This window comes from Halorubrum californiense DSM 19288 (genome assembly GCF_000336875.1).
Taxonomy (GTDB): Archaea; Halobacteriota; Halobacteria; order Halobacteriales; family Haloferacaceae; genus Halorubrum; species Halorubrum californiense.
Genome location: NZ_AOJK01000038.1, coordinates 1 through 51,770, shown reverse-complemented (window position 1 = coordinate 51,770; position 51,770 = coordinate 1). Strand labels below are relative to the sequence as shown.

The 51,770-nt window shown below is 67.3% G+C and carries 41 protein-coding genes, 1 tRNA gene and 4 pseudogenes; 28 read left to right on the top strand and 18 right to left on the bottom strand.

What is annotated here, in order from left to right; translation table 11 throughout:
- Window positions 1-371 (bottom strand): annotated as a pseudogene (locus C463_RS18565) (hypothetical protein); the annotation flags it as partial.
- A gap of 307 nt (window positions 372-678) precedes the next feature.
- Between C463_RS18565 and C463_RS18560 the strand changes: the two are divergent.
- From C463_RS18560 to C463_RS08185, 4 genes are read left to right on the top strand one after another with little or no spacing between them, the layout of a single operon-like run.
- On the top strand, window positions 679-1,056 hold the full coding sequence (locus C463_RS18560) for a hypothetical protein (protein ID WP_049905700.1): 378 nt from the start codon (window positions 679-681) through the stop codon (window positions 1,054-1,056).
- 5 nt (window positions 1,057-1,061) lie between these two features.
- Window positions 1,062-1,931, top strand: a complete 870-nt coding sequence (locus tag C463_RS08195; protein WP_049905703.1) for an FAD:protein FMN transferase — start codon at window positions 1,062-1,064, stop codon at window positions 1,929-1,931.
- On the top strand, window positions 1,915-2,202 hold the full coding sequence (locus C463_RS08190; protein WP_008442674.1) for a hypothetical protein: 288 nt from the start codon (window positions 1,915-1,917) through the stop codon (window positions 2,200-2,202). The genes C463_RS08195 and C463_RS08190 overlap by 17 nt, the downstream gene beginning before the upstream one ends.
- Complete coding sequence (locus tag C463_RS08185) at window positions 2,202-2,744, top strand: hypothetical protein (protein ID WP_008442673.1); 543 nt, start codon at window positions 2,202-2,204, stop codon at window positions 2,742-2,744. Before C463_RS08190 ends, C463_RS08185 begins: the two co-directional genes overlap by 1 nt.
- Here the strand turns inward: C463_RS08185 and C463_RS08180 are convergent.
- Window positions 2,741-3,262 carry a winged helix-turn-helix transcriptional regulator gene (locus C463_RS08180; protein WP_008442672.1) on the bottom strand — a complete coding sequence of 174 codons (522 nt, stop codon included), beginning with the start codon at window positions 3,260-3,262 and terminating at the stop codon, window positions 2,741-2,743. The genes C463_RS08185 and C463_RS08180 overlap by 4 nt on opposite strands.
- Before the next feature lie 66 nt (window positions 3,263-3,328).
- Here C463_RS08180 and C463_RS19380 point away from each other — a divergent pair, with 66 nt between their 5' ends.
- The 3 genes from C463_RS19380 to C463_RS08165 all read left to right on the top strand — a co-directional run bounded on the left by C463_RS19380 (window position 3,329) and on the right by C463_RS08165 (window position 6,306).
- A complete protein-coding gene (locus C463_RS19380) occupies window positions 3,329-3,610 on the top strand; it encodes a hypothetical protein (protein ID WP_158294465.1) in 282 nt (93 codons plus the stop codon).
- A 431-nt stretch (window positions 3,611-4,041) separates the two neighbouring features.
- Window positions 4,042-4,401, top strand: a complete 360-nt coding sequence (locus tag C463_RS18555) for a hypothetical protein (protein ID WP_137695442.1) — start codon at window positions 4,042-4,044, stop codon at window positions 4,399-4,401.
- A gap of 1,167 nt (window positions 4,402-5,568) precedes the next feature.
- Window positions 5,569-6,306: an SDR family oxidoreductase gene (locus C463_RS08165; RefSeq protein WP_008442669.1), complete on the top strand. Its 738-nt coding sequence runs from the start codon at window positions 5,569-5,571 to the stop codon at window positions 6,304-6,306.
- A gap of 41 nt (window positions 6,307-6,347) precedes the next feature.
- Here the strand turns inward: C463_RS08165 and C463_RS19910 are convergent, their stop codons facing one another.
- A complete protein-coding gene (locus C463_RS19910; protein WP_008442668.1) occupies window positions 6,348-6,476 on the bottom strand; it encodes a hypothetical protein in 129 nt (42 codons plus the stop codon).
- A 111-nt stretch (window positions 6,477-6,587) separates the two neighbouring features.
- On the opposite strand from C463_RS19910, the pseudogene C463_RS08160 reads away from it, so the two are divergent.
- Window positions 6,588-7,749, top strand: a pseudogene (locus tag C463_RS08160) (MFS transporter).
- Window positions 7,750-7,794: 45 nt separating this feature from the next.
- Here the strand turns inward: C463_RS08160 and C463_RS08155 are convergent.
- From C463_RS08155 to C463_RS08145, 3 genes are all read right to left on the bottom strand, one after another.
- Complete coding sequence (locus C463_RS08155) at window positions 7,795-8,514, bottom strand: class I SAM-dependent methyltransferase (RefSeq protein WP_008442665.1); 720 nt, start codon at window positions 8,512-8,514, stop codon at window positions 7,795-7,797.
- Window positions 8,515-8,634: 120 nt separating this feature from the next.
- Window positions 8,635-9,744, bottom strand: a complete 1,110-nt coding sequence (locus C463_RS08150) for a guanosine monophosphate reductase (RefSeq protein ID WP_008442664.1) — start codon at window positions 9,742-9,744, stop codon at window positions 8,635-8,637.
- Window positions 9,745-9,823: 79 nt separating this feature from the next.
- Entirely contained in the window at window positions 9,824-10,990 is a 1,167-nt protein-coding gene (locus tag C463_RS08145; protein WP_008442663.1) for a pyridoxal-phosphate-dependent aminotransferase family protein, read from the bottom strand.
- A 279-nt stretch (window positions 10,991-11,269) separates the two neighbouring features.
- On the opposite strand from C463_RS08145, the gene C463_RS08140 reads away from it, so the two are divergent.
- The gene (locus C463_RS08140) at window positions 11,270-12,790 is read left to right on the top strand and encodes a GAF domain-containing sensor histidine kinase (protein ID WP_008442662.1); all 1,521 of its coding nucleotides are present in this window, start codon (window positions 11,270-11,272) and stop codon (window positions 12,788-12,790) included.
- A 39-nt stretch (window positions 12,791-12,829) separates the two neighbouring features.
- Here the strand turns inward: C463_RS08140 and thrS are convergent, their stop codons facing one another.
- A complete protein-coding gene (gene thrS / locus C463_RS08135; protein ID WP_008442661.1) occupies window positions 12,830-14,806 on the bottom strand; it encodes a threonine--tRNA ligase in 1,977 nt (658 codons plus the stop codon).
- 213 nt (window positions 14,807-15,019) lie between these two features.
- Between thrS and C463_RS08130 the strand changes: the two genes are divergently transcribed.
- Entirely contained in the window at window positions 15,020-16,000 is a 981-nt protein-coding gene (locus C463_RS08130) for a PLP-dependent cysteine synthase family protein (protein ID WP_008442660.1), read from the top strand.
- Window positions 16,001-16,027: 27 nt separating this feature from the next.
- Here C463_RS08130 and C463_RS08125 read toward each other — a convergent pair whose 3' ends face one another.
- Together C463_RS08125 and C463_RS08120 are read right to left on the bottom strand one after the other, a co-directional pair.
- Window positions 16,028-16,450, bottom strand: a complete 423-nt coding sequence (locus C463_RS08125; RefSeq protein ID WP_008442658.1) for a CoA-binding protein — start codon at window positions 16,448-16,450, stop codon at window positions 16,028-16,030.
- Window positions 16,451-16,533: 83 nt separating this feature from the next.
- Window positions 16,534-17,133, bottom strand: a complete 600-nt coding sequence (locus C463_RS08120) for an RAD55 family ATPase (protein WP_008442657.1) — start codon at window positions 17,131-17,133, stop codon at window positions 16,534-16,536.
- Between the two features lie 332 nt (window positions 17,134-17,465).
- Between C463_RS08120 and C463_RS08115 the strand changes: the two genes are divergently transcribed.
- The 8 genes and pseudogenes from C463_RS08115 (at window position 17,466) to C463_RS08065 (ending at window position 33,392) form a co-directional block, all read left to right on the top strand.
- Window positions 17,466-17,540, top strand: a tRNA-Arg gene (locus C463_RS08115).
- Window positions 17,541-18,564: 1,024 nt separating this feature from the next.
- Entirely contained in the window at window positions 18,565-18,708 is a 144-nt protein-coding gene (locus C463_RS18985) for a hypothetical protein (protein WP_160163100.1), read from the top strand.
- Between the two features lie 2,909 nt (window positions 18,709-21,617).
- A complete protein-coding gene (locus tag C463_RS18540) occupies window positions 21,618-21,956 on the top strand; it encodes a hypothetical protein (protein WP_049905695.1) in 339 nt (112 codons plus the stop codon).
- Between the two features lie 962 nt (window positions 21,957-22,918).
- Entirely contained in the window at window positions 22,919-24,109 is a 1,191-nt protein-coding gene (locus C463_RS08085) for an amidohydrolase family protein (protein ID WP_008442654.1), read from the top strand.
- A gap of 90 nt (window positions 24,110-24,199) precedes the next feature.
- Window positions 24,200-26,782 carry a PD-(D/E)XK nuclease family protein gene (locus C463_RS08080; RefSeq protein ID WP_008442651.1) on the top strand — a complete coding sequence of 861 codons (2,583 nt, stop codon included), beginning with the start codon at window positions 24,200-24,202 and terminating at the stop codon, window positions 26,780-26,782.
- Window positions 26,779-29,659: pseudogene (locus tag C463_RS08075) on the top strand (UvrD-helicase domain-containing protein). The gene C463_RS08080 and the pseudogene C463_RS08075 overlap by 4 nt, the downstream one beginning before the upstream one ends.
- A 142-nt stretch (window positions 29,660-29,801) precedes the next feature.
- Window positions 29,802-31,187: an MFS transporter gene (locus tag C463_RS08070; protein WP_008442649.1), complete on the top strand. Its 1,386-nt coding sequence runs from the start codon at window positions 29,802-29,804 to the stop codon at window positions 31,185-31,187.
- Between the two features lie 123 nt (window positions 31,188-31,310).
- Window positions 31,311-33,392, top strand: coding sequence for a prolyl oligopeptidase family serine peptidase (locus C463_RS08065; protein WP_008442648.1), 2,082 nt, complete (start codon window positions 31,311-31,313; stop codon window positions 33,390-33,392).
- Between the two features lie 19 nt (window positions 33,393-33,411).
- Here the strand turns inward: C463_RS08065 and C463_RS08060 are convergent.
- Window positions 33,412-33,978 (bottom strand): annotated as a pseudogene (locus tag C463_RS08060) (radical SAM/SPASM domain-containing protein); the annotation flags it as partial.
- A gap of 153 nt (window positions 33,979-34,131) precedes the next feature.
- On the opposite strand from C463_RS08060, the gene C463_RS08055 reads away from it, so the two are divergent.
- Complete coding sequence (locus C463_RS08055; protein WP_008442646.1) at window positions 34,132-34,524, top strand: DUF5830 family protein; 393 nt, start codon at window positions 34,132-34,134, stop codon at window positions 34,522-34,524.
- Window positions 34,525-34,619: 95 nt separating this feature from the next.
- A complete protein-coding gene (gene menD, locus C463_RS08050; RefSeq protein ID WP_008442645.1) occupies window positions 34,620-36,563 on the top strand; it encodes a 2-succinyl-5-enolpyruvyl-6-hydroxy-3-cyclohexene-1-carboxylic-acid synthase in 1,944 nt (647 codons plus the stop codon).
- A gap of 1 nt (window position 36,564) precedes the next feature.
- Here the strand turns inward: menD and C463_RS08045 are convergent, their stop codons facing one another.
- Window positions 36,565-37,014, bottom strand: coding sequence for a hypothetical protein (locus tag C463_RS08045; protein ID WP_008442644.1), 450 nt, complete (start codon window positions 37,012-37,014; stop codon window positions 36,565-36,567).
- Window positions 37,015-37,273: 259 nt separating this feature from the next.
- On the opposite strand from C463_RS08045, the gene C463_RS08040 reads away from it, so the two are divergent.
- Both C463_RS08040 and C463_RS08035 read left to right on the top strand, forming a co-directional pair.
- Window positions 37,274-38,101, top strand: a complete 828-nt coding sequence (locus tag C463_RS08040; RefSeq protein WP_193365862.1) for a DUF2797 domain-containing protein — start codon at window positions 37,274-37,276, stop codon at window positions 38,099-38,101.
- A complete protein-coding gene (locus C463_RS08035) occupies window positions 38,098-38,757 on the top strand; it encodes a trimeric intracellular cation channel family protein (RefSeq protein WP_008442642.1) in 660 nt (219 codons plus the stop codon). The genes C463_RS08040 and C463_RS08035 overlap by 4 nt, the downstream gene beginning before the upstream one ends.
- Before the next feature lie 5 nt (window positions 38,758-38,762).
- On the opposite strand, the gene C463_RS08030 is transcribed toward C463_RS08035, so the two are convergent.
- From C463_RS08030 to C463_RS08015, 4 genes are all read right to left on the bottom strand, one after another.
- A complete protein-coding gene (locus C463_RS08030) occupies window positions 38,763-39,809 on the bottom strand; it encodes an ABC transporter permease (protein WP_008442641.1) in 1,047 nt (348 codons plus the stop codon).
- Window positions 39,802-41,871, bottom strand: coding sequence for an ABC transporter permease (locus C463_RS08025; protein ID WP_008442640.1), 2,070 nt, complete (start codon window positions 41,869-41,871; stop codon window positions 39,802-39,804). The genes C463_RS08030 and C463_RS08025 overlap by 8 nt, the downstream gene beginning before the upstream one ends.
- Entirely contained in the window at window positions 41,868-42,875 is a 1,008-nt protein-coding gene (locus C463_RS08020; protein ID WP_008442639.1) for an ABC transporter ATP-binding protein, read from the bottom strand. The genes C463_RS08025 and C463_RS08020 overlap by 4 nt, the downstream gene beginning before the upstream one ends.
- 255 nt (window positions 42,876-43,130) lie before the next feature.
- The gene (locus C463_RS08015; protein ID WP_008442637.1) at window positions 43,131-43,646 is read right to left on the bottom strand and encodes a CNNM domain-containing protein; all 516 of its coding nucleotides are present in this window, start codon (window positions 43,644-43,646) and stop codon (window positions 43,131-43,133) included.
- A gap of 478 nt (window positions 43,647-44,124) precedes the next feature.
- On the opposite strand from C463_RS08015, the gene C463_RS08010 reads away from it, so the two are divergent.
- The gene (locus C463_RS08010) at window positions 44,125-44,571 is read left to right on the top strand and encodes a polyketide cyclase (protein WP_049905692.1); all 447 of its coding nucleotides are present in this window, start codon (window positions 44,125-44,127) and stop codon (window positions 44,569-44,571) included.
- A 37-nt stretch (window positions 44,572-44,608) separates the two neighbouring features.
- Here the strand turns inward: C463_RS08010 and C463_RS08005 are convergent, their stop codons facing one another.
- Entirely contained in the window at window positions 44,609-45,091 is a 483-nt protein-coding gene (locus tag C463_RS08005) for a VOC family protein (protein WP_008442634.1), read from the bottom strand.
- 181 nt (window positions 45,092-45,272) lie between these two features.
- Window positions 45,273-45,722 (bottom strand): DoxX family protein, encoded by a 450-nt coding sequence (locus C463_RS08000; RefSeq protein ID WP_008442633.1) that lies wholly within the window; start codon window positions 45,720-45,722, stop codon window positions 45,273-45,275.
- Window positions 45,723-45,791: 69 nt separating this feature from the next.
- Here C463_RS08000 and C463_RS07995 point away from each other — a divergent pair, with 69 nt between their 5' ends.
- Window positions 45,792-46,205, top strand: a complete 414-nt coding sequence (locus C463_RS07995; RefSeq protein ID WP_008442632.1) for a winged helix-turn-helix transcriptional regulator — start codon at window positions 45,792-45,794, stop codon at window positions 46,203-46,205.
- 549 nt (window positions 46,206-46,754) lie between these two features.
- A complete protein-coding gene (locus C463_RS07990) occupies window positions 46,755-47,240 on the top strand; it encodes a hypothetical protein (protein ID WP_008442631.1) in 486 nt (161 codons plus the stop codon).
- 10 nt (window positions 47,241-47,250) lie between these two features.
- On the opposite strand, the gene C463_RS07985 is transcribed toward C463_RS07990, so the two are convergent.
- Complete coding sequence (locus C463_RS07985) at window positions 47,251-47,529, bottom strand: acylphosphatase (protein WP_008442630.1); 279 nt, start codon at window positions 47,527-47,529, stop codon at window positions 47,251-47,253.
- Window positions 47,530-47,675: 146 nt separating this feature from the next.
- Here C463_RS07985 and C463_RS07980 point away from each other — a divergent pair, with 146 nt between their 5' ends.
- From C463_RS07980 to C463_RS07970, 3 genes are all read left to right on the top strand, one after another.
- A complete protein-coding gene (locus C463_RS07980; RefSeq protein WP_008442629.1) occupies window positions 47,676-49,241 on the top strand; it encodes a phosphoglucomutase/phosphomannomutase alpha/beta/alpha domain I in 1,566 nt (521 codons plus the stop codon).
- A gap of 207 nt (window positions 49,242-49,448) precedes the next feature.
- Window positions 49,449-50,534, top strand: coding sequence for a BMP family lipoprotein (locus tag C463_RS07975; protein WP_008442628.1), 1,086 nt, complete (start codon window positions 49,449-49,451; stop codon window positions 50,532-50,534).
- Between the two features lie 109 nt (window positions 50,535-50,643).
- Window positions 50,644-51,770, top strand: a 1,127-nt coding sequence (locus C463_RS07970; RefSeq protein WP_008442627.1) for an ABC transporter ATP-binding protein, incomplete at its 3' end; no start/stop codon positions are given.

The window sequence follows — 51,770 nt, the reverse complement described above, 5'->3', positions numbered from 1 at the left end:
TTGAGGTCGTCGGTGTCAGTCTCGTTGAGGTCGTCGGTGTCAGTCTCGTTGAGGTCGTCGGTGTCAGTCTCGTTGAGGTCGTCGGTGTCTACGCTATCACTTGGGGTATCGGCAGTCGAGCTATCTGATGTACTATCATCCGAAAAGAATGCCATGAGCGAGTCAAACAGCGGCAATCCGCTGAGTGACTCTACCCTGCTAGTTCCTGTGTCAGTACTGTTCGTTTCTTCAGCATCTGGACTGTTCGCTTCCTGCGAAACATCCTCTGTTTGGTTCGCGGGCGCGCCAGCGACGGTGCCAGTCGCTGCTATGCCTGCACCACATATGAGCAGAGCAGCAAGCACGATACTTGCTATATTGTTATGCTTCATTGCGCTCCTGACTTTATTATGGTCATAAAAAGGGATTCGCGTCCATCTATCGAATCGTCGTACAACCGTCGAATCGTTTCGTACGCAGGGGCAGACAGAGCACACGATTCGCGCCAGCTACGCGATGACGGAGTCACATACGTCTCAGCACACACTTTTCGCTCTGAATCGATTCGATAACTGTACGAGGATTCGAGGGTTGGACGCGAACGGCTTACTAAGGCTGTCTCAACCCTCTAATTGTAATGGCAGAACGCACCGGCCGACACGTCGAAGATAGCGGTTCTAAAACAAGGGGCAACTAATCATGCGCGTGCCCGTTCCGAACAACAAGCTCGTCGCCTTCACGCTCGTAGGTGCGCTCCTCACAGCTGGGGTCGCCGGGGCTCTAGCGCTGCCCGGTGGCGGCCTCGCGCAGGTTGGCGAGCAACCTAACTCACCTGGTACGACCGCGTCAGACGCCTCACAACAGGCTGCCTCTGGCGTGCCGACGCCAAATGAGGACTTTACCCCAGCAGTCCAGACGCAGTCTGGGTACGAAGATGAGGAATACGAAGAGGACGAGTACGAAGATGAGGAACACGAGGACGACGAAGAGGACGAGTACGAAGATGAGGAACACGAGGACGACGAAGAGGACGAGTACGAAGATGAGGAACACGAGGACGACGAAGAGGACGAGTGACCGAGATGATAGGATCACTCGCATCGCTCACCGAGCGGTTCGGGGACATCAACCGCGAGTTCAATTGTTGTGATACGACGTTTCGGGTCCACGCGACAGGCATCCGGGCCGACACTGCGGTGACTGCGGCACGAGACACGGCCGAGTCACTCGAAGCACAGCTGGACGCCTTCGACGAGGCGAGTGCCGTCAGCCGGCTCAACCGGGAATTTGAGGTCGTGAACGAACACGTCGCCCGTATCGTCCGCCGTGGACTCGAATACAAGGATCAAACCGAGAGCGTGTTCGATATCCATCAGGGTCGTGCCGAGCAGGAACTCAAAACGTTCCTGCGTGGTGACAACGAAACACTACCCACAGAATTCGATACCGGATCTGTCCGTGTCAGCGGGTCTCAGATCAGTACCGATGTCGAACTCGACCTCAACGGTCTCGCAAAAGGATACATCGTTGACCGGGCCAGCGAGGCGCTCGGGGGTCTCGGCCGGCGGGGGTTCGTCAGTGGTGGTGGAGATATGTCCCCGCCGACCGGCCCAGTGGCCATCGAGAGCCCGTACGGCGACGACACGCCGCTGAAGATTCTGGACACGCAGTGGTCCGTCGCGACATCCGGTGGCTACCGACGCTCGCGAAACGGCACGGACCACATCTACGACTCGACCACCGCGTCGCTCGGCTCTCGTCACGAGTCCGTTACCGTCGTCGCGCGTCGCGACTGTATGGAGGCCGATGCCTTGGCGACGACGCTGGCCGCACTCCCCCTCGACGAGGCACGTGAATTAGCAGCCGAGTGGGACGGACTGGAGGCGCTGATCATTCACGACGGCGTCTTCCACACGACAGCGAGGTTCGATACACATGTCTTGGACTCATAAACAGCGAATCACCGTCGTCGCCATCGTCGTTCTGGTCGTGGCCGTTCCGGCCCTCTGGCAGATCGGCGACGTGCGTGCCGCCCAGACGACTGAGAAAGCACAGAGCGACCTCGTGGAGCAGAGCGTTTCGGAGAGACAGGCACCGGCAGATTACGACGGGGATGGCATCAACGACTCCGCCGACAAGTGTCCGACTCGCCCGGAATCAGTGAACGGGTTTCAAGACTCGGACGGCTGCCCGGATGTCATCGAGACGACGGGAGCATCGTAATGTCACAACTCGTCTGGCTCCTAGACCGCGGTGCTGCACTCGTCACATACCCGTTGCTGTACCTGGCCGTACTCACAGGTGTCTTCTACAACACGGAGTCATTCGGCGTACTCCACGAGGCCGCCCAACGCATACACATCGAACTATCCGTGTTCGCGATGATCGTCACGCTGTTACACGCGGGGCTCGGCATCCTCGACGCGTGGTTCGTCGTCACCGGTCAGGTTCCTGCACCAGCATACTCGATGCCGTACTTCCTCGGCGGCGTCGCCGTCGGGGCAGGGGCGCTGCTCATGCTCGTCGTCGCAGTGCTTGGCTTTACTGACGCGAAACGCTTCCAGCGCCCTTGGGGGCCTCGTGTTGTTCACTCGTTCGCGTATGCCGGGTTCGCCTTCGGGACGATTCACGCGGCAGCGATCGGGACTGATCTGACGGGGCTCGTCCGTCCCCTGCTAGCCCCCTCGCTCGCGTTTCTCGTGTACGTGCTCCTGTTGCGCCTGCTGGTGCTTCAAGGGATGCCGTCGAACGCGACGACGAGCTAATAGCCGTCCCACAGGCCCAGAATACGGTCAACCACTTTGTCGGTGAACGAGCGTTGGTGAACCGTGTAGAGGTATTTCACCCGGTCGGGATCGCTAACCTGATACACGACACTCCGGCCGTCGCGCTCTTTGGTGACGAGGTCGGCCTCGGCAAGCTTCGAAAGATGCCACGAGACAGTCGATTGGGCCTTCTCAAGGTGGTCGCTTAATTCGGTTGTCGAGAGCGGGCCATCAGTGAGAAGGTGTGCGAGGATGCGGCGACTGTACTCCCGCCGCAACGCGTTCATCACTACTCGGTCGCCTTCGTCGAACTCGGCAGCCGTATAGTACCGCGTGTACTTGCCGTCATCCGAGACGTCGATCAGGCCCTCGTCAGCGAGCCAGCGGAGCTGGTACTGGAGGGTTCCCTGCGCGTACTCGAGGCCGTCGAGGAGCGCGCGAAAGTGAACACCCGGTGTCTCGGCTATCCGCTGGTAGATCGCCCGCCGAGAGTCCAGTTCGAGGTCCGGGTCCGACATTGCTCAGCCTCGCGTGAGAGCGACGAAGAAGGTCAAGAGACCACCGAGAATCAAGAGTGCACTTGCGTGTTCGAGCAATTCGAGCGGCGCGTACGGGAGATAGGGGAGCAAAAGGTATTTGAGAAACACGATGAGCCCATAGACGGCAAACATCGCGTACCCGAGCGTGACGATTCGCATTTGGATATCACGTTCCCGTCGCCACGCGAGGAAACTGAGGAGGCTGAGCCCCCCAGCGAGGACGAAGATGCCGAGACTGACATACTGTTCAAGGAGTTGAGCGAGTACCATGTGTTACTATCTGTGTACACAGCCGGTGCGACGTCCTCGGCGGTCGATACAACGTAACTTATGATAGGGTCGGGGAAAACGATTGGCGTTCAATCGTCGAATCTAATCGAATGGATGGGCGATCTCCTGTTCGGGTGACTTCACCTCGTCGATCAGCGCGCCGACCTCGTCGTTCTCGGGATTCTGGTTGGGCCAGACTCGTTTTCCGCCTCTTTCGTCGTAGTCGCCGAGTCGTATCGTAGGACTAACTGGTTGCTACGACATAACATCATATAGAACCGCGCTCTCGGAGTTGTCTAAGCGCGTCGATTGGGTCGTACCGGTAGTCGAATACCGGATTCGCGTACAATCACAGAACCAAATCGACGGTTCTGTTAAACCTTGAGGGAATGATATATCCTGACTGACCGGGGTCAGTACAGGGGACTGAAGAATCGTTCAGCGTGGGGTCAAATCTTATTTACTTGTGGTGTACTGGAAAATATCATATGCCCTCCAGAGAGAAACTGAGCACAGTAGATAGCTGGGCGCTATTGTTTGCTGTTTTAGCCATTGCTGTCGGTGTACTTACTATCCGGGCGATTACACGTGGACAGAGTTACAGTCAAATTCTACTTCTTGGAATGTTGACTGTATACGCGCTCAGCAACTCGATAAATAGAATACTCACAAAGATACCACATTTTAAACGACTCACCGCAATCCCACTCGGTGTCGTCGGGGGCATCGCGTATTTGATTGGAACTCCGACAGACCTCCCAATATTTTTTGTTCTCTTAGGTATTGGTAGTCTCGTTGACTTACTCTGGGATCCAACTGGCGACGTTTATGACGACCAATCAGGGTAGCTCACTGCTCAGTGAGCAATCGTCAGAGATCAGCGGTCTCAGACGAGAGTGTGTCTGAAGAAAATTGAACTACGCAGATTCAGGTGGTCGATAGGCGGATCGGGTTAGTGCGTCTACGGCACTACTCCACTGGTCGTGAAGTTCGGAACGGAACACTTGACCACCTTCCACGTGCCACTTAGAACGGAACGAATCCCCTTCAGACCGAAGTTCAAGAAGAATCGTTTCCGAGTCTCTTTCCCACACATACACGATCTCGTTGTCGGTGTACGTCTGTCGTGTGTACTTCGTTACAGTCTGCTCTCCAACTGTGGGGAGTTCCAATTCAGAGAGAACAGCCAATTGAAAGCTCGAATAGATATGTTGAGCGGGAGGCTCCAATTCTTGAAGCACTTGCTTGAGTTCTGCTCTCGTAGTCACGCCATCTTCGACCAACTTGCGAGCCGCAAGCTCGCCCACGCCGTGAATATCTCGCAGATCAGATTTTGTCACGATAGTGACTTTATCTCAGCCATTGTAGTTCTGTGGGTGGTTGGTAGATTATCCTATCAGCGCAACTGCTAACTATTCGATCCCTGTCACAGCGGTGTAGTTGATTAAGGAGTTCGCGTACAGGCACAGAATCAAATTGAGGCCCTGTTGAAATCCTCGGGAAGTGACACACTCTGGCCGGTTGTGGTCAATACTGACTGATCAGCAGCCAGCGCGTTCAGCCCTCGCTCTTGCGGTAGTAGGTCTTCTTTACCTGTAGACATCACAGTCTGTGAACGCCGGCATCGTTGTCGACACCAGCCGCACGCGGCTCTCAGCCGTCACCCGAAACGTCTAAGATCAGCTTTGAACGCGATACTGGGGGATGGGGCCCAGATCGCGTCGATCTGCCCGTTTGACCGCCGGGCAGGCAGATCGGCGGGGAGGGCAGATCGCATGAGAGCGGGGAAGGGTAAGGGGGGAGCAACCTCGCTCTCATCAGGGACCTTGGGTCCCTACCGTCAGGGAGGACATAGAGTGTTGAAAAAATTTTGATTTCAGTATTAACAATAGCCATCGACACAGGTAGCGTTGCGATAAGGAATGAGGCGGTCAAAAGATCGAGTGATTCATGCTCAGCTTCGACCGCCTTCGCGGCGTGGACAATTTATATGCCGCGCCGCCGACGGGTCGCACATGTCGAGTCTCGACGGCGCGGCGGCGGTGATCACCGGAGCGAGTTCTGGCATCGGCGAGGCGACGGCGCACGCGCTCGCCGAGCGCGGCGCGAACGTCGTCCTCGTGGCGCGGCGGCGCGAGGCGCTCGAATCGGTCGCGGACGACGTGCGCTCCGAGTACGGCATCGACGCGGTCGTCGCGGACGGCGACGTGCGCGACTCGGCGACCTCGCAAGCGGCGGTCGAGGCCGCGGTCGACGAGTTCGGCGGCCTCGACGTCGCCGTCGTCAACGCGGGGCTCGGCCGCGGGAGCGACGTGGCGACGATGACCGACGAGGAGTACTTCGCGATGCAGGAGACGAACGTCGACGGCGCCTTCTTCCTCACGCGCGAGGCGCTCCCGCACCTCACGGAGAGCGAGGGGACCCTCGTCGCGGTCGGCAGTTTCGCCGGGGAGTACCCGCGGTCGTTCAACCCCGTGTACGCCGCGACGAAGTGGTGGCTCCGCGGGTTCGCGCACAGCGTCGCGGCGCAGGCCGGCGACGACGGGGTGGCCGTCTCCGTGGTCAACCCCTCGGAGGTCAGGACGGAGTTCGGCAGCGAGGACGGCGAGCCCTTCGAGGAGCGGTTCGAGCCGGGGAGCGCCACCGAACCCGAGGAGGTGGCGGAGGCCATCGCCTTCGCCGCGTCGCGGGCCGACTCGTCGGCGCAGGAGATCGATCTCTTCCGGCGCGACAAGTTCGCCGACACGCTGTGAACCGGCGGCGCCGGGGCTCGGCGGTCGGTCGGGTCGGCCGTTCAGCGGTCGGTCGACGCCGCTGTGCCGCCGTCGACCCGCGCCCCGCACTCCGGGCAGGTCTCGTCCGCACGGGAGAGCGCCAAGTCACACGCCGGACAGAACCGGCGGTCGCAGGCCGTGTCACCCATGCGAGCGCCTCTCTCAGAGACGGGGATAAATTCGACGGCGGAAACCGCTCGCTCGCCGTCCCGAACGTTTCGAATCGTAATTCCTTTTGAATCGGTGGGCACCGATACGGTGTGAGCAACGCGGACGAAGGCAACGGAGCGAACCGCTCGCAGTTCTGGGCGCTCTACCTCACGCGGTTCGCGGAGGGGTTCGGCTTCATCACGCTCATCACGCTGTTGCCGACGTACATCAACACACTCGACCCGCAGGCGACGACGGTGCTGGGCGTCACCATCTCGGCCGGGTTCATCATCAAGATGTACACCACCGGCTTCACGCTCGCGCAGACGGCCGCCGTGGTCTCGCTCGCGTGGGCCGGCGACCGCTTCGACAAGCGGCTCGTGCTGCTCGGCGTCCTCGGCGCCGGCGCGGGCGGACAAGATCGGGAAGGCGAACGCCGCCTCCTTCGCGGCCTCCATCTTCGGGTCGCTCGGCGCGGGCGCCATCTACGACGCCGTCGGGTTCGGCCCGGTGTTCACGCTCATCACGGCGCTGATGGTCGCGGCGTGGCTCGTCACGTGGGGGATGCTCGACGCCGACCCGACGCGGATCGAGGGGTTCCCGTTCTCGGACCTGGCGGTGAACCGCAAGATCCTCACCAACTCGACGTTCCGCGCGCAGTACGCCTTCGCGGTGACGATGGTGCGGACGTGGGTCCCCATCTACGCCGGCACGGAGCTGGCTTCCGGCGGGCTCGCGGTCGGGGCGACCGCGGTCGCGGTGACGGTCACCGCCGAGAAGGCGACCAACGTGGTCGGCCAGCTGTTCACCGGCCGGCTCTCCGACGCGTACGGGCGGTCGCTGTTCGTCTTCGCCGGCGGTGGTGCTTACGGGCTGATCGCGATGACGATCCCGTTTTCGGCGGCGATCGGCGCCGCGCTCGGGGCCGGCCTCACGGTCCCGATACTGGGAGAACTCCCCGCGGCGTACCTCCCGTTGGTGGCGCTGTCCGGGCTGCTCGGCGTAGCGGACTCCTTCCGCGAGCCCGCCAGCATGGCGCTGTTCGCCGACGAGGGGACGGACGACGGGGGCGTCGCCTCCAGCTTCGGGATCCGGGAGCTGGTGTGGCGGCCGGGATCGGTGGCCGGTCCACTCATCGCCGGCTGGCTCATGGTCGAGGTGAGCATGGGGTCCGTCTTCTACGTCGTCGGCGCGTTCGCGGTCACCGGCGTCGTCACGTTCCTCGCGATCCTCGCGCGGGACCACGGTCGCGCTGCGCTGACGGCGTGGTAGGTCCGCGTTCGATCCGTCGCACCGAGCGCCCCCACCCTCGTCGGCCTACCGCTTCCGGAGCGCGGCCCGGTAGTGCGGGCCGTCGCCCGATCCCGCTCGGTCGACCGCCGCGACCGTCCAGCCGGTCCCGACCGCGGCCTCCCGGAGTCGGTCCGGCGAGAACAGCCTGAAGAGGAGCGTCGGGTCCCGCTCGTCGTCGTACTCGAACCACATGACGCGGCTCGCGAGCCCCGGCGTCGGGTCCGAGCGATAGCCGAGCAGGTCCGCCGCCTCGGGACGGTCCGGGTCGTAGCAGTCGACGACCGCCGTCGCGTCGGGCGTCGTCACGAACGCGAGGTCGCCGAGGAACGCCGAGAGCCCCCGCATCGACCCCGCCAGTCCGACCTGCGTCCCGATCGCGAGCGCCGACGCGAACCGGTCACGCCCGAACGCCTCCCGGAGCGCGAACATGTCGCCCTCGCGGGCGTCGTCGACGCCGCGCTCCCGCATCGTCTCGACGAGCGCCGGACTGGATTCGACGGCCACCGTCTCGAACCGCTCCTGAAACCGGAGCGCGTGTCGGCCCGCGCCAGCGCCGAGGTCGACGAGCGGGCCGTCGAGCCGGGACGTCAGCCACGATCCGGCCTCGCTTTCCGGGTCGAACTCGGAGAAGTAGAACTCATCGATCGGGTGCTCGCGCGTCGCCTCGCCGTCTCCCTGGTAGAGCGGCGCCGTTCGCTCGCCGCGGTGGTGGTCTCGGATCGCGCGTCCGAAGGCGTCGGCCATGTGTCGGGCTGTCCGCTCGACGACAAAAGCGGTCCGTGAGAACGGCACCCAGTGACACGTCGGCTCGGACGCCGCGTCGGAGCGCGCGGCTCTGTCGGCTCTACCGCCGAGGCCAGTCGTTCAGTCGTCGCCCTCGGCCGCGGACTCGCCCGCGGAGTCGGCGACTCGCTTCGTCTCGGTGTCCGCGCTGATCCCCTCCCAGTCGTCGTCGGTGTGGAACCCCTCGCGCTCCTTCGCGCCGGGCGCGACGCGGACGAACTCGGCGCGCTCCCGGGCGCGTTCGATCGTGTGCCCGCCGCAGTACGAGAGCCCCGAGCGGATCCCCTGACAGAACTCCTCGGCGACCGTCGCGACGGGGCCTTTGAACGGCGTCAGCGCCTCGACGCCCTCGTCGGCGCCCACGTTCGCACCCTTGTCGTCGCGGTCCTCGGCGGCGGCGGTCGTCGCCATCCCCCGCGACCGCTTGTACCGCGTCCCGTCGACCTCGACGACCGCGCCCGGCGCCTCCGCCGTCCCCGCGAAGAGGCTCCCGAGCATCACCGTGTCGGCGCCCGCCATCAGCGCCTTCGCGGCGTCGCCGGAGGTCCGGATCCCGCCGTCGGCGCAGATCGTGACGTCGAGGTCCGCGGCCGCCGTCGCGCAGTCGTCGACCGCGGTCAACTGCGGGACGCCGGCGCCGGCGACCTTCCGCGTGGTACAGTGCGAGCCCGGCCCGATGCCGACCTTCACGCAGTCGGCCCCGGCCGCCGCGAGGTCCTCGACGCCCGCCGGCGTGGCGACGTTGCCGGCGACGAGGTCCGTCTCCGGGAACTCAGTCGCGATCTCCTCGACGGCCGCGATCGCCCGGTCGAGGTGGCCGTGCGCGACGTCGACGACGATCGCGTCCACGCCCGCGTCGACCAGCGCCGCGCTCCGCGCGAGGTGGTCCTCGTTGATCCCGACCGCGGCGGCGACCTGTTCGCCCGCCGCGGCCACCCGCTCGACCTGCGCCGACTGCTCGTCGGCGGTGAGGAAGCGGTGGAGGACGCCGAGCCCGCCGGCGCGCGAGAGATCGATCGCCAGTTCGGCCTCCGTGACGGTGTCCATCGCCGCCGAGACCAGCGGCGTCTCCAGTTCGACGCTCGGCGTGAACCGCGTCGAGAGGTCCACGTCGCTCCGGCTGTCGACGGGCGACCGCTGCGGGACGAGCAGCACGTCCCCGTAGCTCAGCCCGGTTCGTAGATCGTTCATGCCCCTCGCGAGGAGAGAGACGGACACGCAAAAACCTCTCGATAGCCGGGGGCGACCCCGCTCGCGCCGCCGAGACCCGTCAGTACCCCTGCTCGGCCAGCGCGTCCTCCAGCGCGGCGAGGACGTACTCGACGTTCTTCGGGCGGGCGGAGTGACCCATACAGCCGATCCGCCAGATGTCGCCCTCCAGGTCGCCGAGGCCGGAGGCGATCTCCAGGTCGTACGCCGCGAGGAGGTGGTCGATGACGGCGGCGTCGTCGACCCCGTCGGGCACCCGGACCGCGTTCAGGCTCGGGAGCCAGTACTCGTCGGGCGCGTTCATCTCCAGGCTCAGCTCTTGGAGGCCCGCTTTCAAGTCGCCGGCCACCTCGCGGTGGCGCGCCCACCGCTCCTCGATGCCCTCCTCGGCGACGAGGCGGAGCGCCTCGCGGAGCGCGTACACGTTTGTGATCGGCGCGGTGTGGTGGTACGAGCGGTCGTCGCCCCAGTACCCCTCAAGCAGCGAGAGGTCGAGGTACCACGACCGGGGCCGCTCCTCGCGGTCGAGTACCTTATTCATCGCGCGGTCGTTGAGCGTGAGCGGGCTCGCGCCGGGCGGACACGAGAGGCACTTCTGCGGGCCGGAGTAGGCGACGTCGACGCCCCACTCGTCGACGCGCATCTCGACGCCGCCGAGCGAGGTGACGCAGTCCGCGATCACGAACGCGTCGTGGTCGTGCGCGATCTCCGTCAGTTCCGGGACGCCCGGCTGGAGGACGCCCGTCGAGGTCTCCGCGTGGACGAACCCGAACACGTCCGGCTGGTGTTCGTCGAACGCGCGCTCGACATCGACGGGGTCGAGGGGTTCACCCCACGGCGCGTCCACCTCGACGACCTCGCCGCCCGCGCGCTCGGCCATCGACTTCATCCGTCCGCCGAAGTAGCCGTTCGTCGGGATCAGCATCGTGTCGCCCGGTTCGACGAGGTTGCCGATGGCGGCCTCCATCGAGGCAGACCCGGTCCCGGACACTGGAATCGTCCACTTGTTGTCCGTCCGGAACGTGTAGCGCAGCAGCTCCTGGACCTCGTCCATGATCTCCACGAACGAGGGGTCGAGGTGGCCGACGAGCGGCGTGCTCATCGCCTTGAGGACGCGCGGGTGGACGTCGCTCGGACCGGGGCCCATCAGCGTGCGGTCCGGCGGCGTCAGCTCCCCCACGTCGGGCGCTTTCTCGTCGACGCCGCGTTCGACGTATCGCTCTGACATACGCTTGCGTCCAGCCAGCGGTGACAAAAACCCGACGGAACGCGCGGGCTCGCCGACGCAGTGACGGCCGACGACAACGGCCGGCCGCTATCGCCGCGCCGGGAGCGGGTTCCTGGATGATCGAAGCCGCCGCGCCGCGAGCGAGCGCCCGGCCGATCGAAGTCGCCACACCGCGAGCGGGCGCCCGGCCGATCGAACTCCGTCGGCCCGCGCAGACGCCCGGTGGTCTGGGGGCGGTGACCACCGGTACCTAAATCCCCGCGACGCGTACGAGGCGCCATGAGCGACCGCGCGGGCGAATCGAGCGCAGACCAAGACCTCCAGACCGTCATCGACCGGATGGCAGACGGGTTCTTCGCCCTCGACGCGGACTGGAGGGTCACGTACGCCAACGAGGAGGGACGGCGGATCCTGCGGGCCGCGATGCGTGACGACGCGGTCGATCCGGGCGAGACGGTGGTAGGGTGTCACCTGTGGGACTCGATCCCGAGTTCGACCGGGACGGAGTTCTACGAGCGGTACCACCGCGCCATGGACGTCCAAGAGTCCGTCTCGTTCGACTCGTACTACGAACCGCTGGGCGTCTGGTTCGACGTGCGCGTGTTCCCCTCCGACGAGGGGCTCTCGGTGTACCTCCGGGACATCACCGAGCGGCGCGACTTAGAACGGCGCCAGCAGGAGAGCCTCCGGGCCATCCAGCGCCTCTACGCGGTCTCCTCGGACCAGGACCGCACCTTCGAGGAGAAGGTCGAGGCGATCCTGACGCTCGGCTGCGAGTACCTCGACGTGCCGAACGGCTTCCTCACCCGGATCGAGGACGGCACCCAACACGTCGAGATATCGCACGCGGAGCACCCGCTGCTACAGGCCGGCGAGGCCTGCCCGCTCGACGAGGCGTACTGTAAGCGGACCATCGAGCGCGACCGGCTGCTGACGGTCGTCGACGCCTCCGACGACGGGTGGAGCGACGACCCGGCGTACGAGACGTTCGGACTCGAGGCGTACATCGGCGGACAGGTGGAGGTCGACGGCGAGCAGTTCGGGACGCTCTGTTTCGCCGCGACCACCCCCCGCGGCGAGCCCTTCACCGACACCCAGCGGACGTTCGTCGAGTTGCTGACGCGCTGGGTGAGCTATGAACTGGAGCGGCAGCGCGCGGCCGAGCGGCTCGAACGCGAGCGCGACCGGCTCGAGGAGTTCGCGAGCGTCGTGAGCCACGACCTCCGGAACCCGCTGACGGCCGCGCGGGGGCGGATGGGACTGCTGGCCGACGAGTGCGACAGCGAGCATATCGAGCCGGTCGAGCGGTCGCTCTCGCGCATGGAGACGCTCATCGATGACCTGCTCACGCTGGCGCGCGAGGGGAGCGCCGTCGACGAGACCGAACCGGTCGACCTCGTCGCGCTCGCCGCCGACGCCTGGAAGACGACCGACAAGCGGGGCGGGACGTTCCGCGCGGCTGCCGACGACCTCGACGTCATGGCCGACGAGGCGCGGCTGCGACAGCTGTTGGAGAACCTGTTCAGAAACGCGATGGAACACGGCGGCGAGGACGTGACAGTCACGGTCGGGGCGCTCGCGGACGACGACGGGTTCTACGTGGCCGACGACGGAGACGGGATACCCGAAGACGAGCGGGAACAAGTGTTCGAGACCGGGTATACGACGACGAGCGACGGCACCGGGTTCGGCCTGAACATCGTCGCCGAGATAGCCCACGGCCACGGCTGGGGCGTTCGGGTCGTCGCGTCCGACGAGGGCGGCGCGCGCTTCGAGGTCACCGGCGTCGAGTCGGTCTGATCTCGCCGTCGAGTCCCGGTCCGCGCGGGCCGCGTCGGCTCACTCTCCGTCGACGAACTCCGGCTCCGTCCGCTTTTCCTCGCGCTCTTCGACGAGGTGGTCGACGAACTCGTCGAGGTCGACGTCGCCGCGCTGGTTCTCGAAGCGGTCGCGGACCGAGACGGTGCCCGCCTCCTGCTCGTCGTCGCCGACGATCACCATGTACGGGAGGCGGTCGTCGTGGCCCGCACGGATCTTGCGGCCGACCGTCATGTCGCGGTCCTCGACCTCGACGCGGAAGCCCGCGTCCTCCAGCTCGTTCTTCACGCGGTGGGCGTAGCCGAGCGTCTCGTCTGAGACGGGGAGGATCCGGACCTGCTCCGGCGCGAGCCACAGCGGGAAGTTGCCGTCGAAGTGCTCGATGAGGACCATGAAGAAGCGCTCGTAGCTGCCGTACAGCGCCCGGTGGATCATCACTGGCTGGTGGTCCTCGTTGTCCTCGCCCGTGTACGTGAGGTCGAACCGGTCGGGCATGTTGAAGTCGAGCTGGACGGTGGGTCCGTCCCAGACGCGCCCCAACGCGTCCTCGAAGCCGAAGTCGATCTTCGGCCCGTAGAAGGCGCCGTCGCCGGGCTCGACGTCGTAGTCGTAGCCGCCCGACTCCAGCACGTCGCGCAGCTGCTCCTCGGCGGACTCCCAGATCTCGTCGCCGCCGACGGACTTGTCGGGGCGGGTCGCGAGCGCGACCTCGACCTCCAGGTCGAGCGTCTCGACGACCTCGAAGATCATCTCGATCACCGACTCGATCTCCTGCCGGATCTGGTCCGGGCGGACGAACAGGTGACCGTCGTCGATGGTGAACGACCAGACGCGCGAGAGGCCCGACAGCTCGCCGCGCTGCTCCTTCCGGTACACCTTCCCGTTCTCGAAGTAGCGCTGCGGGAGGTCGCGGTACGACCAGCTCTGCTGGTCGAAGATCGTCGCGTGGCCCGGGCAGTTCATCGGCTTCAGGCCGTACTCCTCGTCGTTGACGTCGAGGAGGAACATGTCGTCCTTGTAGTTCTCGTAGTGGCCGGACTTCTTCCACAGTTCCGTCCGGAACACGTGGGGCGTCTCGACCTCCTCGTAGCCGTGGTCGCGGTTGAGCTCGTTCGCGAAGTCGGAGAGCTCCCGCAGCACCGTCTTCCCCGGCGGGTGGTACAGCGGCAGGCCGGGGCCGGTCACCGTCGGGATCGAGAAGAGGTTCATCTCCTGTCCGATCTTCCGGTGGTCGCGCTCCTTCGCCTGCTCGCGCATCTCCAAGTGCTCTTCGAGGGCCGACTCGGAGTCGAACGCCGTGCCGTACACGCGCGTCAGCGTGTCGTTCTCCTCGTCGCCGCGCCAGTAGGCGGCCGAGACCTCCAACAGGGTCGCGGCGCCGATCTCGCCGGTCGACTCGACGTGGGGGCCCTGACAGAGGTCCTCCCAGTCGTCTTGGACGTAGAAGGTGACCTCCTCGCCGTCGGCCTCCTCGTCGAGGATCTGCCGCTTGTACTCGTTGTCGGCGTAGACCGCTTTCGCCTCCTCGCGCGACCGGACCTCGCGTTCGATCTCGTAGTCGGCCGCGATTATCTCCTCCATCTCCGCTTCGACGGCAGCCAAGTCGTCCTCGTCGATGTCGACGTCGGTCACGTCGTAGTAGAAGCCGTCGTCGGTCGGCGGGCCGATCGTCAGCGTCGCGTCGGGGTGGAGCCGCTGGAGCGCCTGCGCGAACACGTGGGCCGCGGAGTGGCGCAGCACGGTGAGGTACTCGTCCGACTGGTCGGTGACGATCTCGATCCGCGCGCCGTCGTGGACCGCGGCGTGCTTCTCGACGAGTTCGCCGTCGATCTTCCCCGCGACGGTGTCGCGACCGAGCCCGGGGCCGATCTCGAAGGCGACGTCCTCGACTGTCGACCCCGCCGGAACGGTCAGTTCTGATCCGTCCGGCAGGACGACCGTCACCTCGGCCTCCGCATCGGTCTCGCTCATACAGGGTCGGAACCGGACGACCGGCATAAGTGTGTTCGATCCGCGGCGCGAAGTCACACGATCAGCCCGTCACGGGGATTCGGTCGGACCGCCGCAGCGATCACGGTCAGACCGTCGCGGCGCTCCGCCGCGGTCGTCGGCGCGATCTCGACTCCCGGCAAACCGCGCCGCCGCCCCGGATCCCCGGATCCGGAGGGAGCGATGGCAACACACAAATCCGGCGGCAACGTTTGCCAGCGTATGACCGCCCATCGGGAGCCCCTGTCGTCGGTGTTGGAGACGATCGGGGAGACCCCGCTCGTCGAAGTCCACGACGCGCCGGACGCGGTGCCGGTGTACGCCAAACTGGAGTCGTTCAACCCCGGCGCGAGCATCAAGGACCGCATCGGGAAGTACATGCTCGAACAGATGCTGGAGCGCGGCGACGTGAGCGAGGGCGGCACCGTGATCGAGCCGACCGCCGGCAACACCGGGATCGGGCTCGCCGTCGCGGCCAAGCAGCTGGGGCTGGACGCGATCTTCGTCGTCCCCGAGCGCTTCTCGGTGGAGAAACAGCAGCTCATGCGCGCGCTCGGCGCCGAGGTGGTGAACACGCCCAGCGAGGACGGGATGGGGCTCGCGATCGACCGCGCCCACCAGATCGCCGAGGAGCTGGACGACGCCGTCGTCCCGCAGCAGTTCTCGAACCCCCTCAACGCGGAGGCGCACTACGAGACGACGGCCCCGGAAATCGACGAGGCCCTCGACGGGGAGGTGGGCGCGGTCGTCGCCGGCTGCGGCACCGCCGGGACGCTGATGGGAATGGCCCGCTACTTCCGCGAGCACGACCCGGACACCCACGTCGTCGCGGTCGAGCCCGCCGGGTCGGCGTTCCGCGAGTTCCTCGGCGAGGACGTCGAGCACGAGGCGTACAAGACGGAGGGGATCGGCACCCATGACACCGAGCGCAACGACCTGTTCGATCCGACCCTCGTCGACGATATCCAAGCGATAGCCGACCGCGACGTCCACGAGGAGATGGGTCGGCTCGCGGCCGAGGAGGGCCAGCTCGTCGCCTCGTCGGCGGCCGCGAACTCGCTCGCGGCGAAGCGGGTCGCCCGCGACATCCGCGACGGCGAGATAGACGCCCCGCACGACTCGGTCGTCACCGTGTTCTGCGACTCCTCCGAGCGCTACCTCTCGAAGGGCGTGTATCGGAGCTTCGAGGAGTGGGAGGGGTAGTTCGGCAGCACCGTCCGTCACGGCCTCCTATCCGCGCAGGCGGCCGTGTTCGACTTTGAGACAGCGGTCTTGTACCACGTCGATACCGTCCGCTTCGGCGGCGCCGACCGCCTCGTCGTGACTGATACCCAGTTGGAGCCACACCGCGCCGGCGTCGCCGCGCGCCGCGTGCCGCTCGCGGACGCCGTCGACGATCTCCGGGACCTCCTCGCTCGGGCGGAACACGTCGACGAGGTCGATCTCCTCCTCCACGTCGCCGACCGCGTCGTACGCCGGTTCGCCGAGCACCTCGTCCGCGAACGGGTTCACCGGGATCACGCGGTACCCCTGCCGCTGGAGGTACGCGGGCACGTCGTGCGCGGCCTTCCCGGGGGTCGTCGAACAGCCGACGACGGCGATCGTGTCCGCGTCGAGCAGGCGGTCGAATCCGGCGTCGTCAGTGATGGGCATGGCCGTCGGTTCGATCGCCACGCGATTAAACTGATCCCCAGTCCTCACGGAGAGAAAAGCGGTCACCGGCGGCCGTCTCCCGGTTAGGGAAGCCGGATATCGGGTTCCCCGTCCTCGGGGACGGTGACGATCCCGTCGAACAGTTGTTTCAGCGTGTTCATCGCTTGGTCGTCGTGGGCCGTCGAGTCGATGCTGAACAGCCCCAGTCCGTCGACGCTCTGGACCCGGCCGGTGAACACGTGGAGGAAGCGGAACACCGTCTGGAGGTCCGAGTACATCAGCAGTGTCGACAGGGAGTGGACCATCACGCGGTTCTGCTTGATGCCGCGGTCCCCGAACGCCTGGAGGAACTCGGAGAGCTTGATCCCGATGCCGGTCATGTCCACCGGCGAGGAGGCGTACTTGATCCGGTCGGACTCGCGGGTCTCGCCGCCCTGCTGTTGGGTGACGCAGTCGACGACCGCGACGGGTTTGCCCTCGTAGGGCGTCCGCTTCTCGTAGTCGCGAAGCACCCGGTCGGCGCCGTCCTTGGTGGTGACGACGATGGCGCCCTCGTCGCGGTCGGTCCCCGCGGCGAGGACGTCCATCATGATCGACCGCTTCCCGCTGAGCGGCGGGCCGGTCAACAGGATGTTGGTCCCGGGCTCGACCTCGGCGTCGAAGTGCGGCTTCAGCTCATACATGGACGCACCTCGGGGGCGACGTCGCCGGCGAGAGCCACTCGTTCGGCCGCGAGGCCGTACGACCAGGGCACATCTACTATCGAAACATGCCCGCTCCGAATAATATTCTTTTTGATCGACCCGTGCGAGGCGACGACGCGACTCGGCGCGGCCGTAGACCCGATCACCCGCCGAATTCCGGGTCTAGCGCGGGACGGGACGCCGCCGGACCGCGGGGACGTGTCACGTCCACGAATCGATCGACCGCCGGGACCGGCGCGGAACCGTCGGCCCGCGTGGCGTCGATTTCGGATCGCGGGACTTAACACGCTCTCGGATGAACGGAGCGGTGAGGGCGCTTAGCTCAGTTTGGACAGAGTGCTTGGCTTCGGACCAAGTTGCCACGGGTTCAAATCCTGTAGCGCCCATCATTCTGCGTGACGCGCCACATTTGACAGACGGCGGCAAGGCGTTTATAAATGACCCCCTCGTTGGCCGTTTTGATTTCATCACGTTTCGGAACGGGGGTCGCCGGTGTCATGCGATTCGCTTACAGTTGAATGACAGCGGGAGTACATAATGGTTGGGTGGGCAGCGTAACTGGAAGTGCGCGCGCGCCAGATATATGAACGAGATTCGTCTCCACAGTAGGCCGATAGCCCCGCGCACAGGCTATGGGAGAAGTTATTATTAAATTACAATTGGTTACAAGCAGTTTCATGCCTGTTTCACTCGACAATCACGATCCGGACATTGAGTTGACGCCTGGCACAACGAAGTCAGATGTCGTCGCTTTCCTCTATCAGCACGATGAGTACGGTTACACCCCGCGAGAAGTTCACGAGGAANTCGCTGAGGTGACGGACGATCTCTTTACGGCGATCCCCAGACATAGCTACACATCAAACTCTACCTTCATAACTTCTACTAGGCACTACAGCCGGAGGAGGATGTCAATATTAAGTTACAATGGGTTACAAGTAGTTTCATGCCTGTTTCACTCGACGATCACGATCCGGACATTGAGCTGACGCCTGGCACAACGAAGTCAGATGTCGTCGCTTTCCTCTATCAGCACGATGAGTACGGTTACACCCCGCGAGAAGTTCACGAGGAANTGACGCCTGGCACAACGAAGTCAGATGTCGTCGCTTTCCTCTATCAGCACGATGAGTACGGTTACACCCCGCGAGAAGTTCACGAGGAACTCGACATCCCGCACAATACCGCGAAAGTGACGCTCAAACGGCTCTATGACAACGAGTTCATCGAGAAGACAGCGGACGGGTATTACCATGCTCGCGCAGACCGCGACGACCTGTACCGGTATCTCGGCGCACTGAAAGGNATGACAACGAGTTCATCGAGAAGACAGCGGACGGGTATTACCATGCTCGCGCAGACCGCGACGACCTGTACCGGTATCTCGGCGCACTGAAAGGGCTGGAGCGAATGTTCGCTGAACACGACGCTACGGATACATCCGAATCAGAGACGAAGACACCGTCCAACGAAGCAGACGAGTTCACTGAGGAGGATATCGAGGAGGTAATTGAACTTGTCGAGCAAGAGACTGAGGACAGCGGCGAGCCGTGACCGAATCTCTCGTAATGACGATTCTGGGGGTGCGTCGAACTTCCTACGAGCACAAGTAGCAGCGAGTGGTTATGATCATCGGCTGTGCTGACCACGCTCGGTCAGATGTGTTACTTCTGAAGGATTTCAATAGCGCCGTTCAGACGTATCAAATGTGGGAAACAACTATATAAGCGGTGCTGGTACGCTGACTACTGTACAGCTGGCTCTGTTGAAATCCTATTCTTCAGACAGCTTCTTACCTGAAGCAGCCGGTGCATGAGAGTTGCGAACTTAGCACTCTGTATCAGCTACCTCAACGCTATCGCCACCACCGAACCCGATGCTAATGTCGATCTCCTCGTCTATCTGTTGTGAGTCCCGATCTGTACAATCTATAGTCGTTTTGAGAGTCTGTTTTTTGATTCCATTGAGGAACAGGGATACGGTGTACGGCATCCCGCTCGGAATGCGGGAGACGGCGTTAGTCTCCGTGTGGACGTATGAATCTCCTCCGTTCGCACTCGGTAGTTGGTATGTCTGTTCAAACGCTGTCTGTCTGGCAACTCGAACCTCGACCCGTGCGTCGTGTGCTTCATCGGTGTAGTTCCGAAGCCTGAATCCAAGCGTCCCAACGAATGGTAACGACGTACAGCCAGCGAATCCTGCGAGGACGGAGAGACTACAAAGCTGTAGGAGCCGCCGTCGTGATCAAGACATCTGTGTACTCAGTACGTTACGGATGTCAGATGAGTTCTTTCTGGTAACTAAACACTCTGTACTGACCACAGTGGGTCAAAATGTATCACTTTCGAAGTATTTCAACAGAGCCGCGGGTTCTTTTCTCGGCTGTTCGGTGGCTAATCTCGTCGATTCTCTGCCCGGTTTCCGCGGGAACTAGACGAGCTGCATCGCTTCCTCGGTCAGTCGGTAGCGATACGCTGGACTGACAAACACGATTTGTCCGTAGTCTTCTGATTTCGTGACTTCTTTAGAGGATTCAATTGCTTCGACAGCCGTATTGAGTCGGTCTACTGGGTCCCCCGATTGTAGAAAGTCAGTGACTCGCTCTGGTTCGATAGCAAATTCCGCAGCGAGGATACTTCGGATTGTCCGCCCGGCACCATCAGCGACCGCGACAGACGGTGCCGAAGCACGAGCCTGCGGGCCATCCCGCTCCGCAGCACCTTCAGAAAGAGCCGTGACCTGTAGCTCGTCGTCAATATGTGCGATCAGCGCATCAAGATTCGCTTCCGCCTCCTCACCCACGTTCCCGTTTACAATATCGTCAAGGCGCTCGCTGATCGCAAAGACATCCGGACCAGGCGGCGCGGTCTGAGCAAGCACTCCAGCATCAACAAGGTGATTCAGTACCGTCCGTGGTTGGTACTCAATGTCGACATCAAGCGAGTCCAGCAGCTCGGTTCGCTTGATACCCTCTTCCTCGGGATCTATCCCTGTAGTGTAGAACGCCTTTGCGACGGTCACCTGATCATCAACGCTGTGGGTATTCCCCTTTCGTTCCCGNTCTTCCTCGGGATCTATCCCTGTAGTGTAGAACGCCTTTGCGACGGTCACCTGATCATCAACGCTGTGGGTATTCCCCTTTCGTTCCCGGATGTACCGCTCCAAGCGGTCGAAATCAGCGCCTTCATCCTCGTCAATCGTAAGCGCGTCTCTGACTGAGTCTGGAAGGTCTGGACGCGGTGCGTCACGGTGCCGTTGGGCTTTCTCCGACAGGCGCGTGTTATCGTAAAGCGCACGCGCGACGGGCAGCCCACGGAGATAGTTGTACTCGTAGAGGATCTCCACACCGTGTTCAGTCAGGCCGTAGAACTGACTGGGCANATCGTAAAGCGCACGCGCGACGGGCAGCCCACGGAGATAGTTGTACTCGTAGAGGATCTCCACACCGTGTTCAGTCAGGCCGTAGAACTGACTGGGCAGATCGCGCGCCTCCTCATTTGGCGGGGACCGATAACACTCGATGATATCGTTGTCACCGAGAACCTCCAGCTGATCCCGGATCGCAGCCTTGTTTTTCGGTATCATATACGCTAACTCATCGAGTGACGGGAGGTGCTCCGGATGGCCAAGAATGAACTGTAGAATCAAGTGCCGCGTCTCTTGGGACAGGAGATCGTAGATCTGCCGCTGCTCCTCGAACGGACCGCCACCCTCCGCGGCAGACGCATCACTCATACTCTCACTTGAGAATACTTCGGCGACGCGAATAACACTTTGGGTTAACCAATGTGGTCAAACAGCAAAATAGCCATTCTAGTCAGCAATCTATTTGTTCACTCACCAGAGAGCACATAATATGACAGACCCCGGCCCACCTCCAAATTCAGCAGAAATCATGGAGAGCGTAAACGATGCGCTCCAAGGGCTGGAACTAGAGCCTCACGAAACATCAAAGATACTCGGATTCGCCAACCGAGAACTCCCACACCTTCACACACCCGAAGATTCGTACTTCATCCTCGGGAGCTACCGCGACCCATACATTCGNCTCGGATTCGCCAACCGAGAACTCCCACACCTTCACACACCCGAAGATTCGTACTTCATCCTCGGGAGCTACCGCGACCCATACATTCGACGGCTTCGCATCGTCCAAAACGAACTCGACAAGCGACTCGGAACATACCCGTTCCTGATGGGCGACCTCCCAGAATTAGATATCGACCGCCTCCCCACCTTCCGCATCCGATTCACACTCCTCGCCACGCACACCGACACCATTGTCGCCGTGTATGAACAGGACGCCGGCGGCGAAGTTACCGAACTCGGGAAAATCAGCACGACACCATACTTCGATAAATCCTACGTGCTCCCGCGGGACTACACCTGGCTGACCGCACAGAACCTCAACACAGAAGCAGANCGGGAAAATCAGCACGACACCATACTTCGATAAATCCTACGTGCTCCCGCGGGACTACACCTGGCTGACCGCACAGAACCTCAACACAGAAGCAGACGTCATCGCCGCTGCCGCGACAATCTACTTCAACGACGATCTCGACGAAGCTACCACCGAAGAAGAACTGGACTCGCTCGTCACAGCAGCGCACAAGAACGAGATCGATCTTGCGACAGCAGACATCATAACGCAACTAGAAGATCGAGACGACACCGAGGACGCCCCAGTTACATACAGCTGGGTACACCTCAACGAATTCCGACTCTTCGAACTCCACAATCGATGCTTCGCCTGGTCCAACTCAGGTGATCTACGCGACATCATAGAAGAAGTTCCCTAGTACTCTGATTATCATAACGGGTACTTCCTAACTGGTCTAAGAGCTGTAAGTAAAACGTAACTCTCACCGTGAAAATGTCTGGTTGACAAAATGTGTACATTATACCTCAGCCAGACGGCTGGTTAGTTCGTTCCCAGCCAACGGCCCGTGCTGATCGACTGCGACGACCGGGGCGAGTTGACATCCTCCTGCGCCTGAAGACGCAGGAATCCCGAGCGGTGGGAGTTTCAGGTTCGCAACCATGACTCTGCCACTTAGCGGGAACCCGTTTAACCCAGTCATCGTGGTCAGTGGCTGACTGGCGGTGCCAAACTGCCGTTACTCCTATCCTCCACGCCGTCCGATTCCCATCTGTTGTTTTTGCCAGCAGGGAGTCAACGTCGCTTTGACGGATTCGGAGTTATCTTACTGCTTGCTCAACCAACTGGCACAAGACGAACGTTTCAGCGTTCGTGTTCACCATGTTGGTGTTCCGGATACTGTCTCATTAGTGGCGGCTAGACCGCCTCCGAAGGCTGTTCGGAATCGCTCTGTTCCGACCTGACCTTGCCTTTACTCCGAGGTGAAAATATTTGAAGCTACGTATTTTGAAAACTCAGGAATGCCATCGGACGTGGGTCATGTAGGGTATTGTCGGATTCATCCTGACCCTGAAGGGTCAGGTAGTCTTCTTGAATCTGTATAATTCAGTGGCTGGGCAAGCGAGAGACTCGTAATATCACCGGCAATATCACTGCGACGCAACCGAACCGACAGCTACAATATCGAAGATCAACACAAGGAAGGGTTGTCACGCCGCGTGACCAAGGCCTGTAGCGCCCATCGGAACGTCACATTCCTCAGCGCGACAGCGATATCCCACCGGATCGGTGACTCGCACCGGTCGCGTGACCCGATGCCGATTTCCGGCCGGACGAACCGCCTCCTGAACCGTTTAGTACCGTCCCGGTGAATCGGGTTCCATGTACGCGCTCGTCGGCGGGACCGTCCACACGGCAACGGACCGGGGAACGATCGACGCGACCGTCGTCATCGACGACGGCGAGATCGTTTCACTCGACGAGGGTGAGCCGCCCGAGGAGGCGACGGTGATCGACGTTTCGGGCCACCGCGTCACGCCGGGGCTCGTCGACGCGCACAGCCACGCCGGCATGGCCGAGTGGGGGGAGCCGGAGGACGGCGACGTCAACGAGGGGACCTCGGCGGTCACGCCGCACGTCAACGCGCTCGACGGGTTCCACCCGCGCGACGAGGAGCTGAAACACGCGTTCCAGAACGGCGTCACCGCCGTCTCGGCGCGGATGGGGTCGGGCAACGTGATCGGCGGGATCATCTGCTCGATGAAGACCCACGGACTCACCGCCGACGACATGCTGATCCGCGAGGACGGCATGAAGGCCGCGATGGGCGAGAACCCGAAGCGCTTCCACGGCGAGGAGCAGGGCCGCCAGCCCTCGACGCGTCCCGGCGTCGCGGCCACCCTCCGCGAGGCGCTGATGGAGGCCGAAGACTACGTCGACCGGCGCGAGCACGCCCGCAACGAGGGCGAGCCGTTCGAGCGCGACCTCGGCATGGAGAACCTCGCCCGCGTCCTCACCGAGGGACTCCCGCTCCGCGTTCACGCCCACCGCACCGACGACATCATGACCGTCTTCCGGATCGCCGAGGAGTTCGGGATCGAGTCGCTCTCGATCGAACACGCGACCGAGGGCCACCTGATCGCCGAGGAGTTCGCGGAGCGGGACGTGCCCGCGATCGTCGGCCCCTCGCTGTACTCGGGCGCGAAGTACGAACTCCGGAACATCACCTTCGAGACGCCGGCGATCCTCCGCGAGGCGGGCGTGAAGGTCGCAATCCAGACGGACGCGCCCGTGCTCCCACAACAGCACCTCGACGTCTGCGTCGGGCTCGCGGTCCGCGAGGGCTTCCCCGCGGACAAGGCGCTGGAGGCGGTGACGCGTTATCCGGCCGAGATCCTCGGCATCGACGACAGCGTCGGCACGCTGGCGGTCGGTACGGACGCCGACGTGGCGGTCTGGGACGGCGTCTTCTACGAGAACGACAGCCGGACGCGACACGTGTTCGTCGACGGCGAACACGTGTTCGACCGCGAGCGCGACGCGGTCGACCCCCGCGACGAGTACGACTGGTAGCCGGCGCGTCGGCGACGACGGCCGGTGCCCCGAGCGGACCGAGCGCCCGCCCCCGCTATCTTTTTGTGACTCGTCCGGTTCGCGGTAGTCGTGCCTATTCGGAGAGCGAAACCCGCGGAATCCCTCTACGCGGACGTCGCGGACTACGACCTCGTCGTGACTCCCGACGCCGCGTTGGCGAGCGCGATCAACCGCCGCCTCGACCGCCCGCACTTCGGGACGTTCGCGACCACGCCGCGCCGCCTCGCCGCCGGCCGCCGCGAGCAGGCGGAGGACCGCCGCGCGTTCCTCGAACTCGTCACGCGGACGGACCACGACTGGAAGGCGGTCGCGTACGCCGTCGGGAACGTGCTCCAGTGCTGGGAGCATCAGGGGCGTCTCGACGCGATACTTGAGTACGACGCCTACGTCGACGACGGGACCCGCGAGGTCGTCGAGGTGATGCGGAGCCTCCGCACGACGTCGAAGCGGCTCACGGAGTACGCGGTCGACGACGGGCAGTCCGTCGCGGTCGTCGGGTACGATCAGCTGACTGCCCTGGAGCGGAGCGTCCTCCCGGACGCGTTCGACCGCGTCGACCCCTTCGCCGACGAGGCGTTCGACCACCCGCCCTTCCACGTCTTCGAGTCGGCGACGGACGTCGTCGCCGCGCTCCTTGACGCGGTCTCGGCGCGCAACGCCGAACACGTCGCCGTCGTCCTCGACGGCGGCGGGAAGTACTCCTCGCTCGTCGAATCCACGTTCGAGGCGGCGGACGTCCCCTTCTACGGCGGCCCGGGGTTCGCCGACGACCCACATCACAGGGCGTTCGTCCGGCTCCTCCGGCTCTGCTTCCGGGGATCCGAGACGACCGTCGGCGACGCCGCCCCGGTTCTCTCGCAGATGGGGATCGACGTGCCGATCGCCGACCACGAGCGGCGCTTGGAGTCGGTCGATCAACCGGGCGTGGCGTGGCTGCGGGCGTTCCGCGACCGCGTCGAGGACCGGACGTTCGCGGCGGCGCTCGACGCGTACGCGAGCGAGGCCGGCGTCACACTGAGCCGGCTCGACGAGGAGTTGGCGAGTCTCGGGCTCGCAGACGACCCCGTGACGGACGGCGCCGTCGACCGGCTCGCTTACTACCTCCAGACGTACGAGGTCCCGGTCGACAGGGAGAACGAGGGCGTCCTTCTCGCCGACGCGAAGTCTTCGGCGTACGTCGACCGCCCCGTCGTCTTCCACCTCGGCATGGGCGAGGAGTGGACGCACTCGGCCCCCCAGCGGCCGTGGGTGGACACCGAGGCGCAGTTCGACCGCTACGTCGGGAGCTTCCAGCGCCTGCTCCAGAGCGGCGACCGCCAGTACTACCTCGTCCAGGACGCCGCCGCCGGGGAGCCGATCACCCCCTGCCTGTACCTCGGTGACCTGCTCGACGACGAGTTCGAGCGGTTCAGCGACCTCGACTCGGTCGAACACCGACGGCGACCGCGGTCGACGGGCGCGGGCTTCGACCGCGAGTCGACCGGGGTGGACCCCGAGACGGTCGAGACGGTCAGCCAGTCGTCCCTGAACAGCTACGTCAACAGCCCGCGGGACTACCTCTTCGGGCGGCTCCTCGATATGCCGGACCAGGAGCGGTTCGTCGAGGGGAACCTCTTCCACGACTTCGCGGAGTTCTACGCGAACCACCCCGACGTCGTCGCGGCGGCCGACGCCGACGACCTCGTCGACGCCATGGTCGCGGAGGCCGAGGCGTTCTTCTCGGCCGCCGACGAGCCGCTCCGCCGCCGGACGTACCGCATCGGCATGGACCTGATCACCGAGTACCTCGACGACGAGGGGCCCGAGTCGGACGACTTCCTCACGCCGGCGTCGGGGTGGGGGACCAACTTCTTCGCGGAGTACTTCGACGAGCCGGTCGACTCGCCGCTCACCGAGCGCTGGTTCGAGGACGACGCCCTCGGCGTGAAGGGGAAGATAGACCTCGTCCGGTCGCCGACGCGGCTCCTCGATTACAAGAGCGGGCGCAAGAAGCGGGCGTCGCAGGTCGTCGGCGGCGCGGCGCTCGACCCGCCGGCGGACGCGCCGAACTTCCAGGCCGCGCTGTACCTGACCTACTACCGGACGGTCCGCCCGGACGAGCGGCTGGAGTTCACCTTCTTCCACTTCCTCGAACCGATGGCCGACGTGATCGCGGGCGACGCCGACCTCGACGACGCGATCACGACCGTCACCTACCACCCGGTCGCGTTCGACGAGTACGTCGCCTCCAGGGAGGCGTACGAGCGGCTGCTGGACGGCTACAACGACTGTCGGGAGACGTTCGATGACCTCGGCTACGCCGCCTACGAGGAAATTATGACCGCCTTGACGTTCCCCGAGACGACGGACAAGGGGGAACTGCGCGACTCCGAGTTCGCCGCGGAGTTCACCGCCGCCGTCGACGCGGAGACCGCTGCGGCCGTCGACGCCGAGAAGGGCGCGGACCAAGCGATTCGAGCGCTCAACGGCGTCCGCAAGCGGGCGTTCTTCCGCGAGGACTTGGACGCCTTCGAGGCGTTCGTCGACGAGCGCCTCGACGAACTCAACGCGCGGCGGGCCGGCGAGGAGCGGTTCCCGGTCGACGGGCTCGGCGGCGAGCCGAACTACCGGCGCGTGGACAACCGAGACCTGCTGCTGGAGGGGGAGCGATGAGCGACCCGACGCCGAACGACGCCCAACGGGAACTCATCGACAGCACGGAGGGGTCGTACCTCGTCGACGCCGGCCCCGGGACTGGGAAGACGTTCGCGGTCACCCGTCGCTACGGACGGATCGTCGACCGACCGGACGTGGAGCCGGACGACGTGCTGCTGGCGACGTTCACGCGGAGCGCCGCGACGGAGATGCGGGAGCGGATCGTCGACCACAGCGCGTACGGGCCCCGGGAGCTGGCCGACGCGCCGATACGGACGTTCCACTCGCACTGCCACGAACTCCTTCAGGAACACGGGTACGCCGCCCCGACGCACCTCGGCCTCGACGAGCGGATCACGGGCTCGACGCGGATCCTCGAGGACGAGCTGATCGAGGCCGAGCGGTTCCGCGAGTTCTTCGCCGGCTTCCGCGACGACCACCCGGAACACGCCGACTTCTATCGGGCGCTCTCCGCGCCCGGCGAGCTGCTCGACCTGATCGAGGAGCTCGCGTCGAAGGGAATATTCCCATCGACGGACGGGTGGTACCGGGACGGCGAATCCCACCTCGACGGCGACTTCGAGGCGTTCAGAGAGCGGTTCGACGCCGCGAATCAGCCCCGGAACGACGGCCGGAAACAGTCGAAGCTGCGAGAGGACCTGAGCGGCTTCGGCCGGGATAAGGCGTACCGCCCCGACGCGCCGACGGAGTCGGCGCTCCGCGGCGGCCGCGGGACGAAGCGACTCGACGAGGACGTGGCGCGGCAGGTGTTCTACGAGGACCGGTCGGCCCTCAACTCGTTCGTTCACGACGCCTACGTCGAGTACCTCCGGTTCGCCCTGCGCCGCAACTACCTCTCCTTCAGCTTCCTCCAGCTGTTCGCGTTCGTCCTCCTCTGCGAGGACGAGCGCGCCCGCGAGGCGGCGGAGTTCGAGTACGTGATGGTCGACGAGTTCCAGGACACCAGCGAGGTCCAGTTCAAGCTCGCGCTGCTGCTCTCCGGGACGGAGAACCTCTGTGTCGTCGGCGACTGGAAGCAGAGCATCTACTCGTTCCAGTACGCGGACGTGGACAACATTCTGGAGTTCGAGGACCGACTGGAGCGGTTCGCCGCGGACCTCAACGCCGACGCGGACCGGGTCCCCTTCGACGCGGCCGACCCGACCCGGATCGAACTTCGGGAGAACTACCGGTCCACCGAGTCCGTCATCGACCTGTCCGAGCGAGCTATCGTGACGCCGGCGTCGAGCGGTGACACGGTGGAGACCGACCCCGCAGACGTCGTCGGGCTCTCCTCGAACGCCGCCTTCGACAACACGGTCGTCGAGGGGGTCCGCCACGAAGACGAACACGAGGCCGTCCTCTCGAAGGTCCAAGCGATCGTCGGCAACGACGACTACGCCGTCGAGGGAGAGGACGGCGAGCCGCGCCCGCCGGAGTACGGGGACATTGCGGTGTTCACGCGGACCAGAGACTACGGGCGGGAACTCCTCGACGTCGGCGCCGAGTACGACTTCCCGCTGGCGTACGACGGCGGGGTCGAGCTGTTCCGGACCGACCCGGCGAAGCTGCTGCTCGCGTGGCTCCGGATCCTCGAATCGGACGCCGACCGCGGCTGGGCGGTCGTGTTCGAACGGATCGGGTACGCGTTCGACGAGATCGATCGCTTCCTGGAGACGGGGTCGTACCCGACCGAGCCGGCCGCGTTCCGCGACGAGCTCCGCGAACTGGAGTCCGTCGGCGCGGTCGCCCGCCGCGTCCTCGACCGCTACGGGTTCACGGGCGACGTCGCGGACGTCCTCCTCCACTCGGTCCAGTCGGTCCACGACTCGACGACGGCGACCCGCGGCGAGCTGATCCGGTTCATGGAGCGCGGCGTCGAGACCGGCAGCACCGTCGACGTCCGGGCGTCCGCCGGCGACGACGCGGTGACCGTTCAGACGATTCACACCGCGAAGGGGCTGGAGTACCCCATCGTCGTCATGGCGAACATGAACGAGGGGCGCTTCCCGCCGCGGGCCGGCGGGTCGAGCGTGATACAGTACCGGGACCCGGTCGGCCTCCGCCAGCGGAAGATCTACTCGGCGGAGCGGCCCCACCCGCACGTGTACGACAACTGGCGGCACGACGTCATCAGGCGCTGCCTGCCCCGGGCGTACGACGAGGAGCGGCGGCTGCTGTACGTCGCGGTCACGCGCGCGGAGAGCCACGTCGTGTTCGCGGCCGGCGAGGACCCGAACACGTTCCTCGAGGAGCTTCCGGTCGCCGTCGAGGCGATCGAGCCCGCCGTCGAGCCGCTCGACCGCGACGCCCCCGCCGAGGCGGAACTCCCGTTCGCGGTGACGGCGCCGAACGGGCCGATCGGCCACTCTCCGCACTCACTGATGGACGAGACGGTGTTCGAGGAGACGGGCGAGCGGCCGGAGGCCGGCCCCGAGGCCGAACCCGAGACGCGGGGGATGGACTTCGGCTCGCGCGTCCACGACTTCGCGGAGGCGTACGCGCTCGGCGACGACGTGACGCCGTCGAACGATCACGAGCGGCGGGTCGTCGAACTCCTCGACGGGCTCTCGGGCGAGTTACACGTCGAGGAGCCGGTGACGCTCCCGCTCGACGTCGACGGCCGCCGCGTCACCGTCTCCGGGATCGCGGACCTCGTCCACGTGACGGGCGACCGAGTCGAGGTGATCGACTACAAGACGGACGCGACGCGCGCAGTCGGAGTACCGGAAGCAGCTCAGCGTCTACTACCACGTCCTCGACGAGTGGTTCGACGGAAAGTCGGTCGAGACGAGCCTGTTCTACACGAGCGACGGGTCGCGTGAGCGGATCGATCCGCACTCGATCGAGGACCTGCGCGCGCTCGTCCGCGACGCCGAGTCGGGCGCCGACTGACGGGGTTGGATTCGGACGCCGACTGCCGGAGTTGGATTTTTGTCTGCGCGCGTCGGAGAGCGCATATGCTCGTTTTCCTCGCGGCGCCGGATCGGGTCGGACCCGCCGATTGCGACCGTCTCGCGACGCCGGGTGACGACGCGTGAGCGGCGGCGCGGACGACGCAGGGGACGCGGGTGATACAGAGGATCCGGAGGGGTCCGGCCCGCTCGACGCGTTCCGTCGGTTCTTCGCTTTGGAGCGGGACGTGCTCGTCCTGTCGCTCGCGATGTTCGCGTTCAGTCTCGGCTTTCAGATGACGAACCGATACCTCCCGGAGTACATGGTCGCGCTCGGGGCGTCGGGGTTCGTCGTCGGCCTGTTCGGCACTTTCGGCAACGTCATCTCGGCGCTGTATCCATACCCGGGCGGCGCCGTCTCAGACCGGATCGGCTCGCGGTACGCGCTGACGCTGTTCGGACTCCTGTCGACGCTCGGCTTTTTCGTCTGGCTGGTCGCGCCTAGAATCGGCCCGATAGCGGTGGGCGGCCTCACCGTCGAGCCGTGGGTCTGGATCTTTGTCGGCCTCGTCCTCGCGCAGGCGTGGAAGTCATTCGGCCTCGGCGCGACGTTCGCGGTGGTGAAGCAGGCGACCGACCCCTCGCGGCTCGCCGCCGGGTTCGCCAGCACGGAGACGTTCCGGCGGACGGCGTTCCTCGTCGGCCCCGTGCTGGCCGCGGTCCTCATCGGGCTGCGCTCCGAGTTCGCCGTGAGCTTCCAGTTCGTCCTCGCGGTCGGGGTCGCCTTCGGCGTCCTCGGCACGCTCGTCCAGCACGTCCTCTACGACGCGAGCGGGGACTCCATCGGCGACTCCTTCGCTGGTCTCGACCGGATTCGGCGGGACCTCCGCGAGATGCCGGACCCCCTTCGGCCGCTGCTCGTCGGCGACACGCTCGTGCGGTTCGCGAACGGGATGGTGTACGTGTTCTTCGTCCTCGTCGTCACGCAGTTCTTTCAGGTCGGGCTCGACACGACCGTCGCGCTCGGCGGGTTCGCGTACGACGTCGACCTCTCCCCGCAGGCGTTCTTCGGGTACCTCCTCGGGGTCGAGATGCTCGTCGCGCTGTTGATCATGGTCCCCGCCTCGAAGCTCGCGGAGCGGGTCGGGCTCAAGCCGGTCGTCGCGGTCGGGTTCGCGGTGTACGCCGTCTTCCCCGTCGTGCTGATCTACGCCCCGACGCTGGCGGGCTCCGCGCTCCCGCTCTGGGCCGTGATGGTCGCCGTGTTCGCGTTCTCCGGGCTGCGGTTCGCCGGGCTCCCGTCGCACAAGGCGCTGATCGTCGGCCCGGCCGAGCAGGGGACCGGCGGCCGCGTCACGGGGACGTACTACCTGCTCCGGAACACGGTCGTCATCCCGAGCGCGGCTGTCGGGGGGTACCTGTGGGACTTCGTCAGCCCCGAAGTCGCGTTCACCGTCGCGGCGGTCATCGGCGTCGTCGGCACCGGCTACTTCCTCGCGTTCGGCAGGGAGTTCGAGGCGTACGCGTGAGGCGAGTCGTCCCGGAGCGGGAACCGGGCGCGGGGGACCACCGACCTCGGCGCCGGACCCCGCTCGGTGGCTCGGCTGGCCGGCTCGCGTAGGTTTAATTGAGCGGCGACGCTCGTCGATCCCATGCCGACACCGTACGGCGAGTGGCCGTCGCCGGTCGCCCCGGAGGACGTCGCCGCCGACGTCAGGTCGTTCGTGTCCGTCGAGACCGACGGAGACCACGTCTACTGGCTCGAGCGCCGCCCGTCCGAGGGCGGTCGCGGCGTCGTCTGTCGCGTCCCGGTCGACGACAGTGGCGCCGATCCGACAGAAGTGACGCCGGAGGAACTCGACGTGCGCACGCTCGTTCACCAGTACGGCGGCGGCGACGCGCTCGTCGCGGACGGGACGGTGCTTGCGGCGAGCATGGACGATCAGCGGCTCTACCGACTTCCCGCGGACGGGAGCGCGGCCGAGGGCGACGCGGAACCGACCCCGGTCACGCCGGAGCCGCCGGAGCCGATGGCCCACCGCTACGCCGACATGCGGCTCGCTCCGGACGGGGAGACCGTCTACGCCGTCCGCGAGCGTCACGCCGGGCCGGGCACCGACGAGGAGCCCCAGAACGAGCTGGTTCGCTTCCCGCTGTCCCCCGGCCCGGATCCGGAGACCGGCTTCCCGGACCCGGTCGTCGTCGCGGCGGGGCACGACTTCTACGCGGCGCCCCGGCCGGCGCCGGACGGCGACCGGATCGCGTACCTGCGGTGGGACCACCCGAACATGCCGTGGGACGGGACCGAACTCGTCGTCGGCGCGGTCGACGAGACGGGCGACATCCGGGACGAGCGCGTCGTCGCGGGCGGCGCCGACGAGTCGGTCGTCTCGCCGACGTGGTCGCCAGACGGCGTCCTCCACGCGGCGGCCGACCCCACCGGCTGGTGGAACCTCTATCGGTTCCCAGTCGCGTCCGAGACTGAGGAGGAGGAGCGCGCCGCCGGCCTCGCGCTCCCGACGGCATCGGACGCGGAGGGCCTCCGCGAGATGCCGGCGGCGTTCGGCGTCCCGATGTGGACCCTCGGCGTGTCGACGTTCGCGTTCCTCGGCGACGGGCGGATCGCCACGCTGGTCACCGAGGGCGGCGACCCGAGCCTGCGCCTGCTCGACCCGGAGACGGGCGACCTCGTCGACCCCGGCCTGCCGTACAGCTCCTTCCGGCCGGCGTCGGTCCAGTCTGACGGCGACCGGGTCGTCTTCGCCGGTCACCGGACGGACGCGCCGAGCGCGGTCGTCGCGTGGCGACCGAGGTCGGCGGGGACAGGGCCAACTCGGCTCCGCGAGTCGACCGACGACGCGCTCGACGCCGCGTACGTCTCGGAGCCGGAGCCGATCGCCTTCCCGACCGGCGACGCGGTCGGCGCCGACGACGCGACCGCGTACGGTCACTACTACCCGCCTCACAACCCCGACGCCGAGGCGCCGGCGGACGCGGCGCCGCCGCTCCTCGTCAGGGTCCACGGCGGGCCGACGAGTCGGTCCGAGGCGTCGCTGTCGTCGACGGTCCAGTTCTGGACGACCCGCGGCGTCGGGGTGCTCACGGTGAACTACCGGGGGTCGACGGGGTACGGCCGCGCCTTCCGCGAGGCGCTGACGGGGGAGTGGGGCGTCCGCGACGTGCTCGACTGCGTCAACGCCGCCCGGTACGCCCCCGACGAGGGGTTCGTCGACCCGGACCGGCTGGCGATCTCGGGCGGGAGCGCGGGCGGGTTCGCGGTCCTCGCCGCGCTCGCGTTCCACGACACGTTCGACGCGGGCGCGAGCTACTACGGCGTCGCCGACCTCCGCGCGCTGGCGGCGGAGACCCACAAGTTCGAGTCGCGCTACCTCGACGGGCTCGTCGGCCCGCTCCCCGAGGCCGCCGACGTCTACGAGGCGCGGTCGCCGGTCGCGCACGCCGAGGGGGTCACCGCGCCGCTGCTGCTGTTACAGGGCGGCGAGGACGAGGTGGTCCCGCCCGCGCAGGCCGAGGCGATGATCGACGCCCTCGTCGCGAACGAGACGCCGTACGCGTACGTGGAGTTCCCGGAGGAGCGCCACGGGTTCCGCGACGCCGACAACGTCGCCCGGGCGCACGCCGCCGAACTCGCGTTCTACGGCGCGGCGTTCGACTTCGATCCGGCCGGCGACGTCGCCGACCTCGACCTCCTCGTCGGCGAACGGCCGGAGTGAGTCGCCGGCGACGCCGGGATCAGTCGGCGGGTTCGGACCGCTCCCCGTCGTCCCCTCGCTGGCGCTCCGGCAGGGGCCCGTCGTAGCCGTCCGGGACGTACGGGCAGAGCGGGTCGCTACCCGTGGGGTCGCCCGTGACGGCGTGGGCCCGCGACCGACTCCCGCCGCAGACGTGGCGGAACTCGCAGGCGCCGCACTTCCCCGAGAAGCCGTCCGGGTCGCGGAGCGACTCGAAGCGGTCGGCGTTCCGGTAGACGTCGACGACCGACCGCTCGCGGACGTTCCCCGGCGACTCGGGAAGGAACCCGGACGGGTACACCTCGCCCGTGTGGCCGACGAACGCGAACCCGCGACCGGCGCTGACCCCGCCCCGTCGATCGGCTCCCGCGCCGGCACCGCCGGCCTCGGCGCGGTCGGGGGAGATCGGGTCGAGGACGCGACCGCGACCCACCGGAACGAGGAAGCAGACGCTCCAGCGGACGGCGCCGAGATCGCGGACACGATCGCGGATCGCGGGTCGGTCGTCGACCGCGTCCGCGCAGACGGTGGTGTTGACTTAGAGCGGGATCCCGGACCTGTCCGCCGCCGAACGGGGCGGCGTCCGCCAGCAGTCGCTTCCCCTCCGCGGTCGTCACATCGAAAGTGAATCTGCTGATCCGCGGAGGTCAGCGCGCGCTTTGCGGACGGGGACCGACCGGCGTCCGGCCGACTTAAGAGGGATCGCGCCGTCTCGGCGGCCGTGACGGAGCCGTCGACCCGCGACGAGAAGCTGGAGCTCGGCGTCGAGCTGCTGGCGCACGTCGAGCGCGAGGAGCTCGACCTCGCCGCCGCGGTCGACCGGATCGAGACGATCACGACGAGCCCGGCGCTCACCCGCGACATCCTCGACGCCGCCGAGAAGCGCGGCGTCATCGACCGCGAGGGCGCTCGGCTCCGAGTCAACACCGGCGGCACCTACGTCGAGTACGAGCGCCAGGTCGTCGCGCGCGAGGGCGACTTCGAGTGTCGGCGCTGCGGCGCCTCCGTCTCGACGGGCCACTTCATCGAGTTGGACGCGGGCGAACTCGGCCCGTTCGGCTCCTCCTGTATCCGGAAGGTGACCGGACGCGAGTCCGAATCAGAGTCGGAGTGAGGGCGGCCTCGACCCCTCACGGGGTCGGGCGCAGGCCCGGTCGCAGCTCGGCCCAACTCGCCGGAGTATTTACGTCGGCGCCCGAAGCGACGGTAATGACCGCGCCGAACCGGAACGTCCTGTGGGCGAACGCGCTCGTCGACGAGCTCGTCGCCGCGGGCGTCGACGCCGTCGTCGCCTCGCCGGGCAGCCGCTCGACGCCGCTGACCGTCGCCGCCGCGGGCCACGAGGAGCTTCGCGTGTTCTCGCAGCTCGACGAGCGCTCCGCCGCGTACTTCGCGCTCGGGCGGGCCCGTCGCACCGGCCGCGTGACGCCGCTGATCTGTACCTCCGGCACCGCCGCCGCGAACTACCACCCGGCCGTGATGGAGGCGAGCGAGGCCCGCGTCCCGCTGCTCGCGCTCACGGCCGACCGACCACCGGAGCTCCGCGACTCCGGCGCGAACCAGACCGCCGATCAGGAGAAGCTGTACGGCGATGCGGTCCGGTTCTACAAGGACCTCCCGGAGCCGGCCGCGAACGACCGAGCGCTCCGCTCGCTCCGCACCACCGTCGCCCGCGCCGTCGCGACTGCCGAGGGCGCCGACCAGGGACCGGTCCACCTCAACGTCCCGTTCAAGAAGCCGCTGGAGCCGACGCCGGTTCCGGGCGACGTGCCCGACGATCTGCCGGCGGCGGCCGAGCGCGGACGCGACGGCCCCTACGTCGACGTGACGGCGGGCGCCCCCGAGCCGGGCAACGACGAACTGCGCGCGCTCGCGACCGAGTTGGGCGACGCGGACCGCGGGCTGATCGTCGCCGGCCCGGCCGACCCGCCGGGGATCGACCCCGAATCGGTCACGGCGCTCGCGCACGCGACCGGGTTCCCCGTGCTGGCCGATCCGCTCTCCGGGCTCCGGTACGGTGGACACACGCGCGTCGCGCCCGTCATCGGGAACTACGACGGGTACCTCTCGGCCGGCCTCGCTGGCGGCGGGGAGGCGGGCGGCGCGAGCGATGGCAACGCGACCGAGGGCGACGCGACCGAGGGCGACACCACAGATGCGGCCGCCGGCTGGACCGACCCGGACGTCGTCCTCCGGCTCGGCGCCTCGCCCACCTCGAAGCGACTCCGGAAGTACCTCGCGGGGACGGGCGCCGACCAGTATCAGGTCGACCCCGCCGGGCGCTGGCGGGAGGCCGAGTTCGCCGCGACCGACCTCGTCGTCGCCGAACCGAGCCGGCTCTGCGTCCGCCTTTCGAGGCTCGTCGGCGGCGGCGCCGACGCCGACTGGCGCGCGCAGTGGGAGGAGGCGGACCGCGTCGCCGAGGCGGTCCACGCCCGGGAGGCGGACGCAGTCGACGGCGAGGCCGTAACTCAGGGCAGCGACGCCGGCTTCCACGAGGGCGACGCGCTCCGCGCGGTCGCGGACGCGCTCCCCGACCCCGCGACGCTGTTCGTCTCCAACTCGATGCCCGTCCGCGACCTCGACCGCTTCGTCGGCCCGACGACCGCGAACGTCACCGCGCTCGGCAACCGCGGCGTCTCCGGCATCGACGGGGTCGTCTCCAGCGCGCTCGGCGCGGGCAGCGGGACGACCGACGACCTCACGCTCGTCGTCGGCGACCTCGCCTTATACCACGACTCGAACGGCCTGCTCGCGGTCGACCGCTGCGACGTCGACGTCACGGTCGTGGCGGTCAACAACGACGGCGGCGGCATCTTCCACGAACTGCCGATCGAGTCGTTCGAGCCGCCGTTCACCGAGTCGTTCAAAACGCCGCACGGGATGGATTTCGAGCCGCTCGCCGACCTCCACGGGCTCGACTACGCACGGATCGGCGCGCGGCCCGACGCGCTCGCGGACCGCGGCGAGAATCCCGCGGAGCGCGCGCAGGCGGCCGCCGCAGACGTCGCCGACGCCGTTTCCCGCGCCCACGAGGAGCCGGGATCGCACCTGATCGAAGTCGACACGGACGCCGAGGCCAGCCACCGCACCCGCGAGCGGCTGGCGGCCGCGGTCGACCGCGCGGTCCACGGCGACGCGGGAGACGAGTAGGTCAGGGCACTATCGGGCTCGGCCCCTCGCCGTGGCGTTCACCGAGCGCGACCCCCGCGTACGCGACGACCGCGAACTGGATCCCGATACCGAGGCTCGCACCGAGCGCGAAGACGGCGGTGACGACCGGACCGCGGTCGGGGCCCAGGTACCAGAGGACCGCCGCGGACCCGAGAAGGAACGCGACGGTCGCGCTCGCGGCCGTCGCCAGCGCGGTCGACGTCGCGGAGACGCCGTCGTCTCGCAGCCCCGCGAGGAGTGCGACGCCGAACAGGAGCCCGTAGATCAGCAGGAACGCGGCGAACTGACTGGTCGCGAGGTACACCGAGAGCGACTCGGCCGACGGAAGTGAGACGGGCGATTCGAGCAGGATCGGTGCGAGCCGCCTGATTCCGCTGACAGCGAGCGCGACGACCGCGGCGACGACCGGTGGGAGGGCTGCCGTGCGCATGTCCGGGAGCCGACGGCGGGTTTACTTATAAAACCCGATCCCGGAGACGCCGCTTTTACGCCACGGTGACGACGGTCTCCGCGCTGGCGTCACGCCCCGTCGCCGTCGCCTCGCCGACGATCCGGTAGCTCCCTGAGGGTGGGCCCCGCCACGTCCCCTCGTGCCGACTGCCTCGCCGGGCGCGCTGCGGATCCGCTCGGGAGCCGCGGCCGAGACGGCCGACGACGGCTATAAACCCGGGCTTCCCCTACCGCTCGGCGTGCAGGTCGTCGGCTACGAGACGGACGTCGCGAGCGATCCGCCGGACGCGGACGGCGACGCGGAACGGGATCCGATCCCGGAGGCGAGCGGACCGATCGGCGGCGGACTCTACGTCGCGAGCGGCGGGAGCGTCGACTACGTGGACGCGAGCCCGGGCACCGAGCTCGCGTTCGGGCTCGGCGAGCGGCGCTGCGCGGGGACGGTCCACGAGGGCGACCATATCGCCTGCGACGCCGCCGACGCGCCGTACTGCGACGACCACTCGCACGTCTGGGTGTGCGCTCGGTGTACCGGGACGTGCCTGAAAGACGAGATGGACTGTCACGAGACGCACGCGATGTACCTCGCCGCGTTCGCGCCCGACGTGCTGAAGGTGGGCGTCACGCGGGAGTGGCGGCTCGGGACTCGCCTCCGCGAGCAAGGCGCGGACCGCGCGGCCCACGTCCGGAGCTTTCCGGACGGACGCATCGCGCGCGAGGTCGAGTCGGAGCTGGCCGCCGGCGACGACCTCGTCGACCGCGTCCGCGTCCCGACGAAGCTCGACGGGTTCGGGCGCGTGGTCGACGAGGCCGCGTGGGTGGCCCTCCTCGACCGCTTCGACCCGATAGCGCGGTTCGACTTCGACTACGGGCTCGACCTCGCCGAGCGCCCCGTCGCGGAGACGATGGCCGCCGGAACCGTTCGCGGCTGGAAGGGCCGGGTACTCGTACTCGACCGCGGCGGCTCCACGTACGCGGTCGACGCGCGCGACCTCGTCGGCTACGAGCTGACCGACGCGGTGCCGGAGCGAGAGCTACAGTCGAGCCTCGGGGCGTTCGGCGGGTGACTGGCGGCCTCGTGGCGACGCTGTTCGGCGACCCGTTCGCCGTCATGAACACTGTCGGGCTCGTCGCGTTCGCGCTGGTCGGCGCGAGCAAGGCGGTCCGCGAGGAGTTCGACCTCTTCGGCGTCGCGGTCGTCGGGCTCGCGATGGCGTTCGCCGGCGGCGTCACCCGCGACCTCCTCGTCGCGCGGATCCCCCTCGCGCTGCGGTCGCCGGTGGAGATCCTCTTGGGACTCGTGGGCGTCGCGCTCGCGGTCGGGCTGAGCGCGTGGCTCGCCTCCCCCGACGAACACCCGGTGACGCTCGTCGCCGACGCCGTCGGCCTCGCCGCGTTCGCCACGACCGGGGCCATCGTCGCGACGGACGCCGGGGTGTCCGCGTTCGGCGTCGTCGCCGTCGCGACTATCAACGCCGTCGGCGGCGGCGCGCTCGCCGACATCCTGCTCGACCGCTCGCCGTTCATCCTCTTCGAAGACTTCTACGCGAGCTGCGCCGTGATAGGCGGGATCGCGTACTGGCTGGTCGGCGCGCTCGGCGGGCCCTCGGGGGTCGCGGCCGCGGCGTGCGCGACGGTGACGGTCGGGCTCCGGCTCGTCGCCGTCGCTCGCGGCTGGCGACTCCCGACCGCGAAGCGGTTCGGCGACCGCTTCGGCGGCTGATCGCGTCAGCGACCGAATCCCTCGACGGCGACGACGCGCCGCACGCCGAGGTACGCCGCCGCGGCGATGGCGGCGTACGCGACCACGAGGACGCCCGTCGTCGCGTCCGCGCTGTCGATGGCGAGCCGCGCCACCGCGTTCGCCGGGCCGCCGGCCATCGCCGTCGCGCCGCCGAACAGCACGAGGACCGCGACCGAGTAGAGCAGCTGGGCCGCCTGCCGGTCGGGCGCGACCGCCGCGATGCCGACCGCCACGGCGACGACGAGCGTCGTCAGCGCGGTCATCAGCGCGAGTATCGGGCCGACGTTCGCGACGGACGTGCCGTTCGCCTCCAAGAGGAGGAGCCAGAGCAGCGCCTGCCCGGGGGCGATCCCGATCGCGGCGGCCGCCTTCCCGTCGACGATGTCGGCGAGCGTGACGGGCGCGACGCGGAGCAGTTCCATGGTCCCCTGATCGAGCTCCTCCGTGATCGAGTCGACGACGAGCGACCCCGAGATGAACACCGGGAGGAAGACGAGGAGCGGGATCAACACGGTGTAGGTGAACGTGAAGTACGGGCTGGTGTCGCTCCGGTCGGGCAGGGGGAGGGGAGACTCTTCGAGGAACGACGCGCGGGCGTCGCGCTCGTTCAGCTCGTAGGTCCGCAGCAGCTCGCGGAGCTGCACCACGATCACCGTCGTCTCCACGGTGGCGTCGGGGGCGGTGACGGCGGTCGACACCCGCCCCGACTCCGTGCGAGTCGTGACCACCACCGCGTCGGCCGCGTTCCGCTCGAAGGCGCTCCGCGCCGCGTTCGCGTCGTCGTACGGCGTGACCGAGGCGCCCGGGACCTCCGCGGCGGCGCGCTCCAATTCGTCGACGGCGTCGCCCGCGGCCGCGACCTCGATCTGCGCGCCGTCGAGCGCGCCCGGGTCGTACATCGAGACGAGCCCGACGACGAGGAACGACGAGAACATCGCGATGAACAGCTGGATCCCGATCGCCAGCAGGATCGTCTTCTCGGCGCGCAGCCCGGCGATCTCCCGCCCGGCGATCGTCAGGCGGCTATCCAAGGCCCACCACCCCGACGTTGTACGCGGCGTGCCCCAGCGTCGCCAGGGTCAGCGCCAGCGCGTACGCGGTCCGCCCCCTGCTTGCGCCGACGCTGGCGACGCTCGTCGTGACCGCGTGGAGGACGAGCGGGGCGAAGAACAGCGCGGCCAGCGCGAGCGGCGGCAGCCCGGAGAGCCCGGCCACGTCGGCGAACGCGGCGCGACCGATGAACAGGTCGGTGAGGCCGACGGCCTGAACGACCGCAGTGGCCTTCTCCGCGAGGAAGAACCCCGTTCCCGAGGCGATCCCGACCGCGAGCGCGACGCGGAGCGCTCCGTGGCCGTCTCCGGTCGCACCGCCGTCTCCGGCCGGGTCGCCGCCGATCCGCCCGAAGACGCCGCGCTCGAAGCCGGCGTAGAGGCCGACGCTCTTCGCGACCTCCTCGATGAACGCGATGGTCACGAGCAACACCGGGATCGAGACGGTGACCGGCAGCGCGAACAGGACCGCGACGGCCAGTAGCTCCGCGACGAACACGAAGGGGAGCGTACAGGCGGTGAGCAGCGCGACCGAGCCGAGCGCGCGGAGGCGGTCGCGGTCGAGGAGTCCGCCGCCGATCCCGCGGCGGGCCGGAATGGGCGAGAGCCGGACCGCGAGCGCGTCGAGGAACTTCCGCGTCACGGGCTTTTGCGAGAACATGTCCTCCTCGCGGTAGACGCCGAGCCCGAGGCCGAACAGCAGCGCGGCGCCGAGTCCCATCGGCGCGGTCGAGAAGAGCACCTCGCCGGTCGAGACGGCCTCGCCTTGGAGGTCGAAGACGACGAGCGTCAGCGGCGAAACGAGCGCGACGGGCGTCACGTTCGTGAAGATGGCCGGCACGAACGCGTAGGTGGTCAGGAGGACGCTCACGCCCACGGTGACGAAGGTCAGCTCCTTGAACGAGCGCGCGAACATCGCGCCGACGAAGGTGGCCCCGAGGAACGTCGCCGCGACCGGCGCCACCGCGACCACGGAGAGCGGCCCGCCGCCGACGACGAGCGCGATGAGGCTCGTGACGACCGCGGCGGCCGCCGCGTACGGCAGCGTCTTGCCGGCGACGATTTCGGCCGGCGACAGCGGCGTGACGAGCAGCGGCTCCCCCCGGCGGTTCGTCCGCTCGTCGAGGATCGAGGAGCCGTACGCCTGGATAAGGAAGTTCATCGGCACGAGGAAGGCGAACGCCAAGAGCAGCGAGGTGAACGGGAACGGGGGCGTGATCGACCCCGGCGAGCCGACCGTGCTCGCGCCGAAGGCGCCGCCGCCGATCGACGGCACCGCGAAGCCGTCGTCGTCCGACTCCGTGCTGCCGTCGGCGGAGCCAAGTCCGTCCGTCGCGCTTCCGTCGCCCGTGCTACTCTCGCCTGATCCGCCGTCGCCCGTGCCGTCCCCGCCATCGCCTGTGCCGTCGGGGCCGTCGCTCCCGCCACCACCGCCGTCCGGGCCGTCCGTCGATCCGCCGCCGCTCCCGCCGAGCGTCGCGCCGTCGTCGACGCCGGTCGTTCGGCCGACGTACCGGAGCGTGACGACGACCGGGAAGGCGGCGGTCTGGTTCGGCTCGGCCCGCATCAGCCGCTCGTTGTGCGCCGCGACCGCCTCGCGGACCGACGCGGCCGCCGCCTCGCCCTTCCGCGTGTCGCTCGCGCGCACGACGACCTCCTCGACGTCGGCGGCGTCGATCGATCCGTCGTCTCCGGCGCCGGGGCGCACGACCGTCACGACGACCGCGTCGGCGGAGTCACCGAGCGACGCCGACCGGGCCGAGACCGGGCGCAGCGACGGCGCCTCCTCGATCGCGTCCGTGTACGGTGACTCGCCGTCGACGCCGACCCGGTACACGTCTTGGTCGACGTCGAGCCCGGCGACGCCCGTCGCCACGCCGACGCCGACGACGCCGCCGGCGACGAGCAACAGGGCGACCCCGGCGGCGAGCGTCCGGCGGTCGACGCCCCCGGACGCTCTGGCCGACTCCCACCGGGCGACGCGGAGGACGCGGCGGACGCCGACCGCGAGCCGCCGGCCGACGCGGCGAAGCCTGTCGGTCACTCGGTCGCCTCCGTCGTCGCCGTCTCCGATGTCTCGTTCCCGTCGCCGTCGGCGTCGCTCTCGGCCCCGGTGCCGTCACCGCCGCGGTCGCCGGTGTATCGCCCGGGCATCGGCCGCCCGACGATGTCGAGGAACACGTCTTCGAGGCTCGGCTCGCGGCTCCGGATGTCGACGACCTCGCCGCCGGCGTCGCCGACGGCCTCCCGGACCGCGTCGACCGCGTCCATGCTCGGCACGGTCGTCCGGTACCGGTCGCCGACCTCCTCGGTCGTCGCGTCGAGGTCGGCGAGCGCGGGCGTCGCGGTCGGTTCGACGTCGGTGAACACTTGGTACGTCGTCTCGCCGTGTCGCTCGCGGATCCCGTCGACGCTGCCGCGGGCGACGATCCGGCCCTCGTTCATCACCACGACGCGGTCGCAGACCGACTCGACGTGGTAGAGGTTGTGCGCGGAGAAGACGACGGTCTTGCCCGTCTCGCGGAGCTCGCGGGTGAACGCCAGCACGGAGTTGGTCGTCACGGGGTCGAGTCCGGACGCGGGCTCGTCGTACACGAGCACGTCCGGGTCGTTGACCAGCGAGCGCGCGATGGCGACCTTGCGTTTCATCCCCTTCGAGACGTCGCCGAGGCGGCGCTCGCGGTGGTCGAGTTCGAGGCGGTCGAGCGCGGCCCCGATCCGCTCGTCGGCGACCTCCCGGGGCACGTCGTAGAGGTCGGCGAAGAAGCGGAGGTACGACCGCGCGGTCATCTCCTCGTACAGCGGCGACTCCTCCGGCAGGAACCCGAGGTGCCGGCGCATCTCGGGGTCCGAGGCGTCGAACCCGGCGACGGTCACCTCGCCGTCCGTCGGCTCGACGAGGCCGGCGATTATCTTGAGCGTCGTCGTCTTCCCGGCCCCGTTCGGGCCGACGATCCCGAACACCTCGCCGTCGTCGACGGCGAAGTCGCTGTCGACCACGGCCGCGAAGTCGCCGTAGGTCTTCCGCAGCCCCGACACCTCGATCATGCCTGCGCTTCCGCCGGCGCGTGGGTTAAACCCACGCCCGCGGTTATCGCCCCCGAGAACGCGGCGAAGAGGGAGTGACGGGGGGCCGAGAGAGCCGCCGGGAGACTCGCCGTGCGCTCGACGCCGCGACGGCGCCGGACGCGCGCGTCGGCGACACGGGCAACACGCGCGATCGAGAAGGTGTGCGGACGTTGATCGATCGAGAAGGCGCTGCGGACGACGGTCGATCGGGGTCCCGACTCCGCCCGTGGCCCGTCACTCCGTGTAGGGTTTCTCGATGCTCGCGTCGCCGCTGATGTACCCGTTCATCCGACGGGTGACACCGTCGAACAGCGTGATGAGCGGTGAGAGGACGCGCTCGACGAATTGGACCGGCGACGCGACCCGCAGCGACCACGTCTCTGCGTTGCCGAGGCCGAACGCCTTGGGGACGATCTCGCCGAACACGAGGACGAGGACGCTCGTACAGACGGTCGTCGCCACGACCGCGGCGCCGGAGGGGAGGTAGCTCGCGATCAGCACGGTCACGATGCTCGAGATGGCGATGTTGACGACGTTGTTTCCGACCAGCAGCGTCACCAGCAGTCGGTGGGGGTCGTCGTAGAGTTCCTTCAGAACGTGCCCCCGCGGGTCGTCCGCGACGGCCTGCTGCTCGAACCACTCCGCGGGCAGCGAGAAGATCGCGGTCTCCGAACTCGAAAAGAACGCGCTGAGCGCCAGCAGCACAGTCACCGTCGCGACCCCGGCCACCCCGAGTGTGACTCCGACCATGACGCGAATTGAAAAACGAGGTCAAAGAGGGTGTCGGCCGGTCGCAGGCGCCCGGCGGAGCGGCGCACCGCTCCCGGTCCGGGACGTGTAGCGGTGCCCGTCGGCCATTCCGTTGGAACGCAGAAATCGGGGGGGTGCGTTACTCCTCTTCTTCCTCTTCCTCGACCGGCCCTCGGCCTCGTTCCCAGACGGCGTCCGCCGAGGTGTCGTTCGGTGCGGTGTGCGAGACGTCTTTCATCGTGTCACGGTCGCTTGCCATGTTGCTCTGCGATAGCGCGGACCCCTGTATTAACCCTTCGTGGAAAGAGATAATGAGACCTGATACCATATAAGGAATTAATATTGAACGCTCCGGAGAGGATCCGGCCAGTGGTCGATCTGTGAATTAGTGCCGATACTCGCGTCGAAAACCGGACGAACGTACAGATACGAGCAATGGCCCGTAGCGATGAGGGGGCCGGCCGCCGGAGAAGTCGACGTGTTCGGAAACCGCACCGCGGCCGGAGACGCCGACCGTGACGGCCGAGCGTCGGTCGTCCGCGAGGGCGCGACGCTCGCGGTCGGTCGCGACGTCGACGCGCCGCCGGAACCGACCGCGAGGGCGCTCCGCGACACGCGGCGGTGGCCCGACTGGAGTCCGTCCGTCCGCGGCGTCGAGAGCGCGGACCGGTACGTCGAGACCGGGACGACCGGACGGGTCCGGGTCGCGGGCGTCTGGGTCCCGTTTCGCGTGACGACGGCGACGCGCCTTCGGTGGGACTGGGCGGTCGCCCGGATCCCCGCGACCGGGCACCGCGTCGACCGGTACCCGGAGGATACGGGCCAGTGTCGGGCGGTGATCGAGGTCCCGCTGATCGCGGCCCCGTACGTCCCGGTCTGTCGGCGCGCGCTCGACCGCTTCGCGGCGCTCGTCGAGGAGAAATGACCCTAGTGAGGCCGGAGCGGGAGGACCTACCGGCGTCTCAGTTTTCGTACCCGTTCTCAAACGGGTCAATGACCTCGCTGCCGGGGTCGTCCTCGTCGCGGGTGAAACCGGGGCCCTGCGTCGCCAGTTCGAAGACGAGCCCGTCGGGGTCGGTGAAGTAGACGCTCTTGAAGTAGGTGCGGTCTTTTACCTCGGAGACCTCAACGTCGTGGGCTTCGAGGTGGTCTCGCCACTCGCGGAGCGTCGCCTCGTCCGCGACGCCGAACGCGAAGTGGTGGCTCGCCCCCGGTCCGGGCGTCCCCTGCGAGCGGGGGTACTCGAAGTAGGTGACCGTTGTCCCGGGTTCGCCCTCCGGGGTCGACGAAAAGTAGTAGTGCGGCGTCCCGGGGTCGTCGTAGTTCTGCGTCTGCTTGACCGTGTGCCAGCCGAGCACGTCCTCGTAGAACGACTGGGTCTCGTCCATGTCGGTACAGATGTTCGTGACGTGGTGGAGCCCCGTCGTCGGCGGCGCGTCGGTCATGGTGCGTGTGACCGGTCGTCGGGAGGACAGTTAGTCGTACTGCCGACCCGGGGGTCGGCCGTGTCGGTGACGTGGAAAATGTCGCGACGGTCGCGGAACGGGTCGTTCGGGCGGTTCGGTCAGTCGGTTCGGTCAGTCGGTTCGGTCGAGAACCGGGACGGTCAGTAGTTTCGGCCGCCGCTCAGAACAGGCCCATCCCGACCGCGTACGGCCACGCGGAGCCGCCGACGGCGAGCAGCGCGAGCGCGGCGCCGGCGCCGTAGACGTTCTTCAGGAAGCTCGTCATCTCGTTCTGCTTCTCCTCGGGGTCGTCCATCGACCAGAAGTCGTGCATCGTCACGGCGGAGACGAGGAGGAAGAACGCGAGCGACCCCGCGGCGAGGACCGGGAACGCACCGGCGGCGACGGCGAGGCCGCCGAGAGCGAGGACGGCGCCGGACGCGATCACCGAGAACTGCGGCGCCGGCAGGCCCTTGAACTCGGCGTAGCCGGCCATCGTTTCGAGGTCCATGAAGTGGTTGAGCCCCATGAACGCGAGCGTCGCGCCGAACAGGATCCGGCCGAGCAGGAAGAGTTCGCCCGAGAGGGGGGCGTCGAACTGGAGCGGTAACGTCGCGGTTTCAGCTAACATCGTGTAACCTACTATACGTACGTAACCTATTTATCGCTTCCCGGACAATACAGTTAGTAGGTAACACCGATGTCATCACAGGATCTCTCGGCGGCGGAATCGACGGAGACGGAGGATTCCGGGGCTGACGCGACGACGGAAGGGACGACGGAGGCGGACGCGGCCACGGCGCCCGAGACCCCCTGTCCCGTCATCGACTCCATCGAACAGATCGGATCGCAGTGGCGGCTCGTCGTCCTCCACGAGCTGTTGAACGGCGAGGCGCGGTTCAACGAGCTCAAACGCGAGACCGACGCGAACGCCCGCACCCTCTCGCGCGTGCTCGACGACCTCCAAGAGACCGGCTTCGTCGACCGCCGGCTGGAGGAGGACTCGCCGGTGGCGACGTACTACAGCCTGACCGCCAAGGGCGAGTCGCTCGCCCCCGTCTTCGAGGAGATCGACGAGTGGGCCCACGAGTGGCTCGCCGAGTGCGACGCTTGACATCCTCCCCGCACTGAAGCGCGAGGCTTTCTCCTTGATTCTCCGTAGGATCTGGTCGACGAGGTTGCCGGTCGTTTATGAATCAATCTCGGCCTCGTAGCCGTTTATTTATAAATCGCCGCTAGGGAGTCTATCCGGACCACCGCCAAAGCCCCAGTCGCGAGGCCGCAGTACGCTCGTTGCGCTCCTCGCTCGCTCCGCTCGCTGCGGTGCTTACGTGGTCATCAGAACGCTTTGCGTTCTGATTGGCTCACGAGAACACAGCTCTCGTGAACGCCTACGTCGCCCTCGCGGCTGCCCGTTTGAGTCCCATCCCCCACAGCAACCGCGCCTCACGCCTCCCCAGCCTCGTCGGCCTCCCTCCGCTTCGCTCCGGTCGGCCGACTCCCTCGCGCGTGCTGACTCGCGGCCGCTCGCAGGCACGCGCCACCGCTCCGCTTGTATATAAATGAACGGCGCGGTTGTTTGCGTTCCGTCTGTAGTATCACGTCTTCGAGAGGGCACTCTGCCGCCGAAACGCACACCCTTCTCCGGCGCGTACGGGTCTGCGTGTACGCCGGACTGAAGAACACCCCCTGTTGCCTCTGCGGCCGGAACGACACCCACACCCGGATCGCCGTGCCGCCGCGGGCGCTCCGGCTCATGGAGAACGGCGGGCCCATCGCGTGGCGTGACGTCGTCGGCACCGTGACGCTTCGCTTCTGCGCCGACGACTGGGACCTCGTGAGCGACCTCGCAATCGAGATGGACGCGCATCCGCTCTCGCGGTGTAACGCGGCGCACGTCTCCCTCGACCTCCGGGAGGACCACGAGGCGCTGCTGTCGGCGACGAAGGGCGAGACGGATCAGACGGAACTAGAGGCGCGGTTGGCGCGCGAGGCCGAGGCGACCCTCGACGCGGTCGACGACCCCTACACCGAGGAGCGCGACGTGGTCGAGGCGGTCGTCGTGTTGCGCGCGCTGGAGGAACTCGGCGTGCGGGACGGCCCGGGTCGCGGCGCGACCGAGGGAACGGCGGCCGCGGACGACGACTGAATCCGACGTTTCACCGCCTGACCTCGAACCCCTCTTCGCCCTCGGGGTCGCCGTACTCGGCGTCGACGTCGTCGACCTCGGCGGCGTCGCTTCCGGTCTCACACCACGCTACCATGTCCCGGACGTCGCCCTCGGGCCCCTCGAAGACGGCCTCGACCCGGCCGTCGTCGAGGTTCCGCACCCAGCCGTCGACGCCCGCCTCGCGGGCGGCGTCGCGGGTGCTCGCTCGGTAGAAGACGCCCTGAACGCGGCCAGAGACGAAGACGTGCGCGCGAACGCGGTCGGTCATCGGTCGGTGGTGCGGCGCGCTGCCTGTTAAACGACCCGCCCGCGACCGACCGTCTGATCGACCCGTGCCCGCACCGACCCGCGTCCGTTAACCGACCTGCGCCCGCAACCGACGCCTACTAACTCCCGGACGCCGAGGTGGGCGATATGGACCTGTTCGGAACCGCCGGGATACGCGGCGGCGTCGAAGAGCGCGTCACGCCGGCGCTCGCGCTCGCCGTCGGGCGAGCCGTGGGCGCCGAGATCCGAAGCCGAGCCGACGAGTCGGCCGAGGGACCGACCGCCGGGTCGCCCTCCCAGTCGACCCCAGAGCCGACCGTCGTCCTCGCCCGCGACGGGCGGGTGACCGGACCGGCGCTCGCGGCCGCGATGGAGGCCGGGCTGGCGGCGGGCGGCGTCGACGTGCGCCGCGCGGGGCAGCTCCCGACGCCGGCGCTCGCGCACGCCTCGCGCGGCCGCTACGGCGTGATGCTCACCGCCTCGCACAACCCCCCGACCGACAACGGGATCAAGCTGTTCCGCGACGGCGTCGAGTTCGACCGCGACGCGGAGCGCGCCGTCGAGTCGCGGGTCGCCGACGAGGAGCCGGTCGCCCCGTGGGACGAGTGGACCGAGGCGACCCGGACCGACCCGCTCGGCGGGTACCTCGACGACGTGCGGGAGTACGCCGCGGGGTTCGGCGCGCCCCTCGACGGCCTCCGGGTCGCGGTCGACTGCGGCAACGGGATGAGCGCGCCCGCGACGCCGGCCGTCCTCCGAGAACTCGGCGCGGACGTGGTCACGCTCAACGGGAACGTCGACGGCCACTTCCCCGGCCGCGGGAGCAAGCCGACCCCGGAGACGCTCGCCGACCTCCGCGCGTTCGTCGCGGACGCCAACGAGGGGGTCGAGGACCCGGGACGCCCGCCCGAGGTCGGAAGCGACGGAGCGAATGTCGACGACGAACCGGACGAGACCGAGGGGTTCGCCTTCGGCATCGGTCACGACGGCGACGCCGACCGGATCGTGATCGTCGACGCGGACGGGGAGGTCGTCCACGAGGACACGGTGCTGGCGATACTCGCGGAGCGGTACACCCGTGAGAGCGACGCGGCCGACCCCGTCGTCGTGACCACGCCGAACGCCTCCGGGCGGATCGACGAGCGGGTTCGGGAGGCCGGCGGGCGCGTCGAGCGCGTGCGACTCGGCGCGCTCCACGAGGGGATCGCCGCGGTGCGGGAGGACGCCGCCGGGGCCGGCGCCCTCGGCGAGGCGGGCGCGGTCGGCGAGGCGGGCGCCGCCGGCGAGGAGGGCGACGACACCCGCGTCGTCTTCGCGGCCGAGCCGTGGAAGCACATCCACGTCGCCTTCGGCGGGTGGATCGACGGCGTGACCTCCGCGGCGGTGACCGCGCGCCTCGTCGCCGACGAGGGGCTCGACGCGCTGCGGGCGCCGGTCACGGAGCGGCCCTACCGCAAGGTGAGCGTCTCGTGTCCCGACGAGGCGAAGGAGTCGGTCATGGACCGGTTGGAGACGGCGCTGCCGGAGGCGTTCCCCGACGCCGCGGTCGACACGGACCACGGCGTCCGACTGGAGTTCGAGGCCGCCTCGTGGACGCTCGTGCGACCCTCCGGCACGGAGCCGTACGTCCGCGTGTACGCCGAGAGCGACGACGTCGACGCCCTCGTCGCCGAGGTCGAGAGCGTCGTCGAGGACGCGGTCGCGGCGGCGTAAGCGACGGACGGCTCGAACGCCGCGGCACTTTCGCCGACCAGTGCGGCGTCCCGTTCACGATCGTGAGAAATACGGGGTCGTGGATCAAAGCGATGCGCCTGGCCGACGATCTCCCCGAAATACGGCCGCTTCTCTTCACGAACGTGTCACCTCGGTGCGGCGGGGAGCGACGAATTTATGCCGCGTTCCGACGGGGTTACGAGTGAGATGACATCCGACTTCGATCGGCGGCGGTTCATCAAGGCGGCAAGCGCAGCGGGCCTCGTCGGCCTCGCCGGGTGTAGCGGCGGCCCGAGCGGCGACGGGGGCGACGGGGGCGACGGCGACGTGCCGGCGCGGGTCGGCATCGTCTACTCCGACGGCGGTCTCGGCGACAACTCGTTCAACGACGCGGCCCAGCAGGGCATTCTCCAAGCCGAAGAGGAGTTCGGCATCGCCTACGCGGAGTCGGAGCCGGACGGTGCGGGCGAGTTCGAGCAGTTCCAGCAGCAGTACGCCGGCTCGACGGACCCGAACTACGACCTCGTCTCCACCATCGGGTTCAACCAGGGCGACGCGCTCTCGCAGACCGCGCCCGACTACCCCGACCAAGACTTCATGATCGTCGACACGGTCGTCGACGAGCCGAACGTCGCGAACTACCTGTTCCGCGAACACGAGGGGTCGTTCCTGATGGGCGTGCTCGCCGGGCGCCTGACCGAGACGGAATTCTCCGCCGGGGGCGGCGAGACCGATCCCGACTCGACGAACGTCGGATTCGTCGGCGGCGTCGACAGCCCCGTCATTCGCCGGTTCCAGGCCGGATTCGAGGCCGGCGTCGACTACGCGACCGACGACGTGGACGTCACCACGAGCTACGTCGGTAGCTACGCCGACCCCACTGGCGGACAGGAGGCGGCGCTGTCGATGTACCAGAGCGGGGCCGACATCATCTACCACGCCTCGGGCGCGACGGGCGTCGGCGTGTTCCAGGCCGCGCAGGAGGAGGAGCGGTTCGCCTTCGGCGTCGACCAAGACCAGTCGGTGTCCAACGAGTCGTTCGCGGACGTCATCCTGGCGTCGATGGTGAAACGGGTCGACACCGCGGTGTACGAGTCGATCTCGAACGTCATCGACGACAACCACCAAGGCGGCTCGACGACGGCGCTCGGGCTCGAATCCAACGGCGTCGAGTGCGTCTACGGGCAGGAGATCGGCGACCAGGTGCCCGACGAGATCGCGACCGCGGTGGCGGACGCGCGCGACGAGATCATCGCCGGGAACATCGAGGTCCCGGAGACGACGAGCAACTGAACGTTCGAACGCCGTATTTTTCGCCGTAGTAGTCGACACACCGACAGTTCCCGACGGCGTCGCTCCGGAATCCGCGCGTTTTTACGGGTAGCCACGGAGTTACGGGTGAATGAACCCGGCGGTCCACTTGGACGGCATCACGAAGCGATTCCCCGGGGTCGTCGCGAACGACGACGTTGATCTCACGGTCGAGCGCGGGAGCGTCCACGCCCTGCTCGGCGAGAACGGGGCCGGCAAGACCACGTTGATGAACGTGCTGTACGGCCTCTACCAGCCGACCGAGGGGACCGTCCGCCTCGACGGCGAGCCGCAGTCGTTCGACTCGCCGCGGGACGCGATCGAGGCCGGCGTCGGCATGATCCACCAGCACTTCATGCTGGTCGACCCGATGACGGTGTGGGAGAACGTCGTCTTGGGCAACGAGCCGACGACGTGGGGCGGACTGCGCGTCGACAGGGAGGCGGCCCGGGAGGCCGTCGTCGAACTCAGCGAGCGGTACGGGTTCGACGTGGACCCCGACGCGACCATCGCTGACATCTCCGTCGGCGAACAGCAGCGCGTCGAGATCCTGAAGGCGCTGTACCGCGGCGCCGACGTGCTCATCATGGACGAGCCGACCGCGGTGTTGACCCCGCAGGAGGTCGACGAGCTGTACGGCGTCTTCGAGGAGCTGACCGAGCAGGGGAAGACGATCATCTTCATCTCGCACAAGCTCGGCGAAGCGTTGTCGGCGGCGGACGACATCACCGTCCTCCGCGACGGGGTCAACGTCGGTACGGTCGCGGCGGCCGACGTGACCCGCGAGGAACTCGCGGAGATGATGGTCGGCCGAGAGGTGTTGATGGACCCCGCGACGACGCCGCAGGAGGCTGGCGACCGCGTGCTGGAGGTGACGGGACTCAGCGTCGAGGACGACCGCGGCGTCGAGGCGGTCTCGGACCTCTCTTTCGAGCTCCGGGGCGGCGAGATACTGGGGATCGCGGGCGTCGACGGCAACGGCCAGTCGCAGTTGGTCGAGGCGGTCACGGGCCTGCGAGATGCGGCGTCCGGCGACGTCCGCTACCGCGGCGAGTCGATGGTCGGGAAGACGCGTCGCGACCGGATCGACCGCGGGATGGCGTTCATCCCCGAGGACCGACAGGAGCGCGGCCTCGTGATGTCGTACGACCTCGTCGAGAACGGAATCCTCGGAAGCCAGCACCTGTCTCTTATACACATCTCTGATGGCGCGAGGGA

Bases quoted from the DNA above. Each gene is read 5' to 3' on its own strand.
- C463_RS08005 (WP_008442634.1), bottom strand. From the start codon at position 45,091: ATGACCGACGCGCCGCCGACGACGGGGCTCCACCACGTCACGAACATC.
- C463_RS19910 (WP_008442668.1), bottom strand. From the start codon at position 6,476: ATGGGTGACACGGCCTGCGACCGCCGGTTCTGTCCGGCGTGTGACTTG.
- C463_RS08125 (WP_008442658.1), bottom strand. From the start codon at position 16,450: ATGCCCATCACTGACGACGCCGGATTCGACCGCCTGCTCGACGCGGAC.
- C463_RS08045 (WP_008442644.1), bottom strand. From the start codon at position 37,014: ATGCGCACGGCAGCCCTCCCACCGGTCGTCGCCGCGGTCGTCGCGCTC.
- C463_RS08130 (WP_008442660.1), top strand. From the start codon at position 15,020: ATGACCGCCCATCGGGAGCCCCTGTCGTCGGTGTTGGAGACGATCGGG.
- C463_RS08190 (WP_008442674.1), top strand. From the start codon at position 1,915: ATGTCTTGGACTCATAAACAGCGAATCACCGTCGTCGCCATCGTCGTT.
- C463_RS08145 (WP_008442663.1), bottom strand. From the start codon at position 10,990: ATGTCAGAGCGATACGTCGAACGCGGCGTCGACGAGAAAGCGCCCGAC.
- C463_RS08155 (WP_008442665.1), bottom strand. From the start codon at position 8,514: ATGGCCGACGCCTTCGGACGCGCGATCCGAGACCACCACCGCGGCGAG.
- thrS (WP_008442661.1), bottom strand. From the start codon at position 14,806: ATGCCGGTCGTCCGGTTCCGACCCTGTATGAGCGAGACCGATGCGGAG.
- C463_RS08020 (WP_008442639.1), bottom strand. From the start codon at position 42,875: ATGATCGAGGTGTCGGGGCTGCGGAAGACCTACGGCGACTTCGCGGCC.
- C463_RS18985 (WP_160163100.1), top strand. From the start codon at position 18,565: ATGTTCGCTGAACACGACGCTACGGATACATCCGAATCAGAGACGAAG.
- C463_RS08085 (WP_008442654.1), top strand. From the start codon at position 22,919: ATGTACGCGCTCGTCGGCGGGACCGTCCACACGGCAACGGACCGGGGA.
- C463_RS07985 (WP_008442630.1), bottom strand. From the start codon at position 47,529: ATGACCGACCGCGTTCGCGCGCACGTCTTCGTCTCTGGCCGCGTTCAG.
- C463_RS08015 (WP_008442637.1), bottom strand. From the start codon at position 43,646: ATGGTCGGAGTCACACTCGGGGTGGCCGGGGTCGCGACGGTGACTGTG.
- C463_RS18555 (WP_137695442.1), top strand. From the start codon at position 4,042: ATGCCCTCCAGAGAGAAACTGAGCACAGTAGATAGCTGGGCGCTATTG.
- C463_RS07980 (WP_008442629.1), top strand. From the start codon at position 47,676: ATGGACCTGTTCGGAACCGCCGGGATACGCGGCGGCGTCGAAGAGCGC.
- C463_RS18560 (WP_049905700.1), top strand. From the start codon at position 679: ATGCGCGTGCCCGTTCCGAACAACAAGCTCGTCGCCTTCACGCTCGTA.
- C463_RS07975 (WP_008442628.1), top strand. From the start codon at position 49,449: ATGACATCCGACTTCGATCGGCGGCGGTTCATCAAGGCGGCAAGCGCA.
- C463_RS08120 (WP_008442657.1), bottom strand. From the start codon at position 17,133: ATGTATGAGCTGAAGCCGCACTTCGACGCCGAGGTCGAGCCCGGGACC.
- C463_RS08165 (WP_008442669.1), top strand. From the start codon at position 5,569: ATGTCGAGTCTCGACGGCGCGGCGGCGGTGATCACCGGAGCGAGTTCT.
- C463_RS07995 (WP_008442632.1), top strand. From the start codon at position 45,792: ATGTCATCACAGGATCTCTCGGCGGCGGAATCGACGGAGACGGAGGAT.
- C463_RS08065 (WP_008442648.1), top strand. From the start codon at position 31,311: ATGCCGACACCGTACGGCGAGTGGCCGTCGCCGGTCGCCCCGGAGGAC.
- C463_RS08180 (WP_008442672.1), bottom strand. From the start codon at position 3,262: ATGTCGGACCCGGACCTCGAACTGGACTCTCGGCGGGCGATCTACCAG.
- C463_RS08000 (WP_008442633.1), bottom strand. From the start codon at position 45,722: ATGTTAGCTGAAACCGCGACGTTACCGCTCCAGTTCGACGCCCCCCTC.
- menD (WP_008442645.1), top strand. From the start codon at position 34,620: ATGACCGCGCCGAACCGGAACGTCCTGTGGGCGAACGCGCTCGTCGAC.
- C463_RS08185 (WP_008442673.1), top strand. From the start codon at position 2,202: ATGTCACAACTCGTCTGGCTCCTAGACCGCGGTGCTGCACTCGTCACA.
- C463_RS08140 (WP_008442662.1), top strand. From the start codon at position 11,270: ATGAGCGACCGCGCGGGCGAATCGAGCGCAGACCAAGACCTCCAGACC.
- C463_RS08150 (WP_008442664.1), bottom strand. From the start codon at position 9,744: ATGAACGATCTACGAACCGGGCTGAGCTACGGGGACGTGCTGCTCGTC.
- C463_RS08195 (WP_049905703.1), top strand. From the start codon at position 1,062: ATGATAGGATCACTCGCATCGCTCACCGAGCGGTTCGGGGACATCAAC.